The following is a 56,162-nucleotide window of genomic DNA, read 5'->3' as shown; positions in this document are numbered from 1 at the left end:
CCGAGGCCGCGGCGCGCATGCAGCCCGAGGACCTGCTGCGCCTGAGCGTGCTGAACAACAAGGGCCAGCATGTGCCGCTGAGCAGCTTTGCCAGCACGCGCTGGATTACTGGCCAGATGCAGGCGGTGCGCTACAACGGCTACCCGGCCATGCGCCTGGCCGGCGACGCCGCACCCGGCGCCTCCACCGGCGCGGCGATGGCCGAGATCGAAAAGATGGCGGCCCAGCTGCCGCCCGGCATCGGCTTCGAGTGGACCGGGCTCTCGCGCGAGGAAAAGATCTCCGGCGCCCAGGCCACCGCCCTGCTGATCTTCTCGCTGCTGGCCGTGTTCCTGTGCCTGGCCGCGCTGTACGAGAGCTGGTCGATTCCGTTCGCCGTGCTGCTGGTGGTGCCCCTGGGCCTGCTGGGCGCGCTGCTGGGCGCCAGCCTGCGCGGCATGCCCAACGACGTGTTCTTCAAGGTCGGCCTGATCACCATCATTGGCCTGAGTGCGAAGAACGCCATCCTGATCATCGAGTTCGCCAAGGACCTGCAGGCCGAAGGGCGCAGCCTCACGGCCGCGATCCTGGAGGCCTGCCATCTGCGCTTCCGGCCCATCCTGATGACCTCGCTGGCCTTCATCCTCGGCGTGATGCCGCTCGTGTTCGCCAGCGGGGCCGGCTCGGCCAGCCAGCGCGCCATCGGCACCGGGGTGATGTCGGGCATGGTCTCGGCCACCGTGCTGGCCGTGCTCTTCGTGCCGGTGTTCTTCCTGGTGGTGCGCAAGCTCTTCAAGCCCAGCACGCGCCAGCTCGAATTCGACAAGCAGCATGCCCATGGCATTGGCGGCGCCGCCGAGGGACATTGAAATGAAGACCATGAACCGAACCGCGCTGTCCCTGCTGGCCATTGCGAGCTTGAGCGCCTGCATGAACCTGGCGCCGGCGCACCAGCGCCCGGCCCTGCCGGTGGCCGAGGCCGTCGGCCAGCCTGCCGAGGCCGCCGTGCAGCTGCCGAACTGGCAAGGCTTCTACGCCGACGCCCGCCTGCAGCGCCTGATCGAGACCGCGCTGCGCCACAACCGCGACCTGCGCGTGGCGCTGGCGAACGTCGAACAGGCCGCCGCGCTGGCGCGCGTCAGCGACGCCAACCGCTGGCCCGCCGTGGGCCTGGGTGCGGCGATGTCGCGCCAGCCCAAGGCGCAGGGCGAGGGCATCAGCAGCAACTACCAGGTCGGCCTGCAGCTCAGCGCCTACGAGATCGACCTCTGGGGCAAGCTGAAGAACCAGAGCGAGGCCGCACAGGCCCGCTACCTCGCCAGCACCGAAGGCGCCCGCGCCGCCCAGCTCAGCCTGGTGGCCGCCGTGGCCTCGGCGCACTACGCGCTGCAGACCGACGAGCAGCTGCTGGCGCTGGCGCGTCGCACGCTGGAAAGCCGCCTGGAGAGCCACCGCCTGGTGAAGCTGCGCTTCGACCAGGGCGCCGCTTCGAGCCTGGAGCTGCAGGGTGCCATTTCGGCACTGGAAGCCACCCGCGCCGCCCTGGCCCAGGCCGAGCGCCAGCGCGCCCAGGACGAGCACGCCCTCGTCCTGCTGACCGGTCAGTCCTTGGGGCCCGAGCTGCCCGCCGCCACGCCCCTGCTGGATCAGGCCCTGGCCCCGCTGGCCGCCGGTGTGCGCTCCGAGCAACTGCTGCAGCGCCCTGACGTGCGCCAGGCCGAGGCCCAGCTGATCGCCGCCGAGGCCAACATCGGCGCTGCCCGCGCGGCCTTCTTCCCGTCCATCTTCCTGAGCACCAGCGCCGGCACCGCCAGCAGCCAGCTCAGCGAGCTGTTTAAGCAGAGCGCCTGGAGCTTCAGCGGCCAGCTGCTGCAGCCCCTGTTCGACGCCGGCCGCAACCGCGCCAACCTGGCCGCCAGCCAGGCCGCCCGCGACGCCGCCGTGGCCCAGTACGACAAGGCCGTGCAGCAGGCCTTCCGCGAAGTGGCCGACGCCCTGGTGGCGCGCAGCACCCTGACCGAGCAGCTGCGTGCGCAGGAAGCCCAGGCGGCCGCCGAGGCTGAGCGGCTGCGCCTGGTGGAGCTGCGCTTTGCCAATGGGGCGTCCAGTCAGCTGGAGCTGTTGGATGCGCAGCGGGCGAGCTTTGCGGCGCAGCAGGCGGCCTTGCAGGTGCGGCTGGCGAGTTTGCAGGCGGGGGTGGGGTTGTTTAGGGCGCTGGGCGGGGGTGGCTAACTGCCGGCCCTTGTTCCAGCGCCTCGCCTTGGCCAGAACTTGTATGCCAAGGCGGAGCAGCCGAAGCTGAAGAGGGCTAGCAGCAAGGTCAGAAGTAGCCAGGCCCAGACTGATGAACGGTCTAAGAGAAAGACCAGGAGGCGCGAGGCTCCGTCTCCTTCCAGTCTGTCCCTAAGCAGGATCAAATCGTACTGACTGAGCTCGTACAGCCAGCCATAGAGCGGATAGCCGACAACAACACAGGTCGACGAGCCAACTAGAGCGTAGAGAAGTGGTTTGCGGATGCGGTGGGCCTGTCGCCAGGCTATGAGTGGCGCAACCCAGATGGGCGCCGAAAACAGAGTGAACATGGTGACCAGCAGGAGCCAGCTGAGGGGCCCAATGCTGAGCAGATCGTCGATGGTCATGCTCGCGCTCCCTTTTGGAGGCCCTGAGAGGCTCACAGCGGGCATTCTGGCTGCGCCGGAAATTCAATAGGGCCTGTCCGAAGCTGCGCTGAAACATGGCCCGTCGGCAATTCAAAGGCAGAGCATCTAAGCGCTTTGGGCGGCCTTTGAGGGACCCCGCCGGGATTTCGTCCCGGCAGCCGACCTACTTTCTTGCTCGTGCAAGAAAGTAGGCAAAGAACACGGCCCCGATTCCGGCGCCCGGCCTGCGGCCGGGTCCCCTGCGCTGCGCGAAATGCTGGGCCGGCCCAAAACTCACTGCGTTCGCTGCTCTCACTCCGCTCAGACAGTTGGGCCGAGTCAGTCAGGTGGGCGTGCGTGCCGCACGCCGCCCAGCATTTCTGTGCTGCTCGGCACCTGCATAGGGGCAGCAGCCAACAGCCGAATACCGAACAGCCCGGACTTCAACCATGGCGCCGTTTCCCGGCTGCTGGCTGTTCGGCTGTTGGCTGCTCGCCCTTCGTAGCTGCCGAGCAGCACAGCGGCTTGGGGCGCGCGCGCAGCGCGCTTCAACATCTGACCCAGGGCGGCCGTTCAAACGGAGAGAGCGAAGCGAACGCAGTGCGTTCCGCCCTGCAGCCCCAAGACGCGAGCAGCGCAGGGAATCCCCGGCCGCAGGCCGGGGACAGCGGAGCGGGCGCGTGTTCTTTGCCTACTTTCTTGCACGAGCAAGAAAGTAGGTCGGCTGCCGGGACGACATCCCGGCGGGCTCCCTCGCAGGCAGTTCAATCAGCGCGCAAAGCCACGCCCGAGCGGTCAAGCCACCGCCACGGTCACCGCCACGCCGCTCAGCACCGCATTGCCACTCAAAGGATCCCGCTGCCCATCCGACACCAGCGCATTGAGATTCGCCCCCGGCCGCTCGCTCGCCACCCGCAACCGGGTGTCGGGCTGGTCGTGACCCCAGCCGTGCGGCAGGCTGACGACGCCGGGCCGCAGCGTGTCGCTCAGCTCCAGGCGCGCCTGGACCTGACCACCGGGGCCTTCGATGCGCACCAGCGCGCCATCCGAAAGCCCACGCTGAGACGCATCGGCCGGATGCATCTGCAAGGTGCAGCGCTCCGGCCCCTTGGCCAAGAGCGGCAGGTTGTGCATCCAGCTGTTGTTGGAGCGCAGGTCGCGGCGGCCGATCAGCACCAGCTCGGGCGCGGGCTCGTCCAGCGCGGCGGCCAGGGCCGGGGCTTCGGCCAGGAACTCGGGAGGCGCCAGCTCGATGCGGCCGCTGGGTGTGCGCAGCAGCTCGGGCACGCGTGGCTGCAGGGCGCCGAGGTCGATGCCGGCCGGCGCCGCGCGCACCTGGTCCAGGTTGAGGCCGCCGGGCTGGCGGCCGAACTGGTCGCCATAGGGCCCGAGGCGCAGCGCCAGGTCCACCAGGCGGGCCGGGCCGGGGGCGTCGCCCAGCGCAGCGCGCACCGGGGCGCGGAAGGCTTCGGGCAGGCTGCGCGCCAGTTCCTCGGCCAGCATCGCGTCGTCCAGTTCGGCCACGGGGGCGCGCCAGTTGCGGCCTTGCACCAGGGCGGTCAGGCGCAGCAGGTATTCCCAGTCGTCGGGTTCGTCGGCGGGCAGCAAGGCCTCACTCCAGCGCGCGTGGTTGCGGATGCTGAGCTGGCTGAAGGCGATGTCGTAATGCGGGGTCTGCAGCGGGGAGAGGCTGGGCAGGATGACGTCGGCATGCCGCGTCGTCTCGTTGACGTAGACGTCCAGGCTGAGCATGAAGTCCAGCTGGCCCAGGGCTTCATCCAGCGCGGCGCCGCCGGGGCAGGAGAGCACGGGGTTGGAGGCCACGCTGATGAGGGCGCGCACCTGGCCGGGGCCGGGTGTGGCGATCTCCTCGCGCAGGCAGGTGATGGGCAGCTCGCCATAGACCTCGGGCGCGCCGCTGACGCGGCTCTTGCGCCGGCCCATGCGCACGCCTTTGGCCGGGCCGGGCAGGGTGTTGGCGGCAAAGCCAGCAGCCTTGGGGAACATGGCACCGCCCTCGCGGTCCAGGTTGCCGGTGAGGATGTTCAGTGCGTCCACCAGCCAGGAATTGACGCTGCCGAAGCGCTGGGTGCAGGTGCCCAGGCGGCCGTAGACGGCGGCGCGCGGGGCGGCGGCGAGGTCGCGCGCCAGCTGGCGGATGGTGGCGGCTTCGAGCCCGCAGCGCGCCGCGACGCGCTCGGGCGGGTAGGGCGCCACGAAGGCGCAAAGGTCGTCCAGGCCGTTCAGGTGTTCGCTCAGCCGGCCGGGCTTCACCAGGCCTTCTTCGAACAGGGTGGCGGCCAGGGCCAGCAGCAGGTAGGCATCTGACCCCGGGCGCAGCGCCAGGTGCTGGTTGGCCAGCGCCGCGGTTTCGGTGCGGCGTGGGTCCACCACCACCAGCTTGCCGCCGCGCGCCTGCAGGTCCTTCAGCCGGGTCTTGACGTCGGGCACGGTCCACATCGAGCCGTTCGAGGCCAGCGGGTTGCCGCCCAGCATGAGCAGGAAGTCGCAGCGGTCCACGTCCGGCACGGCTACCGAAAACCAGTGGCCGAACATCAGCGCGCTGGACAGCTGCTTGGGCATCTGGTCCAGCGTGGAGGCCGAGAACACATTGGCGGTGCCGATGGCGCGCACCAGGCGCGGGAAGTAGGCCAGCAGGCCCATGCGGTGCACGGCGGGGTTGCCGATGACGGCGGCGACCGAATCGGGCCCGTACAGGCGCAGGGTGTTGAGCAGCTGGGCCTCGACCTCTTCGAGCGCCTCCTCCCAGCCGACCTCAACGAACACGCCGCCGCGCTTGACGAGCGGGCGGCGCAGGCGGTCCGGGTCCTCGTGCAGATCCTTCAGCGCCACCGCCTTGGGGCAGAGGTAGCCGCGCGAGAAGGGGTCGTCCTCGGCGCCGCGGATGCGCGTGACCAGGCCGCCTGCATGCTCGATGCGCAGGCCGCAGGCGGCCTCGCACAGCGGACAGATGCGGTAACTGCCCGCCGTGCGGTCACTCATTCACTGCCCTTGGTGAGCGAGGCCACTTCGGCCTTGAAGCCGGCGTCATTGCGCACCTTCAGGATGGCGTTCCAGACGGTGCGCGCGGTGGAGGCGTTCTTGGCCGTGTAGACCTTGGAGAACATCGTGTAGTAGGGCTTCTCCACCAGCGCGGGCTGCACCTTCTCAATGGCGTCGCGCAGCGCGGCATCGGCGGCGATCGAGGCGTCGCCCTCGTTGACCTGCACCACGCCGGCCAGGTACTTGCCAGCGGCCACGCGCTTGAGCACCTCGTCGGCGGTGGGGGTGTTGTCCTCCACTTTGGCGCCCAGCTCCTTGAGCTGCGCCACCACCGAGAAGCCCTGTTGCGCACCCAGCAGCCCCTCGGCCTTCAGCACCTTGCCGTCCCAGGCCAGCGCCTTGCCCTTGCCCTTGTAGAAAAAGTAGGAGGTGCGGTACATGCGCCGCGTGGCGTCCACCTCGCCGTTCAGGTTGACGGGGTAGTCGGCGTACTCCGCGCGTTCCTTGTTGTGGCTGGCACTGACGGCGCCGTCGATGGCACCGGACTTGACGCCGGCCAGGCAGTCCTTCCAGGGCATGGGGGTGACCTTGATCGGGAAGCCGACGGCCTTCTCGACATGACCCATCATGATCTGCACATAGCCGGGCTTGCCACCCATCAGGATCCAGGGCACGTTGTCGGCGTTCTCCATGCACAGGTTCAGTGGGGTCTGGGCGAGGGCCGGGCCGGCCAACAGGCCAAGACTCAGCAGGCGCAGACTCTGCAGCAGCGAACGGGAACGGGCCATGGCGGGCTCCTTCTTTTGGGGGAGGAGAGGCCAGTTTGCGCGGTGTGCGCCGGGCTGCAAACGGGCTTACCCGAACCGTCGCGGTTCACGCCACAAGGGCGCGCAGCTCTCGCTCCAGCAGTTCGCGCTTGCCCAGGTTGACCTCCACCAGGCGGCGCAGGTGGCTGATGGACTCCAGGTCGATCGAGCGGCACTGCAGGCCGGCGTGGTCTGCCTTCACATGGGCCAGCTCGGCCGCCATCTTGATCGTTACGTCGCCCAGGCGCAGGGCCAGCAGGCAGGGTTCGCCCGGTTCCACGCGCAGGCCGGCGGGCAGGCGCACCAGCGCGCCCTGCAGGGAGATGTCGAGCAGCTGCACGTCAAGGCGCGTGTCCACGGTGCTGAGCTGGGCCTGGGCATCAAAATGGATGCGGGCGAATTGGCGGCGTTCTTCGTGGGCGGACACGGGGCGACTCGGGCGGTGGCTGAGCGCCCATGATGCGCGCAAAGCCGGGTGCTGAACAGCGCGCGGCTTGATGGAAATCCCCATGCCCGCGCCGCCCGGCCTGCCTACAGTCAGCCCATGCAGCTTCCCGCCTTCATCGATATCGAGGCCAGCGGCTTTGGTCGCGGCAGCTATCCCATCGAGGTGGGCTTTGTGGACCGCGACGGCCAGCTGTTCTGCACCCTGGTGCAGCCGGAGGCCGACTGGTCACACTGGGACGAAGGCGCGGCCGCCCTGCACGGCATCGAGCGCGAGCTGCTCAGCAGCCATGGCCGGCCCAGCACCTGGGTGGCCGAGCAGCTGAACCAGCGCTTGGCCGGACAAACCGTGTACTGCGACGGCTGGGCCCAGGATTACCCCTGGCTGGCGCGCCTGTTCGAAGCCGCCGAGGCCGCGCCCGCCTTCAAGCTGGAAGACCTGCGCACCCTGCTGGATGAACAGCAGGCGCAGTGCTGGCATGACACCGTGATGCGCGTGCGCAACGAGCTTTCGATTGGCCGGCACCGCGCCAGTAGCGACGCGAAGGTACTGCAGATCGCGCTGCAGCGCCTGCTGCACAGCTGATCAGCGGCGCAGCGTCGGCGCCGGGGGCATGCGGCTGAGGGCGCGGTTCAGCCGGTCCAGCAGGGCGCGCAGTTGCATGGACTTGGGTACGCCCAGGTGCAGCGGGTCCAGGTAGAGCGGCTGGGACAGCAGCTCGAAGCGCTCACGCTGGCCGCGCAAATCCGGATCGCGTTCGATGGCGGCCTGCAGGCTCAGCGCACCGCCGCCAATCACTGCCGCGTCCAGCCGTCCGGCCAGCAGCATGCGCAGACGGCGCACCAGGGCCCAGTCGCGCTCCACCCTCAGATCGCCACGCTGGATGGCTTGCTCCAGCGCGTCACCAAAGCTGGCGCCCTTGGGCAGGCCGATGGTCTTGCCGTACAGGTCGGGCAGGCCGCGAAAGCGGAAGCCCTGGCCGCGGCGCACCACCACGGCAATGTCGTCGTGCATCAGCGGCGCCGAGAAATCCAGCCAGCGCGCCCGCTCCTGCGTGTAGGAAAGGCCGAGCACACCGCCCTCAGCTTGTTCGGCCAGCATCAGCGCGCGGTTCAGGCCCACCAGCTCGATGACGAACTGGTCGCCGCTGAAGGCGCTGCTGCGCTGCAGGCGCTCAACCAGCAGGCCGGCCGGGCGCTCCGCCTGGCGGTGGATCAGCGGGTAGTAATCCTCGTCGGCGAACACCCGCAGCGAATCGGCCCGCGCCGCGCTGCCCGCCAGCCCGCCGGTCAGGGCGAACAGCAGCTGGCGGCGTTGGCAGTGCGGCGACTTCCACATGCCCCCAGGCTAGCGCGTTGGCGCGGCGCTGGGAACGGCTGGCGTCAGCTCGGGCTTGATGTGTTGCCGGGCGGCTCGGTGGGCTTTGCCAGCTCGCGCAGACAGTTCAGGCACAGGCAGCCGCTGTAGCGCTGCGCCAGCTCGGCGCGCAGCGCGGCGCTGAGCTTCAGCTCGAAGCAGTCGCAGCGCGCCTCGGCCGCACCGCAATGAAAACCGCCGCCGCAACGCGGGCAGTGGCTGTTATCGGTAGAGCTGGGCATGTTGTTCCCGCAGCAGTTTCTTCTGCACCTTGCCCATGGCGTTGCGCGGCAGCTCGGTGGCCAGCAGCACGCGCTTCGGGCATTTGAAGGCGGCCAGGCGCCGGCGCATGGCGGCGATCAGCACGGCTTCGTCCAACTGCGCGCCGGGCAGGGGGATCACCAGGGCGGTGACGGCCTCGCCGAAATCCGGGTGCGGCAGGCCGATGACGGCCGACTCCTGCACGCCGGGCAGCTCGTTCAGGTGCATCTCCACCTCGGCCGGGTAGACGTTGAAGCCGCCGCTGATGACCAGGTCCTTGGCGCGGCCCACCAGGTGCAGATAGCCGTGGGCGTCCAGCCGGCCCATGTCGCCGGTGCGGAAGTAGCCGTCGGGCGTGAATTCGCTGGCGTTCAGCTCGGGGCGCTTCCAGTAGCCGGCAAACACGTTCGGCCCCTTGACCTCGACACTGCCGACGCTCTCGGCATCAGGCTCGGCAATGCGCAGCTGCACGCCCGGCAGCGCCGGGCCCACCGAGGCGCGCACGCGTGGCCCGTTCAAGGGGTTGCTGGTCAGCATGCCGGTCTCGCTCATGCCGTAGCGCTCCAGGATGCGCTGACCGATGCGGGCCTCGAACTCGTCGAAGGTTTCGGCCTGCAGAGGTGCCGAGCCGCTGATGAACAGACGCACGCTCGCCGCCGCCGCGCGTGTGAAGCCGGCGTGGGCCAGCAGGCGCGTGTACAGCGTGGGCACGCCCATGAAGACCGTGGCGCCCTGCAGGGCGCTGCACACCGCGGCGGGCTCGAAGCGCTGCAGCCAGCGCATGGAGCTGCCGCTGAGCAGCGCGCAGTGGCTGGCCACGAACAGGCCGTGCACATGGAAGATCGGCAGCGCGTGCACCAGCACATCGGCCTGCGGCTGCCAGCCCCACACCTCCACCAGGGTGCGCGCATTGCTGAGCAGATTGCCGTGCGTGAGCACGGCGCCCTTGGAGACGCCGGTGGTGCCGCTGGTGTAGAGGATGGCCGCCGGGTCGCCGGCCTGACGGGGCAGGGGCCTGTGCTGGTCGGCGTGGAAGCTGGCGCGCTCCAGCAGCGTGCCCTGGCGTTCGGCCCCCAGTGTGAACACCCACCCCACCCCGAGTTGGAAGGCCAGGCTGCTGTGGCGGCCAAACGTCTCGGGGGCGCAGACCAGGATGCGCGGCTCGGCGTCCTTGAGGAAATGCGTCAGCTCGGCCGCCTGGTAGGCCGGGTTCAGCGGCACCAGCACCAGGCCGCTGCGCAGGCAGGCCAGCCAGACCATCAGGGCCTCGACCGACTTTTCCACCTGCAAGGCCAGGCGCTCGCCGGGTTGCAGGCCAAGGTCGGCGAACAAGTTGGCGAGCATGGCCGAGCCGCGCTCCAGGTCGCGCCAGGTGTAGGCCGGCTGGCCTTCCTGATCCCAGACAGTGAGGGCGATGCGGTCCAGATCGGCAGGGAAGGCGGCGCGCAGGGCGCTGAACAGGGAGTCGTCGTGCTGCATACCGGGATTCTCGGCCGCGGGCTGGGCGCATAGAGTTGGCGCATGGCCCCGGATGCACTGCCCCCTTTTGCCTGGCGCCGCCGCCACTGGCTGGCGGCCGCGGCGCTGGGCCTGCCGGCGCGCCCGGCCTCGGCGCGGGTGGTGCTGCGCTATGCCCAGCTTGCGCTGCTGCCGCAGGATCTGCGCCTGAACTTCGCCCTTTCCCTGCTCCAGTTGGCGCTGGCCACCCAGGGTGTGGAGGCCAGCTTCGAGCCCACCGAGATGGCGATGGAGCGCCCGCGCGCCTTCCGTGCCCTGCGCGAGGGCCACATCGACTTCATGTGGGCGGCGCTGAACGACGAGGCCGAGCGCCTGGCCCGGCCGATCTACATCCCGCTCTACCGCGGCCTGATGGGGCAGCGCGTCTTCATCATCCACAAGGAGCGGCAGGCGCAATTTGCCGCCGTGAACAAGCTCGAAGACTTGGCCGGACTGACCGCCGGGCAGGGCGTGGGCTGGGTGGACACCACCATCCTGCGCGCCGCCGGCCTGAAGGTGGTGTCCAACACCTACGACGCGCTGTTCCGCATGGTGGCGCGCGGCACCATCGACTATTTCCCGCGCGGCGCCCTGGAGGCGGTGGGTGAGCTGAGCCTGCGCAGCCAGGACGCGCCCGAGCTGATGCTGGAGCCGCGCCTGCTGCTGAGCTACCGCAACGACCAGATCTTCTACGTGCGCCACGAGAACAAGGCCCTGGCCGCGCAGATCGAGGCCGGCTTGCGCAGCCTGCACGAGAGCGGTGCCTACCGGCGCCTCTTTGACACGCACACCTTCACGAAGGAAGGGCTGCGCGGCGCCAACTTGGAGCGCCGCCTGCGCTTCCACATTCCAAACCCGACCCTGAGCCCCGCGGCGAACGCCATCCCGGACCGCTACTGGATGTAGCCGGAATGGCCCCTGGGCGGCGGCGGGCCGCATTCCGCCCGCAGAATGTCCGCCCCCTGTCGCCCTGAGCCTTCCATGTCGGCACCCATCCGCATCCGTGGCGCCCGCCAGCACAACCTCAAGAACCTGGACCTGGAGATCCGCACCGGCGAGCTGACGGTCGTCACCGGCCCGAGCGGTTCGGGCAAGAGCTCGCTGGTGTTCGACACCCTGTACGCGGAAGGCCAGCGCCGCTACGTCGAGACCTTCAGCGCCTACGCTCGCCAGTTCCTGGACCGCATGGACCGTCCGGCGGTGGACAGCGTGGAAGGCGTGCCGCCGGCCATCGCCATCGACCAGACCAACCCGGTGCGCAACAGCCGCAGCACGGTCGGCACGATGACCGAGCTGAACGACCACCTGAAGCTGCTCTACGCCCGCGCCGCCCGCCTGTTCGACCGCCAGACCGCCCAGGAAGTGCGCGCCGACACGCCTGCCAGCATCGCCGCCGACCTGCGCCAGCGTGCCGCCGCAGCGGGCGAGCCGCGCGTGGCGCTGACCTTCGCGGTGCAACTGCCCGCCCAGGTGGAGGAGGCGCAGATCGAGCAGTGGCTCTCCAGCGCCGGCTTCACGCGCTACCTGAACCGGCGCGAGCAGGGCGGCCAGACGGTCATCGACGTGGTGGCCGACCGCATCCGCGTGGGCAGCGCCGAGGACGCGCGCCTGATGGAAGCCATCGAAACCTGTCTGACGCGCGGCCAGGGCCTGATGGCGGTGCAGAACCTCGACGGACCGGAACAGTGGCGCTACAGCAGCAGCCTGCACTGCCCCGAGAGCGACCTGCGCTACCGCCCGGCCCAGCCGGCGCTGTTCAGCTTCAACTCCGCCCTGGGCGCCTGCGAGCACTGCCGCGGCTTTGGCCGCGTCATCGGCGTGGACTGGGGCCTGGTGATCCCGGACGAGAAGAAGACCCTGCGCGGCGGCGCCATCAAGCCCTTCCAGACCCCGGCCTGGGCCGAGTGCCAGGACGACCTGATGAAACACGCCGGCGTGGCCGGTATCCCGCGCGACACCGCCTGGAGCCATCTCAGCCCCGAGCAGCGCCACTGGGTGCTGGAAGGTCAGGAGGACTACAAGGACGGCCAGTGGGGCAAGAAGTGGTACGGGGTGCGGCGCTTCTTCGCCTACTTGGAGACCAAGGCCTACAAGATGCACATCCGGGTGCTGCTGTCCAAGTACCGCAGCTACACCGAATGCCCGCATTGCCGGGGCGCGCGCCTGCAGACCGAGAGCCTGCTCTGGCGCCTGGGCAGCAAGGCCGAGGCCGACGCCGTGCTGGCGCCCGCCGCGCGCTTCCTGCCCGTGGGCGTGGCCTGGACGCCCGCGCAGCTGGCCGCACTGCCCGGCTTGGCCCTGCCGGACCTGCTGCAGCTGCCCATCGCCCAGGTGCGCGCCTTCTTCGACGCCTACCAGCCGGATTCGGCGCTGCTCGATGAGGCGCTGGGCCATCTGCTCGACGAGATCCGCAACCGCCTGAAGTACCTGTGCGATGTGGGCCTGCATTACCTGACGCTGGACCGCCAGAGCCGCACGCTCAGCGGCGGCGAGGTACAGCGCATCAACCTGACCACGGCCCTGGGCACCAGCCTGGTCAATACCCTGTTCGTGCTGGATGAGCCCAGCATTGGCCTGCATCCGCGCGACATGCACCGCATCACCCAGGCCATGCACCGCCTGCGCGACGCCGGCAACACCCTGGTGGTGGTGGAGCACGACCCGGCGGTGATGTTCGCCGCCGACCGCGTGCTCGACATGGGCCCCGGCCCCGGCATGCTGGGCGGCCATGTGGTGTTCGACGGCACGCCCGAAGCCCTGCGGGCCGCCAACACCATGACCGGCAACTACCTGGGCGGCCGCCGCCATGTCGGCATGGGCCTGAAGCGCGTGGTGGAAGCGAGCACGCCGCGCCTGCTGCTGGAAGGCGCGCGCGAGCACAACCTGCGCTCGCTCTCGGTCGAGATCCCGCTGCAGCGCTTCGTCGTCGTCACCGGCGTCAGCGGCTCGGGCAAATCGACCCTGGTGCAGGACGTGCTGGTGCCGGCCTTGAAGCGCCATTTCGGCGAGAGCACCGATGCCCCCGGCGCGCACGACCGCCTGCTCGGCGCCGACTGGCTGGCCGGCGTGGTCTTCGTCGATCAATCGCCGATCGGCAAGACCGCGCGCTCCAACCCGGCCTCGGTGGTGGGCGCCTTCGACGAGGTGCGCAAGCGCTTTGCCCAGGCGCCGCTGGCGCTGGAGCGCGGCTATGGCGCCGGCCACTTCAGCTTCAACGCCGGCGAGGGCCGCTGCCCCAGCTGCGCGGGCACCGGCTTCGAGCATGTGGAGATGCAGTTCCTCAGCGATGTGTACTTGCGCTGCCCGGACTGCAATGGCAGCCGCTACCGCGCCGAACTGCTGGAGGTGGTGATCGAGCGCGGCAGCCGCAAGCTGAGTGTGGCCGAGGTGCTGGACCTGACGGTGGCCGAGGCGGTGGAGCTGTTCCAGCACGACCGTGAGCTGCTGGCCAAGCTACAGCCCCTGCAGGACGTGGGCCTGGACTACCTGCGCCTGGGCCAGCCCGTGCCCACGCTGAGCGGCGGCGAGGCCCAGCGCCTGAAGCTGGCCTCGCACCTGGCGGATTCGGGCAGCAAGCCGCGCGTGGCCAAGAAGGGCCTGCTGTTCGTGTTCGACGAGCCCACCACCGGCCTGCACTTCGACGACATCGCCAAGCTGATGCGCTCGATGCGCAAGCTGCTCAGCGCCGGGCATTCGCTGCTGCTGATCGAGCACAACCTCGACGTCATCCGCGCGGCCGACTGGCTGATCGACTTGGGGCCCGAGGGCGGCAGCGAAGGTGGTCTGCTGGTCTGCGAGGGCACCCCCGAAGACGTGCGCGAGCACGCCAGCAGCCACACCGCCCAGGCCCTGCGCGATTACGCCTTGGCGATGGACGAGCCGCTCAAAGCCGCGGAAGGGGTGCCGCTGCAGACCCTGCTGCTGAACCGCCGCAAGGAGCGCGCCGCGCAGAGCGAGGCGATCCAGATCGTCAACGCCCGCGAGCACAACCTCAAGGGCGTGCATGTGGACGTGCCGCGCGGCAAGTTCAACGTCATCACCGGGGTCAGCGGCTCGGGCAAGAGCACCCTGGCCTTCGACATCCTGTTCAACGAAGGCCAGCGCCGCTACCTCGAATCGCTGAACGCCTATGCGCGCTCCATCGTGCAGCCGGCCGGCCGGCCGGAGGTGGATGCGGTGTGGGGCATCCCACCCACGGTGGCCATCGAACAGCGCCTGAGCCGCGGGGGGCGCAAGAGCACGGTGGCGACGACCACCGAGGTCTGGCACTTCCTGCGCCTCTTGTGGGTGAAGCTCGGCGTGCAGCACTGTGTGCACGACGGCGCGGTGGTGGCGCCGCAGTCGGCCGAGCAGATCCTGGCGCAGATCCAGAGCGAGTACCGGGGCCAGCACATCGGCCTGCTGGCGCCCCTGGTGATGCACCGCAAGGGCCTGTACACCGACCTGGCCAAGGCCCATGCGGCCAAGGGCTACACGCATCTGCGCGTGGATGGGCTGTTCATCCCCACCAAGCCCTGGCCGCGTCTGGACCGCTTCAAGGAGCATGTGATCGAGTTGCCGGTGGGCGAGGTGGAGGTCAACCCCGCCAACGAGCCCGCGCTGCGCGAGCTGCTGGCCAAGGCGCTGGAGGCTGGCAAGGGCGTCGTGCACTTGCTGCCTTGCCTGAGCGGCGAGCAGCCGGTGCGCGTGTTTTCCACCGAGCGCGCCTGCCCGGTCTGCGGCACCAGCTACCCGCAGCTGGACCCGCGCCTCTTTTCCTACAACAGCAAGCAAGGCTGGTGCGGCAGCTGCGTGGGCACCGGCCTGGCGCTGGACCGCAGCCAGCGCCAGGCGCTGGACGACTCACAGCTGGCCGGCGACGAGAAGGGCCGTGAGCAGCAGCTCTCGCACGAGCCCGAACTGGAGGGCGTGAGCGACCAGCCCTGCCCGGACTGCGGCGGCGCACGCCTGAACCCCACCGCGCGTGCGGTGCGCTTTGCCGAGGCGCCGATTGCCGACATCGCCCAGCTGAGCGTGGACGACTGCCTGGCCTGGGTGGACAGCCTGGCCCTGGCCGGTCGCGCGCATGAAATCGGCCGCGACGTGCTGAGCGAGATCCGCGCCCGCCTGGCCTTCCTGCAGCAGGTGGGCCTGGGCTACCTGACCCTGGACCGCGCCGCCCCCACGCTGAGCGGTGGCGAGGCCCAGCGCATTCGCCTGGCCGCCCAGCTGGGTTCGCATCTGCAGGGTGTTTGCTACGTGCTGGACGAGCCCACCATCGGCCTGCACCCGCGCGACAACCGCATCCTGCTCGACGCGCTGCAGACCCTGGCCAGCCGCGGCAACACCCTGGTGGTGGTGGAGCATGACGAGGACACCATCCGCCGCGCCGAGCACCTGATCGACATCGGCCCCGGCGCCGGCCAGCGCGGCGGGCGCGTGGTGGCGCAGGGCACGGCGGCGGATCTGGCGGCGGCGCCCGAATCCACCACCGGCCGCTGCCTGGCCGAACCGATGCGCCACCCGCTGCGCCCGCGCCGGCCCGTGGACGCCGACACCGCGCTTGTCACGGTGCGCGGTGCCCATCTGCACAACCTGCAGCAACTGGATGCGGCCCTGCCGCTGAGCCGCCTGGTCGGCGTGACCGGGGTGTCGGGCTCCGGCAAGAGCACCTTGGCGCGCGAGGTGCTGCTGGCCAATCTGGCCGCCGCCGTGCCGCTGCGCAGGGCGCTGCCGAAATGGAGCGGCTGTGCCTCGATCGAAGGCCACGAGGCGGTGGAGCGCGTGCTCGAAGTCGACCAGACCCCGATCGGCAAGACGCCGCGCAGCTGCCCGGCCACCTACATCGGCTTCTGGGACGCGATCCGCAAGCTGTTTGCCGAAACGCTCGAGGCCAAGGGCCGCGGCTTCCAGGCCGGGCGCTTCAGCTTCAACACCGGCCCCGGCCGCTGCCCGGCCTGCGAAGGGCAGGGCATGCGCACGGTGGAGATGAGCTTCCTGCCCGATGTGAAGCTGGTCTGCGACGTCTGTGCCGGCCAGCGCTTCAACCCCGAGACCCTGGCGGTGCGCTGGCGGGGCAAGAGCATCGGCGAGGTGCTGGCCATGCCGGTGGACGAGGCGGTGGAGTTCTTCGCCGCCATGCCGGCCATCCACCACCCGCTCAAGCTCTTGCAGGACGTCGGCCTGGGCTACCTGACGCTGGGTCAGCCTTCCCCCACGCTGAGTGGCGGCGAGGCCCAGCGCATCAAGCTGGTGAGCGAGCTGGTGAAGGTGCGCGAGGACCTGCGCCGCCAGAAGCAGCCGCACACGCTCTATGTGCTGGATGAGCCCACGGTGGGCCTGCACATGGCCGACGTGGCGCGCCTGATCGCGGTGCTGCACCGGCTGGTGGATGCCGGGCATTCGGTCTGGGTGATCGAGCACGACCTCGACCTGATCGCCGAAGCCGACTGGGTCATCGACCTGGGGCCCGAGGGCGGCAAGGGCGGCGGCCGCCTGGTGGCGGCCGGCACGCCGGAAGACCTGGTAGCGGCGGGTACCCACACGGGCCAGGCGCTGGCCGGGGTGCTGGCGCGCTAGCTAGAAATCCTCCAGCGGCACCGGTCGGCCGAACAGCCAGCCCTGGCCGGTTTCGCAGCCCAGCGCGTTCAAGAAGGCCGCCTGGGCCTCGGTCTCCACGCCTTCGGCCACCAGCTGCAGCTTCAAGGCCTTGGCCATGCCGACGATGGCGCGCACCAGCGCGTCGGCCTCGCCGTCCTGGCCCAGGTCCTTCACGAAGCTGCGGTCGATCTTCAGCACATCCACCGGCACGCGGCGCAGCATGGCCAGCGACGAATAGCCGGTGCCAAAGTCGTCCAGTGCCAGCGCCACGCCCAGGTCCTTGAGGGCGAAGAGCTGCTGCTGCGTGGCCTGGTCGTGGTCCAGCAGCAGGGATTCGGTGACCTCCAGCTCCAGGCGCTGCGGGTTCACGCCGTGCTCGGTCAACAGCCGCGCCACGGTGGCGGGCAGGCGGCCGTTGCGGAACTGGCGAGCCGACAGGTTGGCCGCCAGGCGCAGCTGCGCGTGCGGCCCGCCCTGCCAGGCCGCCAGGGTCGCGCAGCAGCGTGCCAGCACCCAGTCGCCCAGCCCGCCCTCGGCATCGATCAGCCCGCTTTCCTCGGCCAGGGGGATGAATCGGTCTGGCGGCACGTTGCCGAGCTGGGGTGAGTGCCAGCGCAGCAGGGCCTCGGCGCCCAGCAGGCTGCGGTCGGTGAGGCGGCGCTGGGCCTGGTAGTGCAGGCTCAGCTCGCCCTGGGGCTGGGCGCGGCGCAGGCGGTTCAGCAGCTGCACGCGCTCGAGCGCCCGCTCGTTCATGTCGGCCCGGTAGAACTGGTGATGCCCGCCGCCTTGCTCCTTGGCGCGGTGCAGCGCGGTCTCGGCGTGTTGCAGCAGCACCTCGGCGCTGCTGCCGTCGTCGGGCCAGCAGCTCAGCCCCAGGCTGGCGCTGAGGTAATGCTCCTGCTCCCCGCTGCCAAAGGGCTGGCGGAACAGGCCCAGCAGCTGCTGGGCCAGGCTCTCGGCCTCGGCCTCGTCGCGCACGCTTTCGATCAGCACGCCGAAGTGGTCACCGCCCAGTCGGGCCAACAGATCATGGGCGCGCAGTCGGCCACGCAGGCGCTCGGCGCAAGCGTTCAGCAGGCTGTCGCCGCGGCTCGGGCCGAAGCTCTCGTTCACCAGCCGGAAGCGGTCCAGCCCCAAGCAGCCCACCAGCAGCTTGCCCTGCGGGTTGCGGCGCTGGCGCGAGAGCGCCTCTTCCAGCCGCTCGCTCATCTGCAGGCGGTTGGGCAGGCCGGTCATGTCGTCGTGGCGGGCCAGGCGATCGATGCGCGAGGCGGCCGCCTTGCTTTCGGTGATGTCGAGCAGGGTGCCGATGCGGCGCTGCGGCACGGTGGGGTCGGGGGCCTCCACATGCAGCAGGAAATGGCGCTCCTGCCCCGCCACCAGCTGGCGCAGCTCCAGGTCCAGCGCTTCGCCGCGCTGCACATGGATCCAATGCGCCTGCAGCTGCTGGCGTGTGGCTTCGTCAAGGCGCTGCAGCAACAGCTGGCGGCTGGCTTGACCGGGGCCGACGCCGAACCATCGCCCCAGTTCGGCGGACCAGCGCACCTCGTCGGTCAGCAGTTCCCATTCCCACCAGCCCGCGTGGCTGACCTGGCTGATCACGCTGAGCTGCCGCTCGCGCTGGTGCCCTTCCAGCATGGCCTGGCGCTGCTGGCGCAGGTCCACGTCAATGCAGTACATCTCGGGCTCGTCCCAGCCGTTGCGCAGCATCACGTGGCTGGAGAACACCGGCACCATGCTGCCGTCCTTGTGCTGCAACTCCAGTTCGCCGGCTGGAATGGCCACGCCTTCCTCCAGCCACGCGGTGTGCAGGCGCACCACGTCGGCGCGCATGGGCGGCGGCACGATCAGGTCTTCCAGCAGCCGGCCCAGGGCCTCCTCGCGCCGCCAGCCGTACAGCTGCTCGCTCGCGGCGTTCCAGTAAATGACACGGCGCAGGCGGTCGTAGCCCTGCACGGCCGTGGTGGGGGTCTGGTCAAAGGCGTGGCGGAAGCGCTGCTCGGCGTCGCGCCAGCTGTCCATGCGCTCGCCTTCGCCCGGCAGGTCGGTCAGGGCGGCGGCCAACACCCCCTGGCTGGCCCGCCCGGCCAGTCGCGCCCATTGCCCCGCCGCCGGGCCCTGCCCGATCCGAAAGCGCCGGTCCAGGCGGCCGCCATCGTGCGCGGTGGCCTGCACCGCCGCCAGCAGCGCGGCGCGGTCGGCCTCGTCCACCACGGCCAGGAAGGTTGTCAGCGGCCCTTCGACGGCCAGCCCCAGGGCGGTAGCCACATCCTCGTCGCATTGCAGGCGGGCGCTCTGTTGCTCGTAGCGCCAGGCACCCGCGAAGCCGCCGCCGGCCCATATGTGGGCAAGGTCTGCTGCCGGCTGCCGTTTCGCGGTGCTCATCCGCCTGCTCCCTGGTGGCGCTAAGGAGCGCTTCTACTTGGGGACTCAGGCGCTGGTCAAGCCGAAGGCCTGGCTCAGTGCAGATGGCGCTTGCGGGCCTGGCCAAACTTGGGCTTGGCGACATTGCCATCCCATTCCACTTCGTCCAGCTCCATGGGCCTGGAGCGGGCCCGCTCGATCGCTTCGCGATGCTGGCTGGCCACGAAGAGGCGCTGGCGGCGCCGCTGCTCTGCGCGGGCGTCCGGCGACCAGCGCCGCCGCCACAGCGAAAAGCGCGCCTGGTAGCCCTGCCACCACAGACCGAGCTGACGCTGACGCTCCCGGCCCAGCAGCATGTGCAGGCCCAGTGCGATGCAGACGGTCAAGCCGATGCTGGCGAGGACTTGGGAAACCATGGCGGCCCCAGAGCAAGGATGGCCCGATGCTAAGCGCGCCGTGGCCGCCTGCAAACGGGCATCTGCCCCGGAAAGTGCTCGCATTCCCGCAAAGCTGACTTTCCGCAGGGGCGGATCCGGGGCGTCTGCGCGAGCATGGCCCGCATGCGCACCCTTCGCCTGCTTTGCGTCGCCGCCCTGCTGCCGGCCCTGGCCGCCTGCGGTGGGGCGTCGTCCAGCGCCCCCAGCGCGCCGCCGCCCGCTTCGGCTCCCGTGCCGGGCGAGCGCGCACTGCTGTTCTATGGCAACAGCCACACCCAGTTCAACGAACTGCCCGCCCTGGTGGCGGAGCTGTTCCGCCAGGCCAGCCCGGGGCAGCCGGTGCGCGTGGCCGTGGCGCCCGGCCTGTTGTTTCTGGACGAACGCCTGAGCGACTCGACCTCGCGCACGCTGCTGGATTCCGCGGCCTGGAGCCAGGTCTTCCTGCAGGCACAGAAGTACAGCAGTTCCGGCACGGTGAACTACTCCACCGGGGAAGCCAAGGCCTGGATCCGCCTGGTCAAGGCGCGCGGCGCCACGCCGGTGCTGTTTCCCGAATGGCCGCGCCGGGGGGTGGACGAGAGCGCGCGCATCTACGGGCTTCACGAAGGCATCGCAAGGGCCGAGGCTGCCTGCCTGGCCCCGGTGCCGCAGGCCTTCGACCGCGCCGCGGCCGCCCTGCCGGCGCTGGCCCTGCACGCCGCCGACGGCAACCACAGCAGCCCGGCCGGTGCCTTGCTGGCGGCCTATGTGCTGTACGCCAGCGCCAGCGGCCAGGCCCTGGGCAGCGGGCCGGCGCTGGTGACTTCGCCCGTGGCGCCGGCGCTGCAGGCCCAGCTGCGCCAGCTGGCCGCACAAAGCCTGGCGGCCGGGCCGGCGGCGCGGGCCTATTGCCCGTAGCCGTTCAGCCGCGCTTGGGCAGCAGGCGGCTCAGCGCGGTCCAGGCCAGCAGGCAGACCGCCCCCGCGACCACGCCCACGCCCAGGTTCAGGCCCATTTCCAGCAGGCTGCCGGTGAAGCCGCCCTTGGCCAGGTCTTCGCCGATGTGGTGCAGGGCCGGGATGCCGTGCACCAGGATGCCGCCGCCCACCAGGAACATGGCGGCCGTGCCCACGAAGGCCAACAGCTTCATCAGCCGCGGCGCGGCGGCCAGCAGGCCGCGGCCCAGCAGGTGCAGCGGGCCGCCGGCATGCTTCTGGCTCAGGTAGAGACCGGCGTCATCCAGCTTGACGATGGCAGCCACCAGGCCGTAGACGCCGGCCGTCATGGCGATGGCGATACCCGTCAGCACGCCGAGCTGGGTGCCCAGCGGCTTGCCGGCCACGATGCCCAGGGCGATGACGATGATCTCGGCCGAGAGGATGAAGTCGGTGCGGATGGCGCCCTTGATCTTGTCGGCCTCGAACTGCACCAGGTCCACCTCGGGGTGGGTCAGCGCCTCCAGCACTTCCTGCTCATGCGCCTCTTCCTCTGCGCGGTGGGCGATCTTGTGCCAAAGCTTTTCCACGCCCTCGAAGCACAGATAGGCGCCGCCCAGCATCAGCAGGGGCAGCACGGCCCAGGGGGCGAAGTAGGAGATCAGCAGGGCCGCCGGCACCAGGATGGCCTTGTTGACGAAGCTGCCCTTGGCCACCGCCCAAACCACCGGGAGTTCGCGCTCGGCGCGCACGCCGGCCACCTGCTGGGCGTTCAGCGCGAGGTCGTCGCCCAGCACGCCGCTGGTCTTCTTGGCGGCGACCTTGGTCAGGATGGCGACATCGTCGAGAACGGTCGCGATGTCGTCGAGGAGGGCGAGGAGGCTGCCAGCGGCCATGGGATCTTCCGGTTATTGCTTTTCAGCGAGTTGTTTCAGATTGGCCAGGCCGGCCTCGAAATCAGGGCCGACCAAGCGGTCCATGAAGAAGGCGAACCAGCGCGCCAGCCGGTGCCCGACATCACCTTGCATCGTCCAGGTGACCCGTGTGCCGCCCGCCTCGGGCACCAGTTCGAGCTGTCCGGTGCTGGGGTTGAAGTCTTCGATCTGCAGCTCATAGCCCACCCGCTTGCCGGCTTCGACGGCGGTCAGCTTCATGCGGCCGTTGCCCTCGCTCTTGCTGGTCCAGCTCCAGGCGGCACCGACACCCTGGGCGCTGCCTTCGGGTGTGACCTTCATCTGCGGGTCCTTGCGGTACCAGACCCCCCAGCGCGCCCAGCCCGCCGGGCTGTCCAGGTGCGCAAAGACCCTTTCGGCCGGGGCCTTGATCAGCACCGAGCGGCTGACCTGATAGTGCGGCGAGAGCAGCAGCGCGCCGGCCAGCAGCACACCAACCAAGAGGGCGCCCAAGGCGAGCAGGGCTTTCAGCAGGGCCATCGGTTTCTCCAGCGGGTTTGCGAGCGCTACTTCTTCAGCTTGACGGGCCGCGTCCAGCCGGGGATCTTGGTCTGGCGTGCGCGCGCCACCCAGAGCTCACCGGCCGGCACGTCCTTGGCGATGGTGCTGCCGCCGCCGATGGTGCTGCCGGCGCCGATGGTGACGGGCGCCACCAGCACGCAGTTGGAGCCGATGTGCACGTCGGCCTCGATGACGGTGCGGTGCTTGTTGGCGCCGTCGTAGTTCGCGGTGATGCTGCCGGCGCCGTAGTTCACGCGCTCGCCTACCGTGGCGTCGCCCAGGTAGGCCAGGTGGTTGGCCTTGGCGCCCGCGGCCAAGCTGCTGTTCTTCACTTCGACGAAGTTGCCGATGTGCACCTCGCGGCCCAGCTTGGCGCCGGGGCGCAGGCGCGCGAAGGGGCCGATCAGCGCGCCTTCGCCCACTTCGACTCCTGCTGCCTCGCCGTCGATGTGCGTGAAGGGGTGGATGACGGCGCCGGCCTGGATCACGGCGTCCTTGATGACGCAATGCGCGCCGATGCGCACACCCTCGCCCAGCATCACGCGGCCCTCGAACACGCAGCCGACATCAATCTCGACCTCGGCGCCCGCCTCCAGCGTGCCGCGCAGGTCGAAGCGCGCCGGGTCCATCAGGCGCACGCCGGCGCGCATCAGGGTTTCGGCCTGCTGGCGCTGGAAGCGGCGCTCCAGATCGGCCAGCTGCACGGGGTCGTTGACGCCCAGCACCTCGGTCTCGCTGCCGGCCTGGGTGGCGACGACCTCGACGCCCTCGGCCACGGCCATGGCGACGATGTCGGTCAGGTAGTACTCGCCCTGGGCGTTGTCGTTCTTCAGCTGGCCGAGCCAGCGGGTCAGCAGCGCGGTGGGCGCGGCCATCATGCCGGTGTAGCCCTCGCGGATCTGGCGCTCGGCCTCGCTGGCGTCCTTGTGTTCCTTGATGCCCAGCACCTGGCCGGCGGCGTCGCGCAGGATGCGGCCGTAGCCGCTCGGGTCGTCCAGCACCACGGTCAGCAGGGCCAGCTTGCTGCCGGCGCTGGCGGCCACCAGGGCTTCGGCGGTTTCTCGGCGCACCAGCGGGGTGTCGCCGTTCAGGATCAGGGTGGTGGGGGCGCCGGCATCCAGCGCGGGCACGGCCTGCTGCACGGCGTGGCCGGTGCCGAGCTGCGGCATCTGGCGCACGAAGCGCAGGGCCTGGGCCTGGGCGCGTGCCTCGACCTGCTCGGCGCCATGGCCGGTGATGACGATGCGCGCCGCGCAGTCCAGCGGCGCCATGGTGTCCAGCACATGCTGCAGCAGGGGCTTGCCGGCCAGTTTGTGCAGCACCTTCGGCAGCGCCGACTTCATCCGCGTGCCTTTGCCCGCGGCCATCACCACCATGTTCAGCGCCATCGCGGCCCCCAGCTCTCGAAAGGGCCGGGATTATCTGGGCGGGTGCGGTGCCCCGCCCCCCGGGATTACGGGAGCGTCACCCGCACCTCATGGGGCTGCGGGTTGGCCTTGGGATAGTCGGCCAGGGCGGCTTCGAACAGGGCCGCGATCATGCCGTCGCCGCCCTGGGTGGCGCCATCGTTGCTGGCGCGGGCCTCCCACAGGGCCTGGCCAGTGGCCCGGTCGCGCAGCAGCACGCCGACCTCGCGCTCATAGCGGCGTTCGATGAACATCGGGTGGGAATGCGGCGGCATGCCGAAGCGCCAGTGGTAAAGCGGGGCGTTCCAGCGGTACCAGAGCGGGTCGTCCCAGGGGCTGAGCGCCGTGGCGCTGACGCGCGCGCCCAGCGCGACGATCAGGTCCGGCGGGCTGCCGGCCGGCGCGGGCTTGAGCCCGGCCTTGGCCAGGGCCGGTGCGGCCAGGGCCTCCCACTCGGCGGCGCGGCTCAGCGGCTGCTGCTGCGAGGGCAGGCGTTCGAAGGCATAGGTGGTCTTGCCTGCGGGCATCTGGCCGAAGCTGCGCACTTCGATGCTCAGGGTCTTCAGTGCGGCGCAGCCGGCCAATGAAACAGCGGCGCCCAGCAAGAGGGTTCTGCGAAGCGTGTTCATGACGGTCTCCCAAGGAATGGAGACAGACTAAACCACCTCGGGATCCTTGCGGATGACCTGGATCACCCCAGGGGTAGCCGGCGGCGGGGCGCAGCTTTCCTCGTCCTCGTCGAAGGCGATGTCACCACCGGCAAAGGGGGCGCCAGTGGGCTTGATGGTCTGGAAGGGGAAGAGCTCGCGGTCCATCATGTGGCTGGGCACGATGTGGGCCATGGCACGCAGCATGTTGTCCAGGCGGCCGGGCTGCTTCTTCTCCCAGCCCTGCAGCATCTCCTTGACGGCGGCACGCTGCAGGTTCTCCTGGCTGCCACAGAGGTTGCAGGGAATGATGGGGAACTGGCGGTGCTCGGCCCAGCGGATCAGGTCTTCCTCGGCCACATAGGCGAGCGGGCGGATCACGGTATTGCGGCCGTCGTCGCTGACCAGCTTGGGCGGCATGCCCTTCATGATCCCGCCGTGGAACATGTTCAGCATCAGCGTGGTGACGATGTCGTCACGGTGGTGGCCCAGGGCGATCTTGGTGGCGCCCAGCTCTTGCGCCACGCGGTAGAGGATGCCGCGGCGCAGGCGCGAGCACAGGCTGCAGGTGGTCTTGCCCTCGGGGATCAGCTTCTTGACGATGCTGTAGGTGTCCTGCTCCTCGATGTGGAAGGGCACGCCGATGGACTGCAGGTAGGTGGGCAGCACCTCCTCGGGGAAGCCGGGCTGCTTCTGGTCGAGGTTGACGGCCACGATGTCGAAGGAGATCGGGGCGCGCTGGCGCAGGTTGATCAGGATGTCGAGCAGGGCGTAGCTGTCCTTGCCGCCGCTCAGGCAGACCATGACCTTGTCGCCGTCCTCGATCATGTTGAAGTCGCCGATCGCCTCACCCACCTGGCGGTGCAAGCGCTTGGACAGCTTGTTGATCTCGTGCGTGGCTTTGTCTTTGTTGCTCATGGTGCTGCTCAGGCTTGCTTGATGCCGAAGACTTCGACGCCGACGGCGTCGCAGTCCGGATAGACGTCCGGCTTTGCGGTGCTGACGCGGGCCGCGCGCACCTTGGGGTGCTCCAGCATGCGCGCCAGCACGGCGTCGCACAGGGTTTCCTGCAGGTGGATGTGACCGTGTGACACGTACTCGGCAATCGTGCGGCGCATGAAGTCGTAGTCCACCACCTCGTCCAGCTCGTCGGCCTGCGGCGTGGTCTCGGCCAGCGGCACGTAGAGGTCCACATTGATCAGCACGCGCTGCTCGCCGCGCTTCTCGAAATCGTGCACGCCGATGTTGATCCAGACCTCGTAATTGCGCAGGAACAGGCGCCGGCAGTCGAGCAGGCTGGGGTGGTCGAGGGCCGATGCCATGGGTCAGTCTTTCTTGACGAGGTAATAGACGTCGCGCGGCTGCGCGGCGAGGTGCTGGCCGCCATCGACCAGCAAGGTGGTGCCGGTGACGGCGCGGGCCTTGAGCAGGTACTCGACGGCCTGGGCGAAATCGTCGGGCAGGCTGCTGCGGCCCAAGGGCGTGAGGCGGTGCGCGGCTTGAAACTCGGCCTCGGTCATCGGCCCGCTGGGCAGGGTCACGCCCAGCGCCACGCCCACCACACGCAACTGCGGCGCCAGCGCCTGCGCCAGCACGGGCGTGGCAGCCTCCAGCGCGGCCTTGCTCAGCGTGTAGCTCAGGTGGTCCGGGTTGGGGTTCCAGAGCTTCTGATCCAGCACGTTGACGACGCAGCCCTCGTGGCCGACGGCGGCGCAGTGGCGGTGCAGGGCACGCGCCAGGGTCAGCGCCGCCGCGGTGTTGGCGCGCAGATGGCGCTCCAGGTTCGCGTAGCGGAAGGAGGCGATCTCATCGTGGCTGAACAGCGAGGCGCTGTTGACCACGGCATCCAGCCGCCCCAGCGCGACCACGGCGGCAGGCACCAGGGCCTCGACGGCGACTTCATCTTCCAGATCGGCCGGCAGGCCCACGGTTCGCGCGCCCAGTTCCCGCAAGGCGGTGCCGAGCGAATCGGCATCGGCATCCGGCGTGGTGCGGTGGTGCACGGCCACGTCCCAGCCGGCGCGGGCCAGATGCAGGGCAAGGTGGCGGCCCAGGCGGCGGGCCGCGCCGGTGATCAGGACGACCGGGCGCATGGAAGGGGGGATTCGAGAAAACCCGCGATTATCCGGGGCCGGGTTCGCCCGGGCGGTGGCAAATGTCACTGCCGCGGCGGCTGGGGATACTGCCGCCATGGATACCGACCTGCCCCCGCTGCCCGCCACCCCCACCGGCCGCTACCGCCACTACAAGGGCGGCGAGTACGAGGTGATCGGCTGCGCCCGCCACAGCGAGACCCTGGAGCCCCTGGTGGTCTACCGCCCGCTCTACAACGCCAGCGGCCTGTGGGTGCGCCCGCATTCGATGTTCTTCGGCACGCTGGAGGTGGACGGCCAACAGCGGGTGCGTTTCGAGCATATCGGGCCATGAGCCTCTATCTGCTTTTCCTGGTCGTCGCCGCGCTGACGGTGCTGAGCCCCGGCCCGGGCGTGGTGATGACGCTCTCCAACGCACTGCGCTCTGGCCTGCGCGGCGCCTGGGGTGGCATCCTGGGCGTGGCCTGCGGCGCGGGCGTGGTGGCGGCGCTTTCGGCCACCAGCCTGGGCCTGCTGCTGGCTGGTTCGGCGCTCGCCTTCACGGTGGTGAAGTGGATGGGCGCGCTCTACCTCGTCTACCTGGGCCTGCGCCTGTGGCGCGCGCCGCCGCTGCACCTGGGAGCCGGGGAGGTGGCGGAGGCGTCCTTCTCGCGCCGCTTCGCCGCGGGCCTTGCCTTGCAGTTCACCAACCCCAAGGCGATCTTCTTTTTCCTCTCGGTGTTCCCGCAGTTCATCGAACCGGGCCGCGCCTACTGGCCGCAGTTCCTGCTGCTGGTGCTGAGCTACAGCGCGCTGGTGGTGCTGATCCACTGCGGCTACGCGCTGGGCGCCCAGGGGGCGCGACGCTGGCTGGCCTCGGAGCGCGGCGGGCGGCTGGTGAACCGCAGCGCCGCGCTGACCTTCATGGGCTTCGGCGCGGCGCTGGCCCTGGCACGGCGCTGATCAGCCGGCCGGCAGGAACTCCAGCCCGCTGGCGGCCAGGCCGACCAGTTCCACGCTTTGCGTGTTGAACTCGATCTGGCAGGCCAACAGAGCCAGGGATTCTTGGGTGTACACGCCTTGGTCCAGCAGGGCCGTGAAGTTGGCCAGGTCCGTCGGGCTCGGCGCCACGCCGATCACGTTCTTGTAGACATGCTGCACAAAGGCGCTGTGGGAGCGCCCGCCCGCCAGCTGGGCAAAGAGCTCGGTGCCTAGCGCCAACCTCACCACGTCGGCATAAGGCGCGCCGGCATCAAAGAGTTGCAGGCCGATGCCTACGAAAGTGGGGTTGGCCAGGAAGTCCTTTCCGAACAGCGCACGCAGGATATGCGCTGTGGAACCGGCGTTCCCATCCAGGTCCAGCGCCACATGGGCATTGGCGAACTGCACGCGCTCTACCTGGCTGAGGAGGTCACGCCCCTCGCTGCCGGCGCTCAGGGTCCAGCCTTCGGTGTTGCGGCTTAGCGGCACGCGCGCGCCGGCGTACACGGCGGTGTCGATGCCCGCGCCGCCGTCGATTTGGTCATCGCCAGCGCCGCCGCTGATGCGGTCATTGCCAGCACCGGCTTCGAAGCGATCGGCCAACGGGCTGTCGCCCATGACGTCAGGGCCGTCGGTGCCACGGCGGGCGGCCACCACGTCCAGCATCACGCTGCGCAGGGTGATACCGCCCTGGCCATCGCTGACGCTGAAGCTGAAGCGGTCGGGCCCGGCAAAGCCGGCCGGGGCGCGGTACTCGAAGGCGCCCGCGGTGCCCACCAGGGCCGCACCCTGGCCAGGTTCGATGGCCAGCGCATAGCTCAGGGCATCGCCATCGGCGTCGCTGGCTGGCGGCAGTTGGCCGCGCAGCACACCGCCGGAGAGCGCACGCACGACCAGATCGCCCACCTGCGGCGCCGCGTCGTTCACGGGCAGCACCTCCACATGCACCAGGTAGCGGTTGCTGCCGCTGCTGCTGGTGATTTCGAAGCTGAGCGCTTCCACGCCCCAGAAATTGGCCTTGGGCGTGTAGCTCAGCTGCCCGTCCGCACTCAGGCTGGCTTGCCCATTGCCGGCGCTGCCCAGCAGCCGGTAGCTAACGGCAGTGCGCGCCAGGTCGCCTGGGTCGAGCAGGCGCAGGCTCAGCGTGCTGTCTTCATCCACCCGAGCCACCACATCGCTGCTCAGGGTGGTGGCTGCCAGCGTCACCAGGCCGTCGGTGAACTGCAGGCGTTCGATGTTCACCAGCGTGTCGAAGCCGCTGGCTCCATCGCGGGCCTTGACGTAGGTCTTGCCGAAGGCGGTGCTGAGCTCGTAGTCCGCACGTCGGCCGGCAAACACCGCGGTGTCGGTGCCCTCGGCGCCATCCAGCCAGTCGTTGCCCAGGCCGCCCGTGAGCTGGTTGTCCAGGCTGTTGCCCAGCAGCACATCGTCCTGTGCGGTCCCAATGGCGTGCTCAATCCAGCTGCTGCCCGGGATGCCCAAGTTGCCCACCGCAGTGCGGCCGTCGTCCGCCGTGCCGGTGCTGCTCTGCCGCCCAGGCCGCAGGTCCAGGCTCACGCCGCTGCCCAAGGCGGACGCATCGAGGGTGTCGACGCCGCCGTCGTCCACTAGCGTGGTTTGCATCTGGCCGTCGCTGGCGCTGAGGCGATGCAGGGTGTCGTTGGAGGCGCTGTTGCGGCTGCCGTAGAGCTGGCGCAGCGCCAGCACGTCCAGCGGCCCCCATTCCGAGCGGAACAGGCCGTCGCTGGAAGGCTGCTGCGACATCACCGTCAGCGCGCTGCGGTCATCGGTCACGCTGAGCTGGGTCGGCCAGCTGTCGCCGGGGTCCACGTTGCGTGGGTGCCGCAGACCCAGGGCGTGGCCCAGTTCATGCAGCAGCGCCTGGTAGCCCTCGCTGCCGGGGCTCAGCTGCGCCATGGATTCCACGTCCATCCAGACATCGCCCGCGCGTTCACCCCCGCTGCCCGGCAGATGGGCCTGCCCCTTGGTGCTGGCCTGCTGGCTGACGCCGAAGCGCAGCTGTCCAGCCGTGCTGCCGGATTCGCTCACTTCGGTGAAGCTCAGCTGCGTCAGGCTGGCGGTTTGCGCCAGCAGCTCGCGCACCAGTTGCTGCTCGGCCGCGGAGAAGGGGCGAAAGCCCGGCTCGCTGGATTGCTGCACGAAGCTGTAGGTCAGCGCCACGGCGCTGCCCAGGGGCTGGCTGGCATTCCAGCGCGCGCTGCTGCCGGCCAGCAGGCCGTCGCGTGCTATCACCTCCGGTTGAATGAAGCTGGCCAGTTCGAAGCGCTCCAACACATTGCCGGCCACCACGCGCACTTCAATGAACTCGACATCCTTCAGGGTGACGCGCAGGCCTGTCCCAGCTTTAGGAACGATCACTGCGTTGCGGCCATCTGCCGAGACTTGAATGTCCAGATCAGAAAGCAAGACCTCCTTCCAGGGTTGACCCGGCGCTGGGATGAAGTAGCCGTTGATCGCCGCCACATCGTTGCCGCCGCGGCCGTCAAAAAAGTCTTCGCCCCAGTTCGTCCAGTAGAAGTTGTTGTTGTCGTTGCCAATGACCACCGCATTGGCAGCTCCGCTGCCATGCACGTCGTTGACCCCGATCAGGGTGTCTCGGCCGCCCTGGCCGTCTTCGGCCCAGCCTTCTTCCAGGTTGACGCGCAGGCCGTCGCCCGCGTCCCAATAGGCGGCCGCCAAGGAGCCGAAGCCGCCGGCCAGCCGTTCGATGTGGTCATTGCCCTTGCCGCCGATGGCCACGCCCTGGTGCAGCTTGATGGTGTCGTGGCCATCGCCTCCGTACACATGGTTCCATTGGCCTGCGTCCTCTTCGGCCTGGATGTAGATGTCGTTGCCCGCAGTCAGTCGGATCTCGGCCATGGTTCAAGCGCGCAGCAGCGGCAGGGTTTTGGTGGGGAAGTTCGCCAGCAGGGGGAACACGTCGAGCAGGGCGGCCGGGTCCAGCCCCAGCCATTGCATCAGCGTGGCGCCGACCTGGTCGCTGCTCAGGCTGGGCACCAGGCGGCCGTTCTTTTGGCCGTCGCTGTCGTCCGGGCCGCCCAGCACCAGGCTCGGGAAGGTGCCTACCGCCTGCCCGCCGGCTACAGGGCCGCCGAACAGCCACCAATGGTTGCCCCAGCCGTGTTCGCTGCCGCCGCCCGAGCCCGGCCGCAGGGTGCGGCCGAACTCGGTCATCACCAGGGTCACCACCTCCTGGTCCAGGCCGCTGGCGCGGTTGGCCGTGTCAAAGGCCGCCAGGGCCTTGGCCAGCAGGTCAAGCTGCGCGTCCTGAGTGGTGCTGCCGCTCCCGCGCTGGTTGGCATGGTGGTCGAAGCCGCCCCAATGCAGTTGAAACACCTGGCGCTTCAAGCCTTGGGCCTTGAACACGGGCAGCACCGCGGCCAGGCGGCGCAGGCCGGTGGCAATGCGGTCGGTGCTGCCGAAATCCTGGCCTGGCATCTGGGCCTGGGCCATGGCCTTGGCCACGGCGGTGGCATCACTGAATCCCGTGGCAAAGGTGCGCGCGTACTCGGCCTCGTAGGCATTGGCGGACTGCCACTGCGCCATGCGCGCCAGCATCTGAATGCCGGCTTCTTGCGGGCGCAGCAAGTCGCCCACTTGCCACCAGGTGCTGCCCTCGGGTTCGAAGAACGACACCGGGGAGCGGCGCCCCTGTACCAGGGTGCGCTGGGTGCCCCAAGTGAAGGCGTTCAAGCCATGGCGCAGGCGCGCCGGCAGCAGCTCCAGCCCACGCCCGGCCCAACCGCTCTGGTCTTCCGAGACCCCCCATCCCTGCACGATGGCGGTCTGGTCGCTGTGCGAACCGAGCAGCGGCGGCACATCGGACTGGCCGCTCAGGATGCTGGCGGCGGTGCAGGGCTCCACCAGCGGCCCCACGTTGGTAATGAAGCCCAGGCGCCCTTGCTCGTACAGCGCGCGCAGCGGCCCCAGGGCCGGGTGCAGGCCAAAGCTGTGGCCGATGGTGGGAGCGGGCAGTGCAAGCAGGCTGTCCATGGGCAGGGCCAGGTTCTGGCGGCAGCGGGCGTAATCGGCGTAGGCGCCATCGGTGGGTACGAGGCAGTTGCTGCCATCGTTACCGCCGTCCAGATAGATCACGACCAACGTTCGGTAGTCACCCGGCGCGGCGGTTCCGTTCAGGCTCCATGCGCCCAGGCCGGTGGCCAGGCCGCCGGCCGCGCAGCGGGCCAGCCATTGGCGTCGGGTTTGGCTCATCGCATCACTCCGTAGCTGGGCGTGCTCAGTGTGTAGCCCAGAGTCATCAGGGCGGCATTGCGGTAGTCGTCACGCTGGAACGGGGCCTGCGGGTCGCTCACGAACTGTTGAACCGTGTTGCGCAGTGTGGGTGGTATGGCGCCGCGGAAGTAGCGTCTGGACACCCAATCGGCGAAGGCGGCAGGGGAACGGGTGAACTGACCAGCCAGTTCGTCAAGGGCGCAGCCCGCCTGCTCATAGTTGTCGTATCGCTGCCTGCCGGTGGGTGGATAGCTGATGGCGCTCGAGGGCCAACCTAAACGGTCCCGGAGTTCCGTCTGCGTGAAGAGACGTTGCTCTGGGGCCAGCAAGTTGCTGCCGGCAGCCCGGTCCGTGGGCGCGTAGAAGCTGAACACCGATTCGGCATTGAAGGGTTCCTGTGATCGCGGGATGGCGGCGGAACCCCCATGGGTTACCGGAATGCTGCGGCACTCCATCCCGCGCCACAAGGCGGTCGCAAACAGCAGGGGCTCGCGGAACTTGCCATCTTGCGCGACGAATTGGCTGGGGTTGTCGCCTGCACGGGCTTCCGCATCGAGCAACACCGCTTTGAGCACGGCCTTCATGTCGCCCACGACCCCTTGGCCGTTGTCACGAAACTTGGCCGACACGCGCGCCACATAGGCCGAGGAGGGCTGGCTCTTGACGAAGTGCTGAATGAAGCGCTGGGCGACGAAGGGGGCGGTATTGGGGTGGTTCACCAGCAGATCCACCGCATCGCGCAGGTCCTTCTCGTGGCTTTGCCCGGCCGGAAACTCACGGCCCAACATGCGCTTGGCGCCGGCATCGCGATCACGGGAGAACGGCGAAGGCACCATGGGATCAAGGTAGAAGGCCCACGCTGAGGCGCCGGGGCCGGGATCTTTCCAGCTCCAGCCCGACAGTACGCGGGCCAACTCCTCGACATCGCGCTGGCTGTAGCTTTCGACAAACCGGCCCTTGGCGTCGCGCACCGGGGTGCCGTCCGGGTGGAGCTTTACCACGCCGATGCTGAACAGCTGCATCAGCTCGCGTGCGTAGTTTTCATTGGGCGCGCAGGCCGGGCATTGCGGGCTTCTGGGTCGGTTCTCGATGTTGTCCAGGTAATAGCCCATGGCCGGGTTTCGGCTCACAGCATTCAACAAGTCACCGTAGCGCCCAAGCCCATGCTGCTGCAGCAGGTTGAACCAGTTCGCGACGCCAGGGGGTTCAATCTTGCGCAGGCTAATGACCAAGATCTGCGACAAGGTCCAGGTGGCGCGCAGGCGCAACTGGTCCGGCGCGGCAACGAATAGTTGTGTGACTTCTCGACTCAAGCGGTCGTAGTAGCTGCGCGGGATTGGCCTGGGTGCACTACGGTATTCCGCCAAATCGATCTGAGACGTGGGAAGCGCCAGTTGCTCATCCATCCAGCGCTCAAAGCCCTTGGCCTGAATCTCGGCTACCAGCGCCGGCGTGGGCCCAAAGCTGGCCTGCTCGGCGAAGCGCGACGCGGCGTAGAAGCTGACCTTCTGCGCCGAAGCCGGTGGCGCCACTTGCCCCTGGGAGTTGCTGGGGGCGGGCGGCTCGGTAGGAGTGGCGGGGCTATTTGGGCCGTTGGCGCCGCCGCAGGCGCTCAGCAGCACGAGCAGCGGCAGCACCCAGCGTGACCAGGGGGCAAGGGTGGGGTGCAAGGCGGGTTCCTTCCAGGCATACGGCGGCAAGCTTGAACCTGCGCCGGCGCGGCTTTTTACCAAAGGGCCACGCTGCGTTGCGCCACGCTTTTGAGGGATGCCCCTAGCCCTTCAAGGTTCGCTCAGGCCGCCGCCAGCCGCGGCTTCAACCAGCGCCAGCCCCGCCAGCCCAGCACCAGCGCGAACAGCACGCTGTAGAAGAAGGGATCGCCGAAGTTGTTCTTGCCCGCCCGCATCCACCAGAAATGCAGGCAGACTGTGAACGGGATCAGGTAGACCAGCCGGTGCAGCGCCTGCCAGCGCTTGCCGCCGAGCAAGCGCACGGCGGCGTTGAACGAGGTGGCGGCCAGCGGCAGCAGCAGCGCGAAGCTGAGCATGCCGACGAGGATGAAGGGGCGCTTGGCGATGTCGCGGGCGATTTCTCCAAGGTCCAGCCCCATGTCCAGCCAGGCATAGGCGAGCAGGTGCAGACTGGCGTAGCCGAAGGTCCAGACGCCCAGCAGACGCCGGAAGCGCAAGAGCGCGGGCAGCTGGAACTTCTGGCGCAGCGGGGTGATGGCGAGCGTCAGCAGCAGGCCCTTGAGGGCCCAGTCACCCAGGCCGCGGATCAGCGCCTCGGCCGGGTTGGCGCCCAGCTGGTTCGTGGCGCCGGCATAGACCAGCCACGCCAGCGGCAGCGCGCACAGCAGGTGCGCGAGGGGCTTGGCGGCGCGGTGCGTCAGGGCCTTCAGAACCACCGGCGTAAGTCCATGCCGGTGTAGAGCTGTCCCACCTGTTCGGCGTAGCCGTTGAACATCAGCGTGGGGCGGCGTTTGGCGAACAGACCGTCCTCGCCGATGCGGCGCTCGCTGGCCTGGCTCCAGCGCGGGTGGTCCACCTGCGGGTTCACATTGCTGAAGAAGCCGTACTCACGCGGCGCGGCGGCGTTCCAGCTCGTCATCGGCATCTTGTCGGTCAGGCGGATGCGCACCAGGCTCTTGGCCGACTTGAAGCCGTACTTCCAGGGCACCACCAGGCGCAGCGGCGCGCCGTTCTGCTTGGGCAACACCTCGCCGTACATGCCAAAGCTCAGGAGCGTGAGCGGGTGCAGGGCTTCGTCCAGGCGCAAGCCCTCGCGGTAGGGCCAGTCCAGCACGTTGGCCGAGAGCCCGGGCATCTGCGCCTTGTCGGCCAGGGTCACGAATTCGACGTACTTGGCCTTGCCGGTGGGCTCCACCTTCTTCAGCAGTTCGGCGAGCGAGTAGCCGATCCACGGAATCACCATGCTCCAGCCCTCGACGCAGCGCAGCCGGTAGATGCGCTCCTCCATGGGGGCGAGCTTGAGCAGCTCTTCCAGACCGAAGGTCTGCGGCTTCAGGCATTCGCCATCCACCTGCACCGTCCAGGGCTGGGTGCGCAGGCGCTGGGCCTGGCGAGCCGGCTCGTCCTTGTCCAGGCCGAACTCGTAGTAGTTGTTGTAGTTGGTGGCGTCGCGGTACTCGGTGGGCTTGTCCATCACCAGGGCGCCGGGCAGCGCGCTGCGCGTGGCCGCCAGGGGCGCGCCCCTGGCCTGGGCGGCGCGGCCACTCAGCGTGGCCGGCAGGGCCAGGGCGCTGAGCAGCAGGCGGCGCTGCTCGAACAGCGCGCGCGGGGTGATCTCAGAGGCGGGGACTTTCATGCGCGGACTCCTGATGGGCCACATGCGTCGCATCTGGGGCGGCACTCCTTACAACGGCCCAACTGCTGGGGCAGCGCACGTTGGTGCGCAGCTTGTTGTACTCGGGGGTCTCGCGCAGCTTTTTCAGACCGCGGTTGAAGTCGGCGCGCAACTGCTCACTGCGCGCCTTGTCCTTCGGGAAGATGACATGGGTGCTGAACAGATCGGTCATCGGCCGCGGATGGGCAGCGAGTTGGCCGGCGGCAGCGTCGTCGAAGTGCTGCACCAGCAGGTCGCAGGCCACATTGCGCTCCAGCGGCAGCACGTCGATGCGGCCGGCCTGCAGCATCTTCAGCCCGGCCAGATCGTTCGGAACCGAGGAGCTGATGAGCCGCCCGGCGCGCGCTGCGGCCCATAGTTCGGGCGTGTAGGTGTAGTCGCGCGTCATGCCGATGACATAGGGGTACAGGTCTTCGATCGTGCCCCAGTCGAACTTCATGGCCCTACGGTGCAGGAAGACCCATTGCTCGGTCAGCAGGTTGTCGCTGAGCAGGAACTTGGCCTTGCGCTCATCCGATGCACCCCAATGCGCCGAGGCGTCCCATTGGCCGCGCTCGGTTTCCAGCTGCGCGCGCGACCAGGGCAGGAAGGTGAACTGCACCTGATGCCCGCCCAGTTCGAATGCGCGGCGCACGATGCTCAGCGCGATGCCATGGTCCGCGCGGCCGGCCGTCGCGTAGGGTGGGAACTCGCCGGTGGCGATGCGCAGCGCCTCGGCCGCGCAGCCTCCGAACCAGCAGGCACTGAGGAGCAGCGCGGCCCACTTCTTCATCAAAGTTCCCCGTAGCTATGCAATCCGCTCAGGAACATGTTGACGCCCAGGAAGGCAAAGGTGGTGATCAGCAGACCCACCAGCGCCCACCAGGCCGCCATGGAGCCGCGCAGGCCCTTGATGAGGCGCATGTGCAGCCAGGCGGCGTAGTTCAGCCAGACGATCAGCGCCCAGGTCTCCTTCGGGTCCCAGCTCCAGTAACCGCCCCAGGCCTCGGCGGCCCAGAAGGCGCCCAGGATGGTGGCGATGGTGAAGAAGGCAAAGCCCAGCGCGATGGCGCGGTACATCAGCTCGTCCAGCTGGGGCAGGGCGGGCAGGCGCTCGGTGACGCGCGCGCGCAGCGCCACGCACAAGGCCAGGAAGACGCCCACGCTGCCGAACTTGCGTGCCCAGGCGATCAGGCCGGCCGCAGTGCCCTCGGCGAAGCCGCCGAACAGCGCGAAGTTCAAGAGCACCGCCACCAGGCCCAGCGGCAGGGCCACCAGGCCCAGCCACAGCGAGCGGGTTGCGGCGGTCTTCAGCAGATAGGCCAGCGCCACCATGGCGGCCAGCGCAAAGCAGCCGTAGCCGACGAAATTGGCCGGAACGTGGATCTTCATCCACCAGCTCTGCAGGGCAGGCACCAGCGGCTGAATCTCATGCGCGCCGCGCGAGGCCGAGTACCAGAGCAGGAAGCCCACCGCGGCCGAGACCACCAGCATCACCCAGGCGCCCAGTGCGCGGGTGCCGAAACGGTCTTCGAAATATAGATGGAAGAGCGTGGTCATCCAGGCGAACAGCACGAACACTTCGTACAGATTGCTGACCGGGATGTGACCGATGTCGGGCGCGATCTGGTGGCTTTCGAACCAGCGCACCAGGGTGCCGATCAGGGCCATCGTGACGGCCGCCCAGGCCAGTTTGGTGCCGCCGCTCTCCAGCATCGCCGCCTGGCCACGCCAGGCCAGCGCGGCCCAGTAGAAGGTGGTGGAGAGAAAGACCAGGAAGGCCATCCACAGAATGGCGCTCTGGCTGGCCAGCGCGTACTTCATCAGGAAGAGCTGCTCGCCGGCTTGCAGATCGGCGCCGAAGCCATCGGTCTGGCGGCTGTACAGCGCCAGCGCCAGCAGCGTGGCCGCTCCCACCACCACGGTGAGGGTGCGCAGCGGCTTCCAGAACCAGCCCAAGGCGATCAAGGCCGGCGCACTGCACAGCAGGATGCCCTGCTCGTAGCCGTCCATCGAGCCCGAGTAGCGCCAGAAGGCCAGGGCCAGGCCGGTCAGCGTCAGGGCGGCGAAGGCCCAGTCGGCCAGCGAGCGCTGCCAAGGTGAAGTCCTGGTAGGCAGGGGCAGGGCAGTGGTGTTCATGGCTGGATCAGGGTCTTGAGTTGCTCGAATTCACGCTCGGTGTCGCTGCCCTGGCGCTGGCTGGAGTAGGCCATCAGCACCTGCGTACCGCTGCCGGCTGCGCCCGGCGCCAGCCAGAGCCAGAGCCGGCGTTCACGGATGTAGAGCATGGCGAAGACGCCCAGCATCAGCAACACGGCACCCAAATAGACCAGCTTCTGACCAGGGGCACGCGTGACCTGGAACACCGAGGCCTGGCGCTGCTCGAAGCCCTGCAGCGTGAACAGGTGCTGGGCGGGGTAGAAGACGGAATCGGAAAGCGAGAGCAGCGCTTGGGTCAGGAAGGCCTGGCGCGGCTCGGAAGTAGGCGGGACGCTGACCTGGACGGCCTGGCGCACGGTCTCGTCCAGCTGCGACAGCGCGCCCGAGAGCACGCGCAGCAGCACGGCCGACACGCGTTCGCGCTCGGGCGCGGGCACGGTTTTCTCGATGTAGTGAGAGAGCGCCGGCAGGCCGCCGGGCGGCCCGTCGTCCATCTTCTCGGCGCCGGCCAGCAGGGCCAGGGCCTTGTCGGCCGAGGCGGACAGCTGGCCGCGCAGCTCGGGCTTGTCGGTGGCGGCCTGGGCATAGGCCTGTGCGGCCATGCTGCGCAGCACCGGGTCGTGCAGGGCGCGGCGCAGGCGCAGCCAGCCCTCCAGGCTGTCGTTCTCGTCGGCCGGGATGCGCAGGTAGCGGAACTCGGCATTGCTGCTCTCGCGCATGCCCATCAGGTAGACGCGCTGGCCATCCAGCTCCACCGGCTGCATGTAGTTGTGGAACTCGCGCGCCTGGCCGGCGGCATCGCGCAGGCGATAGGTGATGGCCGGGCCGATGTTGCGCAGGGTCTTCTTGCTCGGGTCCTTGGCGGCCGAACCGCCACCGAAGGCATGCTTGGTCGGCGCGCTGGCGGCCTCGGCCGCGCCCCTGACCTGGCCGAAGTCCTCGACGTTGATGACCCGGAGCTCGGCCACTTCCAGCGTGGTCTGGAAGCTTGGCAGGGGCAGCTTGCCGCCCACCTGGCCGTCGATCTCCAGCGCGCGGCCGCCCGCCAGCGGTTCGGCGCGCAGGGTCACCTTGGAGCCGCCATCCTCGAAGCTGCTCTGGTAGATCGCCATGCCCTTGTGGATCAGGGGCTTGTTCACCTCGACGCGCGCCGTGCGTTCGCCGTCGGCGTCGCGCAGCAGCACCTCGCTGGCAAAAAGCTTGGGCATGCCGGTGTCGTAGTACTCGACGATGAACTTCTTCAGCTCCAGCTCGAAGGGCAGCTCCTGCAGCGCGATGCCGCCGGGCAGGCTGAGCACCGCGGTGTTGGAGCGCTGCCCCTCGGGCACGAACAGGTTGGCACGGAAGCTGGGGTTGCGGGTGTCCAGGCGGTAGGGCTCGGGGTTCGTGACATTGCCGGAGCCCGTGAACAACTGCTTGCCCTGCAGCTTCAGCGCCAGGCGCACGATCAGGTCGCCATCCAGCAGCCCACCTAGGCAGACCAGCACGATGGCACCGTGCGCCGCCAGGTAGCCGAGCTTGTGCACCTTGCCCTTGCGCGAGGCCAGCAGGCGCCCGCTCTCGCGCTCCTGCTCCTTCAGCTGCCAGCCTTGCGCGGCCAGGCGTTCGGCCAGGGTCTGGCGGGCGGCCAGCGCATCCTGGGGCCATTCGGCCACGGCGTGGTGGTGGTAGGCGCTGAGCGACTGCTCGCGCACGCGCAGCTTGGCGTCCTTCCAGTCGTGCAGGATCTTGGGCGTCTGGCGGGCGATGCACAGGCTGGTGGAGATCACCAAAAAGGCCAGGATCACCAGGAACCAGGGCGCGCTGTAGACCGTGAACAGGTCCAGGCGGCCGAACAGCTCGGCCCAGAAGGGCCCGAACTCGTTGATGTAGTTGTTCAGGGGTTCGCGCTGCTTGAGCACCGTGCCGATCACGGAGGCAATGCAGATCAGGGTCAGCAGCGCGATGGCAAAGCGCATCGACGCCAGCAGCTCGAACAGCTCGCGGCGGGTCTGGGACGAAAACATGGCGGGCCGGATTGTCCCGGGGGTGGGAGGCTTTGCCTTAAGCGGAAACAAAAAAGGCCAGCGCGGGGCTGGCCTTTTTCAGGGGACGGGGCGTGGATCAGCGCAGGCCGGCGATGTAGTCGCTCACGGCCTTGATCTCGGCGTCGTTCATCTTGGCGGCAATGGCGCTCATCTGCACGTTCACCCGGGAGCCGGCGCGGAAGGCGTTCAGCTGGGCCTCGGTGTAGTCGGCATGCTGGCCGCCCACGCGCGGGTACTGCACCGGCAGGCCGGCACCGTTCGGGCTGTGGCAGCCGGCGCAGGCCGGCACGCCCTTGGCCGCAATGCCGCCGCGGTAGATCTGCTGACCCAGGGCCACGCTGTCCTTGTTCTTGGCGAAGCCAGGCTTGGCCGTCTTGCTGCCGTAGAAGGCCGCGACGTTGCGCATGTCGTCTTCGCTCAGCGTGCCGGCGAAGCCCGCCATGATGGCGTTCTTGCGCTTGCCGCTCTTGAAGTCGGCCAGCTGCTTGGCCAGGTATTCGGGGTGCTGGCCGGCCAGGATGGGGTTGGCCGGGCTGCCGCGCGAACCGTCGGCCGTGTGGCAGGCGGCACAGACCTGCGACGAGATGGCCTGTCCCTTGGCCAGATCGGGCTTGGCGGCGGGCTGCGGCGCATTGGCGTGGGCGCTGGCGGCGATCAGGGTCAGGGCGAGGAGGCGCAGCGGCGTCTTCATGGTGGGCGGGCGCTTTCTTGGCTTTTGAGCGTCTTGCAAGACGGCCGCGCCCAGGGCAAACAGGGGGCGGGCCGGGAAAAAGGCCGCGAATCTTACAATGCCGCCCCTCATGACCGAGCCCACCCCCACCCCGACCGTTCCGGTCACCGACCGCGAGGTGCTCGGCTGGGCCCACACCGCGCGCTTCTTCACCACCGCGGCGCAGCTGCACCAGCTGCCCGAGACCGGCCTGCCCGAGGTTGCCTTCGTTGGCCGCTCGAATGCTGGCAAGAGCACTGCCATCAACACCCTGGCCCAGCACCGCCGTCTGGCCTTCGCCTCCAAGACGCCGGGCCGCACCCAGCACATCAACCTGTTCCACGTCGGCCCCAAGGACGCACCCAACCAGCTCTGGGCCGACCTGCCCGGCTACGGCTACGCGGCTGTGAACCGCGACGCCAAGGCGCGCTGGCAGAAGGTGATGGCCGACTACTTGGTGGAGCGCGGTCCGCTGGTGGGTGTGGTGCAGATGGTCGACAGCCGCCATGGCCTGACCGACCTGGACCGCCAGCTGATCGACTTCATGGCCGAGCGCATCTACGCCGGCGAGGTGCGTCTGCTGGTGCTGCTGACCAAGGCTGACAAGCTGACCCAGAAGGAGCGGGCCAAGATCCTGGCCGACACCCAGGAGCAACTGGCCGCCTATGCCCTGACCGAGGAAGTCGACATCGGCGTGGCGCTGTTTTCGGCACTGAAGAACATCGGCGTGGCCGATGCTGCGCATTGCCTGCACGAGTGGGCGCAGCTGCAGCCGCCGCCGGCTGCAACGAATGAAACCGAGGGCGAAGGCGCTGACATCTAGCTGAAACAGGGGGCCGTCACAGTGCAGTCATCGTCAGGAGACTGCCATGCAACACCCTCTGTACCGCAGTGAAGCCTTCGCCGAAGACCTGCTGGACGAGCTGCCCAGCGCCCCGCGCCGCGAACTGCCGCACTGGCTGTTGCCGGTGACGGTGCTGCTGCTGGGTCTGGCGATCGGTTGGATGCGCTAATTTCCGTTGAAACATTTGCAACATGGCCCGGTGGCGCTGATACCGGGCTGATACGGCGCACGGGCAGCATGGGCACACCGCTCAGAGCCCGTCCGCCATGTCCATCGCACCGCCTCTCTATCATTCCACGCAGGAGGAATCCCGCGTGAATCAAGCTGCCCCCTTGCGTGTGCTGGTTGTGGATGACGAGTCGGAGCTGCGCAGCCTGCTGGCCGAGTACTTCGGCCGCCATGGGCTGGACGTGCGCCAGGCTGCAGATGCCGCGCAGGCGCGCAGCCTGATCGAAACCACCGTCCCGGACCTGGCCGTGCTGGACGTCAACATGCCCGGCGAGAACGGCCTGTCGCTGGCGCGCTGGCTGCGCAGCACCCATCCACGCGTCGGCATCGTCATGCTGACGACGGTCAGCGAGTCGATCGACCGCGTCGTCGGCCTGGAGCTGGGCGCGGACGACTACATCCCCAAACCCTTTGAGCTGCGCGAGCTGCTGGCACGCGTGCGCGCGGTGGCGCGCCGCCTGCAGCCGGCTGACAGCGCGCCCGCGAACGCCACCGCCCCGGCGCCCAGCCAGCGCGTGCGCTTTGGCGCCTGCAGCCTCGATCTGGAAACGCGCCAGCTGCTGGGCGCCGATGGCGCCGAGATCGACATCACCGCCGCCGAATTCGACCTGCTGGCCCTGTTCGCCCGCCACCCCAACCGGCCGCTGAACCGCGACCAGATCATGGAGCAGGCGCACAACCGCGGCTGGGAGGTGTTCGACCGCTCGATCGACCTGCGCGTGATGCGCCTGCGCCGCAAGATCGAGCGCAACCCCGATCGCCCCGAGGTCATCAAGACCGTGCGCAACGTCGGCTATGTGTTCGTGCCTGCGCCCGAGGGCATGTGAACCTGGAGCTGGACGCCGAGCTGCTGCGCGCGCTGCTGGAGGACGTGCCGGCGCGCGTGGTGGTGTTCGATCGCGAGCAGCGCTACCGCTATGCCAACCGAGCCACGCTGGAGTTCCTGGGCCTGGGCGCCGAGCAGCTGATCGGGCGCACCGTCAGCGAGATCCGCGGCGAGGGTGTGGCCGAGCGCAACCGGTCCGTGTTCGACCAGGTCTTCGAGGGCGCGACCCTGCACTGGGAGGGCTGGGCCGATTACGCCGGCGTCGGCCTGCGCTACACCGAGGAGTCGCTGCGGCCCTACCCGGCGCAGGCGCGGCCGGTGCAATGGGTGCTGGGCTTTGCGCGCGATCTCACCGAGGTCAAGAATCAGGCGCGCGAGGCGCAGGAACAGTTGGAGGCCGCGCTGCGTGCCGAGGTGATCAAGACCTCGATCGTCGATCACGCACTGGCGGCGCTGGTGACGAGTGACGCCGAGGGCCGCATCGTCGAGTTCAACCCCGCCGCCGAGGCCATGTTCCAGCGCCAGCGTGACGAGGTGCTGGGTCGCACGGTGGCCGAGATCATGGTACCGCCCGAATTCCGCGCGGCCCATAACGAAGGCATGCGCCGGGTCGGGCAGGGCGGGGCGCCGCGCATCATGGGCAAGCGCCTGGAGATGCAGGCGTTGCGCGCCGATGGCGAGCGCTTCCCGATCGAGATGGCGCTGTGGCGCATCGAGGTCAAGGGGCAGACTCATTACACGGCCTCGATCATCGACGTGAGTGAGCGCGTGCGTGCGCAGGCGCTGATCGAACGCCAGCGCGAGGCCCTGCGCCAGAGCGAGAAGCTGGGGGCCATGGGCAGCCTGCTGGCCGGCGTGGCGCATGAGCTGAACAACCCGCTGGCCATCGTCATGGGCCGCGCCAGCCTGCTGGAGGAAAAGGCCCAGGGCAGTGCGCTGGCGGACGACGCGCTGCGCATCCGCGAGGCCGCCGAGCGCTGTGGCCGCATCGTGCGCACCTTCCTGAACATGGCGCGCAGCCGCCCGGGCGAGCGGACTGCGGTGGGCCTGAACGAGCTGGTGCGGGCTGCACTGGATCTGCTGCAGTACGGCTTGCGCAGCCACGGCATCCTGCTCGATGTGCAGCTCGACCCGGCGCTGCCTGCGGTGCATGCCGATGCCGACCAGCTGGGCCAGGTGGTGCTGAACCTGATCGTCAACGCCCAGCAGGCGCTGGCGCAGGTTGAGCCGCCGCGCCGGCTGGGCATCAGCAGCGGCGTCGAGCAGCCCCGGTCGGGCCGGGAGGCGCGCGTCTGGCTGCGCGTGCAGGACAGCGGCCCGGGCGTCCCGGTCGAGCTGCGCGAAACCATCTTCGAGCCCTTCTTCACCACCAAGCCCGAGGGCATGGGCACCGGTCTGGGCCTGGCGGTCTCGCGCTCCCTGGTGCGCGAGCATGGCGGCGAGCTGCAGCTGGAGCCGCCGCGGCCCGGCCAGGGCGCCTGTTTCCGCATCAGCCTGCCCATCAGCGGGCAGGGCGAGGCGCCGGCCGAGCTGCCACCCGCGCCCGCCGACGCACCGGCCCAGGCGCGACTGCTCGTGGTGGACGACGAGGCCGAGATCGCCGACCTGCTGCGTACCCTGCTGGAGGGGGCCGGCTACGAGGTGGCCTGCGCCGAAACCGGTGAGGTGGCTCTGGAGCTGCTGCAGATGGCGCGCTTTGACGCGGTGATCTCGGACCTGCGCATGCCCGGCCTGGACGGGGCCGCGCTATGGCGGGAGCTGAAGGCGGGCCATCCGCAGCTGCTGCGCCGTCTGCTCTTCGTCACCGGCGACACCCTCAGCCCCGGCGCCAGCAGCTTCCTGGACGAGACTGGCTGCCCGCATCTGGACAAGCCCTTTGCCAAGGCTGAGCTCCTGGCGGCGGTGGAGCGGCTGCTGAAATGAACCACCCCCGGAGCGCCTTTGGCGCCTCCCCCTCAAGGGGGCGCCACCAGCGGCCCGGCGTAGCCGGTTCCGCGGTGGCACTTGATCCCGTGCGCCTGCTTGCAGTTGGTTGCAGTTTGTGAACAACTGAAACCGGCTGACCCGCGAGTTGAAACGCCTGGTTGACACCGGCGGCCCACACTTCGGGCTGTTCCCTGCCGTCGGAGTTCACCATGTCGCCCTTCCAGTTCCAGCTCGTGCGCCTGACCTGGGCCCAGATGCAACCGCGTGCCGGTCAGTGGGCACCGCGTCTGCGTGAGCAGCTGGAGCTGCCGGCTGAGCTGGCTCTGGTGGGCCGCATCGACGCGCTGATTCATGGGCTGGGCCGGCCCGAGCCGGATGCCCGTGCCTGGCCGGCCGCGCTGGATCTGGACCGGCTCGGCCAAGCCCTGATGCCGGAACTGGAGCAGGCCCTCGGCCCGGGCTTCAGCCCCGCGGTGCGCGAGGCCTGGGCGGCGCTGTGGCAGGCGCTGCGCCAGCCGCAGCCGGCCTGAATCAGGGCCGGCCGAGGAAGAGATAGAGGCTGGTGGCGCCGTCGCCCGCGCGCCCCAGCGCCAGATAGAGCGGCCCGATGCCGGTGTCCGCGCCCAGATAGGCCGAGGCGCCCCAGCGCAGGCCCCGCAGGCTCAAGTCCCGCGGCGCCAGCCAGGTGTTGCCGGCTTCCAGCGATCCCCCCAGAAACCAGCCACGCGTCAGCACCGGCGCTTCTGGCAAACGCCGGTACCAGCCGGCGCGCAGCAGCAGCAGTGCATTGCCGCTGAGCTGCTCGCTGCGCAGGCCCGAGAGCTGCAGAAAGCCCCCCAGCGCATAGGGCCCACCGGGAATGCCCGGCACCGGCTCGGTGCGAGCCAGGCGGGCATGCAGGTTCAGCGTGTCGGGGCCCCAGCTGCGTGCCTGCGTGGCCTCCAGCTCCAGGCGGTGGGCGCGTTCGTCCACGCCGGTCTGGTGACCCAGCACGCCGCTCATCACCAGGCGCCAGCCCTCGCGCGGGAAGTTGGCCTCGTCCAGCTGATCGACCCGTGCCTGCGCCCGCACGCCGTACAGATGCTGCAACTGGCGCAGGGCCGGGGCGGGCGCGCTCAGCTCGCCCAGCAGGCGTGTCCAGCGAGTGGCCTCCTGCCAGGGGCCGATGCGCAGCTCGCCCATGCGCCCAAAGGGCTTGCCCAGGTCCACGCCGGTGGCAAAGGCGCGCCGGCGCAGCTGCGCGTATTCGGTGCCCTGCTCGTCGAACAGCCGCACGCGGCGCAGCAGCAGCTCCCCCCAGGCGGAGCCGAACCAGTCGCTGCCGGTGCCAGCTTGGCTGGAGAGGGGCTGGTACCACTCGCTGAACAGCCGCGGCGAGCGGCCAATCGCCAGCTGGTTGCGCCATTCCGCACCCAGCCGGTTGAGCCAATGGCGGTTGTGCGTCAGCCGCAGGTTGAAGCTGCCCAGGCCTTCGGAATCGGTGGCCAGGTCCAGCCCGATCTTGAAGTAATGCGGCCCCCAGGGCTTGTCTTCCAGATCGAACACCAGGGTGTCGCCGGCCGGGCCGGGTTCGAGCCGGAAGTCGACGCGCGCGTAGTCGCCACTGGCCGCCAGCAGGCGGGTGTCGCGCACGGCCTTGGCGGCGTCGAAGGCGGCGCCGGCCTGGCTGGCCAGCACCGGCAGCCAGCGCTCGGGGCGGGTGATCTCGCTGCCCTCGAAGCGCAGGGCGGCCAGGCGCGGGCTGGGGGGCTCGCTGCGGCTGCGCGCTTGGCGCCAGCGCGCGTAGTCGGCCGGGCTCAGCGCGAGCGGGCGCAGCTCGGCCAGCAGGGCCTCGGTGCTGGCCTCGCCAATCCGGATGAATTCGGCCGCGCGCTCGAAGTCCGCCGAGCTTAGCTCGCCCAGGCCAGGGCTGATGAGCACGTCCTCGTCCCAGAGCGTGGCCAGGCTGCGCTTGACGTTCTGCTCGGTGAGGATGTTGATCATCTGAGTCGTCAGGCCCAGCAGGCTGCCGAGCGCAGCGCGGCCCGACAGCGGCGTGCCGACGTTGACGGCGATCACCCGCTGCGCGCCCATGCGCCGCACCACGTCAACGGGCAGGTTGTTGACGAGGCCGCCGTCACCCAGCAGACGGTCCTCGCGCTCGATCGGCGCGAACACGCCGGGCACGCTCATCGAGGCGCGCAGGGCCAGGGCGAGGTCGCCCTCGTCCATCACCAGGGCCTCGCCGGTCTCCATGTCGGTGGCCACCGCGCGAAAGGGCGTGGGCAGGCGGTCGAAGTGGGTGTGCTCGCGCACCGGCAGCGTCAGCCGGCGCAACAGCACCTCGAGGCCGCGGCTGGAGACCGTGCCTTGCGGGGCGCGCAGCTCGCCGTTGCGGGCGCCCAACTCCACAGCATCGGAAAACGCGAAGTCCTCTTCCTTGCGGCGCAGCGACAGGTGCTGGCGGTCGACGCGGCTGGCAAACACCTGCGCCCAGTCCAGCTGCAGCAGCTCGCGTTCCAGACTGGCGGCATCCATGCCGCTGGCATAGAGGCCGCCGATGATGGCGCCCATCGAGGTGCCGGCGATCAGGTCCACCGGAATGCGCTCGCGCTCCAGCACCTTGAGCACGCCGATGTGCGTGAGTCCGCGCGCACCGCCGCCCGAGAGCACCAGGCCGATGCGCTGGCGTTCGACCGCGCCGGGCGCTTCGGCCGCACCTGCCCCGGCCGCGAACAGCAGCAGGGCGATCCCCCACACCCGCATCACGGGTCGAGGTTCTGCATCAGCGTGGCAACCGCGCGCTCCAGCAGGCCTTCCTGCTCCAAGTACATCACCAGACCCTTGGCGTAGAGCTGCTCCAGCGCCCCCGCGGTGAGCGAGTGGCGCTCGTCGGCATCCTGGCCGACAAAGGCGAAGAACTGCCGGCCTTCGCTGATCCAGACCAGCTGGGTGGTCAGCCAATGGCTCTGCACGAACATGTGGAACCAGCCGCCGACCGCCAGCTGGCGCATCCAAACCTCGATGGACTGGCGCGCCTGTTCGTCGGGTACGCCTGTGAGGGGCAGAGGCTGGGTCGGCAACTCGGCGCGATTGACCTCCGCATGCGCCCACACCGACGAGTACTGGCTCTCGCGTTCGTCCAGCAGGCGTCGCACCTCGCTGTCCTGCGCACCGCCGGCGGGCTGAATGGGCGGCGCGGCGGCGCGGCGAGGCTCGGCGGCCACCCCGCGCAGCGCGCGCGCATGCTGGCCGGCCAGCCCATTGAGGATGGCCTCGCGCTTGCTGTCCGACAGCGCGATGCTGTTCAGCCCATGCGAGATGCGCGCGATCAGCGCCGGCAGGCGCTGGCGCAGGCGCTCGCGTTCCTCATCGGTGCGCACCGGCTGCAGGCTGTCCACCAGGTCGTCGACGACCTGGATCAGCGACATCACGGCCGGTGACTCATGCCCGTCCAGCACCATGGCCTGCACGATCACTTCGATCCAGATGCCGAGCAGGAACTCGCGTACCGAGGGGCTGATGCGCGCGCCGTGCAGCTGGGCATCGAGCTGCTCGCGCAACATGTTCGTCCACTCGTGGCGCTGGCGTTCGCGCTCCAGGGCCGCCAGGGCCACGGTGGAGGGCGTGCTGCGCTCGCGCGCCTGGCGGGCGATGAAGGCGTCGATCAGGCGCTGCAGGTTCTCGAACTGCTGACGCCCGAGCACCGGCGCGGCCAGCAGCATCTCCGTCTGATCGTCGAGAAACTGCAGGAAGTCGCGCAGGCGCTTGTCGGTGGCGTCGGTGAAGGCGGCGCCGTAGGCCGCCACGGCATTGATCAGGCGCCAGGTCGGGTGGTCCTGCTGGCGAAGCAGCTGCGGGTCTTGCTGGGCCAGGCGCGCCACCACCACCTGCAGGCGCGCCAGCTGGGCCTTGACCGGCGGCAGCAGCTTGGGGTCGGCCAGCATCTGCTCGTAGATGCGCTTGAGCAGGTCGCCACCCGCCGGTTTGGGGGCATCCAGTGCCGCGCTGCGCGATTCGATGGCATCGACGCGGGCGCGCAGCTGGTCCAGTCCGCCGGGCACGCTGCTGTAGGGGCGGCGCTCGCCGCGGCTGACATCCTGGGTACTCACCAGCGGCGTGAGGTTGTTGCGCTGCAGTTCCTGCGCGAGCGCCTGGTAGACCGGCACCAGTGCGCCGGCCAAGGAGGGGGCCACCGCCTGCATCAGCGCGTAATGGCCATCGGCGCGCAGATCGGGGCCGGCCAGGGCGTCGGCCAGCGCACGTGCGAACAGGGCCGGGCGCAAGAGATTGGGTTCGCGCGCCGGCCGCGCATCCTTGCGCGCCAGGCCGGCGAAGAAGTTGTTGAGCTGGAACAGCTCGGTGCGGCTGGCCTCATTGGCCAGTTCCACCACATGGGCCACACCCACATCACGCAGCGCCTGGTGCTCGTCCACCAGGGCCAGCTCGTTCATGCCGACATGACGCTTTGGCGCCAGCGGGTCCACGCCTTGACGGGCCTGCGCGAGCAGCGGGCGCAGGCTGGTCTCGAACTCGAACTGGAAACGCGAACGGCGGCGGTTCCAGGCCTCCTGCAGCCCGAGGTGCTTGAGCTTGATGGCCTGCTGGATCGACTCCTGCAGATTGCGACCCAACTCGGGCAATTTCGCCAGAACGATGTCGACCAGCGGGCCTAGCAGCGGATGCGGGTTCATGCGCTGCATTATGAAAAGCAAAAAGGGCTTCGCCCTAAGGCGAAGCCCTTCCACACAGGCAGGATTGCCGCAGTGCGTACCCCGAGAAGTACGCGTGCGGGTCTTACATGTCCATGCCGCCCATGCCGCCCATGCCGCCACCCGGCATGGCCGGAGCAGCGTCTTCCTTCGGCGCTTCGGCGACCATGGCTTCGGTCGTCAGCATCAGCGAGGCCACCGAGGCGGCGTTCTGCAGCGCGGTGCGGGTCACCTTGGTCGGATCCAGGATGCCCATCTCGATCATGTCGCCGTAGGTGTCGTTGGCGGCATTGAAGCCGTAGTTGCCCGAGCCGTTCAGCACGGCGTTGACGACCACGCTCGGCTCGCCACCGGCGTTGAAGACGATCTCGCGCAGCGGCGCTTCGATGGCCTTGAGGACCAGCTTGATGCCGGCGTCTTGGTCGGCGTTGGCGCCCTTGATTTCGCCAGCAGCCTGACGGGCACGCAGCAGGGCCACGCCGCCGCCGGCGACGATGCCTTCCTCAACGGCGGCACGGGTGGCGTGCAGCGCGTCTTCCACGCGGGCCTTCTTCTCCTTCATCTCGACTTCGGTGGCGGCACCGACCTTGATGACGGCCACGCCGCCAGCCAGCTTGGCCACGCGCTCTTGCAGCTTCTCGCGGTCGTAGTCGCTGGTGGCTTCTTCGATCTGGATGCGGATCTGCTTGACGCGGGCTTCGATGTCGGCCGCGGCACCGGCGCCATCGATGATGGTGGTGTTTTCCTTGGCGACTTCGATGCGCTTGGCCTGGCCCAGGTCGGCCAGGGTGACCTTCTCCAGCGTCAGGCCGACTTCTTCGGCGATGACCTTGCCACCGGTCAGGATGGCGATGTCTTCCAGCATGGCCTTGCGGCGGTCGCCAAAGCCCGGGGCCTTGACGGCGACGACCTTCAGGATGCCGCGGATGGTGTTGACCACCAGGGTGGCCAGCGCCTCACCGTCCACCTCTTCGGCGACGATCAGCAGCGGACGGCCAGCCTTGGCGACGGCTTCCAGCGTCGGCAGCAGGTCACGGATGTTGCTGATCTTCTTGTCGTGCAGCAGAACGAAGGGGTTGTCCAGCAGGGCGACTTGCTTTTCCGGCTGGTTGATGAAGTAGGGCGACAGGTAGCCGCGGTCGAACTGCATGCCTTCGACGACATCCAGCTCGTTGTTCAGGCTCTTGCCGTCTTCGACGGTGATGACGCCTTCCTTGCCAACCTTGTCCATCGCGTCGGCAATGATCTGGCCGATCGACTCGTCGCTGTTGGCCGAGATCGAACCGACCTGGGCGATTTCCTTGCTGGTGGTGGTGGCCTTGGAGGCATTCTTCAGCTCGGCGACCAGGGCAGTGACCGCCTTGTCGATGCCGCGCTTCAGGTCCATCGGGTTCATGCCGGCGGCCACGTACTTCATGCCTTCGCGCACGATGGCCTGGGCCAGCACGGTGGCGGTGGTGGTGCCGTCACCAGCGTTGTCGCTGGTCTTGGAAGCGACTTCCTTGACCATCTGGGCGCCCATGTTCTGGAGCTTGTCCTTCAGCTCGATTTCCTTGGCCACGGACACACCGTCCTTGGTCACGGTGGGGGCGCCGAACGAGCGCTCCAGCACCACATTGCGGCCCTTGGGGCCCAGCGTGACCTTGACCGCATTGGCCAGGATGTTCACGCCTTCAACCATGCGAGCGCGGGCTTCGCCGCCGAAAATGACGTCTTTTGCTGCCATGTGTCTATCTCCGAATTCAGTTCAGTGAGGCGGGTGCCGGATTACTTTTCAACGACCGCGAACAGGTCGTCTTCCTTCATCACCAGCAGCTCTTCGCCATCAACTTTGACAGTCTGGCCGCTGTACTTGCCGAACAGCACGCGGTCGCCGACCTTGATGTTCAGGGCAACGAAATCACCCTTGTCATTGCGCTTGCCCGGGCCGACGGCCAGCACCTCGCCCTGGTCGGGCTTCTCGGCGGCGTTGTCGGGGATCACGATGCCCGAGGCGGTCTTGGTTTCGTTTTCCAGGCGCTTCACGATCACGCGATCGTGCAGGGGACGCAGCTTCATGGGTTCTCCTTGCAGAAAAAACGGAGCGGCGCGAGGTGGGGACCAGGGCCGCCGAACTGTTAGCACTCAACGGTTGCGAGTGCTAGTAGACGCAAGTATAGGGGCGCCTCTCCAGGCTTCAAGGGGGCTGAAACAAAACCGCCGGCGCAAGGCCGGCGGTTGGATGGGGGGGAACGCGGATCAGCTGGTGAACCCCAGCGGCCCGCGCCGGCCGCTGCCGGCCGCCGGCAGGTCGGCCAGTTGCACCTCGCCTCGGCCAGCCAGCTTGGCGTTGCCGAAGCCCGTCATCCAGGCGCGTCGCATCTCGCGCGGCGGCACGGCGGCCAGCGCATCCAGTACGGCCTCCAGCGGTTCCTCGCCAAACTGCCGGCCCCATTCGTGTGCGCCGCGGATGCTGCGGTACAGGCGCCGGGCAATGCCGCGCGCCGCCTCGAAGTCTGGCGCTTCGATCTCGTACACATTGCAGCGATTCAAGATGGGCTCGGGGATGGCGCGGGCGTCGTTGGCGGTGGCCACCCAGATCAGCTGGCTGGCGTCCAGCGCCACTTCGGCGAACTCGTCGGTGAAGGCCCGGGCGGTGTCGTGCTCCAGCAGGCTGTAGAGCGCGCCCAGCGGGTCGTAGCTGGCTTCGGCGGCGGCCTTGTCGATCTCATCCACCACCATCACCGGGTTGGCGTACTGGCCGTCCACCAGGGCCTCGAAGACCTTGCCGGGCTTCGCGCCCTTCCATTGGCTTGAGGCGCCGCCGATCAGCCAGCCCGCCGTGAGCGAGCTCATGGAGACAAAGCCCATGCCGGTGCCCAGCAGCTCCGCGAGCTGGCGGGCGAAGTGGGTCTTGCCCACGCCGGGCGGGCCGAGCAGCAGCAAGGGCGTGATCTCCAGCGCGTCGCCGCTGTCGGCACACAGCGCAATCTGGCGCCGCACATCGTCCAGCACGTCGTGAAAGTTCGGCAACTCCTCGTAGAGCTCAGCCATCACCGGCAGGCCGCTGGGCTTGACCTGGAAGCGCTGCGCGCCTTTGGACAGCATGCGCTCGTAGGTGGCCTTCAGCGGCGCGTGTTCCTGGGCGATGAGCTTGTCCAGCTTGGTCTGGACCTCCTCGCAGTCGTAGACAGTACGCATCTGCGCCAGCGGGATGCGCGGGTGGGGGCAGGGCACACAGGCCAGGGCGGTACGGCTCATCAGCGCCTCCGGAATTCAGCGGACGCCTTCTTTTACGGACACAGAGCCGATTTGTGAAGGCGGAGCAGCCCGCAGCGGGTCCATCCGGCGCGACAGATGCACGCCCAGGCCGGGTTCAGCGCGCCGCCATGCCCAACACCGCTTCAGGCACGCTGCGGCTCAAGGCGTCCAACTCAGACAAGTCGTCCAGCCGGGCGCGGTCGGCTTCCGTCAGCGTCTCTTCATCGGCGCCCAGCAGGGCGATGGGGGCCAGCAGCTCCGCCCATTCCGGGTCCTGGAACCGCGCCGCCCAGGCCTGAGCGTCGAGGTCGACCGCCAGCATGAAGCCGGCGCACCAGTCCAACGCGTCCACCCACTCGCCCTCATCGTCCTCCGCCACGCTCAGGATGGGCTCCCAGGCCTGGGGGTTCTGGTGCAGTTCGTGGTCGAGCGCGCGCAGGTGGCGCAGCACGGCCAGCACCAGGCGCTTGCGTTGCTTACCGCTGGCAAAGGGGTCGGCTTCTGCGCTCTCGCTGCCCCAGATCAGCGGCAGCCAGTCCGCACCGGGGCGCTCGGCCAGGGGCCGCGGGCTCAGCAGCAGGCCGCACAAATAGCCGTCCAGAGCCTCGATGTTCAGGGCGCCGTCTCCGGGCAGATCGGCCAGCTGGTCATCCAGGGCGGACAGCTCGTCGTCAGAGAGCGGATCGAGCGGCGATTCGGGTTGGTACTGAGGAAGCTGCATGGTGGAAGACGCAAACGGGGAAAGCCGGATCTTCGCCGGCCCCGCCCTCTGTTGGAACTCAGCAACGTTGCCCGGCGCCACGAGAGGCCGCCGTCACAATGCGCGCCAACCCCATTCCACCCGCAGGAGACCCTTGTGAAGAAATCGGCTTTCGCCCTTTGCACCCTGGCCGCAGCCATGGCCCCGGTTTGGGCCCAGTCCAGCGTCACGATCTACGGCATCCTGGATGCTGGCGTCAGCCGCACCACCGGCCTGCTGGGCGGTGACAAGACCCATGTCATCAGCGGCATCATGGACGGTTCGCGCCTGGGCATCCGGGTGAATGAAGACATCGGCGGCGGCTGGCGCGCCCTGGCGGTGCTGGAAAACCGCCTGGAAGTCGACACCGGCTCGAACAGCAACGTGCCGCCTTCCGGCCAGCAAGTGCCTGATCGCTGGTCCAAGCGCGAAATCATCTTCAGCCCGGTGAGCTTCACCCTGCCGGCGCAGATCCCCGCTCCGGTGGCGGCCCAGTTGATCGGTGGCGCCACCGGCGGCCTGAACGGCGCGCTGCAAAGCGCCCTGGGCACCCTGGGTGGCCGCTTGGCCGCTTCGGCCTTTGGCGTGAACCTCGGCAACGCGCGCTTCTGGGACCGTCAGGCCTTCGTTGGTCTGGTCACCCCCGCTGGCGCCATCATGGCCGGCCGCCAGTACACCCCGGCCTATGAGATCAACGCCACCTTCGATCCGCTGAACACCCAGTCCAGCCTGGCCGCCGGCCAAGTGGCCGCCGTGCCCGCGGTGATCGACATCCGCCAGAGCAACTCGGTGCAGTACCGCATCCAGACCGGTGGCCTGACGGCCAACTTCATGGCCGCCGCCGGCGAGGGCTCCAGCTCGCAAGGCAGCTTCTACGGCGGCATGGCGCAGTACAAGACCGGCCCCTTCGCCATCGGCCTGGGCTACAACACCAAGAAGAACGAGCTGGGCCAGCGTTCGCTGCGCACCCAGACCCTCGGTCTGTCGATGGACGTCGGCCCGGGCAAGCTGAGCTTCCTGTACAACGATGTCAGCGACCCGAACCCCTCCGGCCTGTCGGCTCTGCTGGGCGGTCTGGGGGATGCGCTGAACGGCCAGATCATTCCGGGCCTGCGTGCCCAGATCAACGCCGCCTCGAACGCGGCGGTGCCCAACTCCAACCTGGGCACCGTGCTGGCCGCGCAGATCAACACCAGCGCCTTGGTCGAGCAGTACAAGCAGGCCTTCGTGATGGACGGTCAGGCCATGAGCATTGGCTACAAGCTGATGACCGGCCCGCACACCGTCTACGTGGCATTCAACCGCTTCGACGACAAGACCCGCTTCAACGCGGACACCGACTCGTACGGCGCGGTCTACACCTACTCGCTGTCCAAGCGCACCGACTTCAACGTCGTGATGACCCACTTCAACAACAAGGGCTTGGGTCAGGCTGCGCCGGGTCAGGCCGGTTTCCTGGGCGGTTTCACCGCCAAGGCGGGCGAGGACTCGAACAACTTCGCCGTGGGCATGCGTCACCGCTTCTGAGCGGCTGCGCTCCCAGCCAAGGCGCCCTGCGGGGCGCCTTTTTCTTGGCCGACTCAGGCCTGGCGGGCGTAGAGCTGGGTGATCCGGTCCAGCAACTGCAGCATGCGCTCGCTGGTGCTGAAGACCTCCTCCAGCGCACGGCTGCGCTCGCTGGTGCCCTGCAGGGCGGCGGCGAAGAACACGAACTGCTGGTCCACGCGCTCCAGCTCGGCCAGGGCGGCGGGCGGGCTGCCCGGGTCGGCCTTGAGCCGGGCCTGGGCAGCCAGGAATTCGGCCTGGGCCTGGCGCAGGCTGCCGGGCTCGACGGGCAGTTGCCAGGCCTGCGCGAGGTAGAGCATGGCCAGGCGCTGGCTGAGCATGCGCTGGCGGCCGGCCAGGTTGACGAGCCGGCCCGCGGGCTTGCCGGACAGCTCCTCCAGCTGCTCGGTGCCACGCTGTGCGGCCTGCAGCAGCTGCTGGGTGGAGGCCAGCAGGGCCTCGGCGCGCGGCCGGCTGGGTGCATTGCCCACCAGCAGCAGCTTGTGGCGGCTCCATTGCTGGTCCATGTCGGCAAAGGTGTCGCGCGTGGGTGTGCTGGGCGCAAAGGCGCGCAACTCCACCAGCTGGCGGTCAAACAGGGCCATCGATTCGGCCAGCACCGGCTCAGCCTGCTCGCGTTTGACGCCCTGCCCCAGGGCCAGATAGGCCTTTGCGCAGCGTTGGCTCAGCATGCGCTGGCGCCCGGCCTTGTTGATCGCCTCATTGAGGTTGTGGACCTGCGTGCGCCCCGCGAGCGGGGCGAGCCCGAGCAGCGCCAGCATGGGGCGCCTGGCCAAGTTCAGCTTCATGACCATCCCTGTCTTCTTTGGATGGCGTCAGTCTAGGAAGCGGTGGTCTTCCGAAGCCTTGAACCAGGACAAGCCGCCCCGCAAGGGCAATCGCTAACGCTGGCTGCGTGCCTTGCGGCCGTCGAAGGCGGCGAGCTGGGTTTTCAGCAGGGCCATCAACACGCGGGCATTGGCCTCGCTCATCGTCAGCACGCTGGCCGGATCGACGTCGTCTTCATCCGGCCGCCGGGGGCTGACGAGGGCGTCGACGCGAAAGCTCACGCTGCCGTGGCTGGAATTGCTGGCGGACTTGAATTTCTGGACTTCGATCTGGTGCGTCTTCATGGCCATGGTCGGCACCTCGCTTACTTCACAAAACTCTGCAACTGGATGATGGGCTGCAACACCGAGAGCACGATCACCATCACCACCGCACCCATCACCACGATCAGCAAGGGCTCCAGCAGCGTGGCCAGGGCCAGCGCGCGGCGCTGGACCTCGTTGCCGAGCTGACGGCCGGCGCGGCTCAGCATCTCGGGCAGCTTGCCGGTCTGTTCGCCCAGGCGGGCGAACATGGCCAGCAGGCCGGGGAAGCGCTTCTTGCCGGCCAGGGCGGCACCCAGCGGCGCGCCTTCGCGTACCTGCACCAGGGCGTCGAGCGCATCGGCCCGCATGGCGCGGTTGGACAGCGTTTCGGCCGCGGCCTGCAGGGCCTTGAGGATGGGTACGCCGGCGCCCGCCAGCATGCCCAGGGTGGCGGCAAAGCGCGCGCCGTTGTAGCCGCGCGAAAGTCGGCCCAGCAGGGGCAGGTTCAGCCAGGCGGCATCGAAGCGCTGGCGGAAGGCTTCGCCACGCAGCGCCAGGGCCAGCGCGAAGCCGCCGCCGGTCAGCGCCAGCAGCAACACCCAACCCCAGCTGCGCACGAAGGCGCTCAAGGCCAGCATGAAGACGGTCAGGGCCGGCAAGGCCTTCTTGGTGGTGGTGAAGGCCTGCGCCACCTGCGGCACCACGTAGGTGACCAGAAAGGTGACGATGACGATGGCGATGACGCTGACGATGGCCGGATAGGCCATCGCCCCCACCAGCTTGGCGCGCAGGGCCTGGCGCTCCTCCAGGTCGTCGGCCAGGGATTCGAGCACCGCGCCCAGGGCTCCGCTCGATTCACCGGCCGCCACCACGCCGCGGTAGACCTCGTCGAACTCCCGCGGTGCCTGGCTCAGCGCATGGGCGAAGGAGGCGCCGGCGTTCACCTCGGCCTTGAGCTGGGCGATCAGCTCACGCTGGCGTGGGTGCTCGCCTTCATCCGCCAGGGCGGTGAGCGCGCGCTCCAGCGGCAGGCCGCTGCCCACCAGACCGGCGAGCTGGCGCGTCCACACGGCCAGGCTGCTGCTGGAGAACACCTTGCCCTTGAGCGTCCAACGGCCCTCCTGACCACTCTGCTGCGCCACCTGCTCGACGGCCAGCGGGGTGAGCTTCTGCTCGCGCAGCTGGGCGCGTGCGGCGCGCGCGTTGTCGGCCTCGATCAGGCCGTTCTGCGTCTTGCCGGCGGCGTTCAGGGCTTCGTACTTGAAGGCAGGCATCGTGAATCAGGTTCAGTCGCGCGTGGCGCGCAACACCTCTTCCAGACTGGTGACGCCAGCCCTGACCAGGCGTTCGCCGTCTTCGCGCATCGAACGCATGCCCTTGGCACGCGCCGCCGCCCAGAGTTCGGACTCGGCGGCACGGTTGTGGATCAGGCCGCGGATCTGGTCGTCGGCCACCATCAGCTCGTACACGCCGGTACGGCCCTTGTAGCCGGTGTGGCTGCATTCCGGGCAACCCACCGGGTGCCAATGGCCTTGCTCATCCTGGCGCCGGCAAGCGGAGCAGAGCTTGCGTACCAGACGCTGCGCCTGCACACCCAGCAGGCTGGAGCTGAGCAGAAAGGGTTCGACGCCCATGTCGGTCAGGCGCGTCACCGCCGAGGGCGCGTCGTTGGTGTGCAGCGTGGCCAGCACCAG

The 56,162-nt window shown here is 69.1% G+C and carries 49 protein-coding genes (2 of these 49 cut by a window edge); 14 read left to right on the top strand and 35 right to left on the bottom strand.

What is annotated here, in order from left to right; translation table 11 throughout:
* Positions 1-848: the 3' end of an efflux RND transporter permease subunit gene (locus I7X39_RS04130; RefSeq protein ID WP_198109905.1), read on the top strand. Its footprint begins 2,311 nt before the window's first position; 848 of the gene's 3,159 nt are visible here — the last part of the coding sequence; its start codon lies beyond the left edge, outside the window; its stop codon occupies positions 846-848.
* A gap of 10 nt (positions 849-858) precedes the next feature.
* Entirely contained in the window at positions 859-2,211 is a 1,353-nt protein-coding gene (locus I7X39_RS04125) for an efflux transporter outer membrane subunit (RefSeq protein WP_232351695.1), read from the top strand.
* On the opposite strand, the gene I7X39_RS04120 is transcribed toward I7X39_RS04125, so the two are convergent.
* The 4 genes from I7X39_RS04120 to I7X39_RS04105 form a co-directional block, all read right to left on the bottom strand.
* Positions 2,208-2,618, bottom strand: a complete 411-nt coding sequence (locus I7X39_RS04120) for a hypothetical protein (protein WP_198109697.1) — start codon at positions 2,616-2,618, stop codon at positions 2,208-2,210. The genes I7X39_RS04125 and I7X39_RS04120 overlap by 4 nt on opposite strands.
* Before the next feature lie 795 nt (positions 2,619-3,413).
* A complete protein-coding gene (locus I7X39_RS04115) occupies positions 3,414-5,621 on the bottom strand; it encodes a molybdopterin-dependent oxidoreductase (RefSeq protein WP_198109696.1) in 2,208 nt (735 codons plus the stop codon).
* Positions 5,618-6,409, bottom strand: coding sequence for a substrate-binding periplasmic protein (locus I7X39_RS04110; RefSeq protein WP_198109695.1), 792 nt, complete (start codon positions 6,407-6,409; stop codon positions 5,618-5,620). The genes I7X39_RS04115 and I7X39_RS04110 overlap by 4 nt, the downstream gene beginning before the upstream one ends.
* 85 nt (positions 6,410-6,494) lie before the next feature.
* On the bottom strand, positions 6,495-6,854 hold the full coding sequence (locus I7X39_RS04105) for a PilZ domain-containing protein (protein WP_198109694.1): 360 nt from the start codon (positions 6,852-6,854) through the stop codon (positions 6,495-6,497).
* 117 nt (positions 6,855-6,971) lie between these two features.
* On the opposite strand from I7X39_RS04105, the gene I7X39_RS04100 reads away from it, so the two are divergent.
* Positions 6,972-7,457 (top strand): 3'-5' exonuclease, encoded by a 486-nt coding sequence (locus tag I7X39_RS04100; RefSeq protein WP_198109693.1) that lies wholly within the window; start codon positions 6,972-6,974, stop codon positions 7,455-7,457.
* On the opposite strand, the gene I7X39_RS04095 is transcribed toward I7X39_RS04100, so the two are convergent.
* From I7X39_RS04095 to I7X39_RS04085, 3 genes are read right to left on the bottom strand one after another with little or no spacing between them, the layout of a single operon-like run.
* A complete protein-coding gene (locus tag I7X39_RS04095) occupies positions 7,458-8,210 on the bottom strand; it encodes a substrate-binding periplasmic protein (protein WP_198109692.1) in 753 nt (250 codons plus the stop codon).
* Positions 8,211-8,254: 44 nt separating this feature from the next.
* Positions 8,255-8,470, bottom strand: a complete 216-nt coding sequence (locus I7X39_RS04090) for a cysteine-rich CWC family protein (RefSeq protein ID WP_198109691.1) — start codon at positions 8,468-8,470, stop codon at positions 8,255-8,257.
* Entirely contained in the window at positions 8,451-9,968 is a 1,518-nt protein-coding gene (locus I7X39_RS04085) for a malonate--CoA ligase (RefSeq protein ID WP_198109690.1), read from the bottom strand. Before I7X39_RS04085 ends, I7X39_RS04090 begins: the two co-directional genes overlap by 20 nt.
* Before the next feature lie 42 nt (positions 9,969-10,010).
* Here I7X39_RS04085 and I7X39_RS04080 point away from each other — a divergent pair, with 42 nt between their 5' ends.
* Both I7X39_RS04080 and uvrA read left to right on the top strand, forming a co-directional pair.
* Positions 10,011-10,892 (top strand): substrate-binding periplasmic protein, encoded by an 882-nt coding sequence (locus I7X39_RS04080; RefSeq protein ID WP_198109689.1) that lies wholly within the window; start codon positions 10,011-10,013, stop codon positions 10,890-10,892.
* A 75-nt stretch (positions 10,893-10,967) separates the two neighbouring features.
* The gene (gene uvrA / locus I7X39_RS04075) at positions 10,968-16,544 is read left to right on the top strand and encodes an excinuclease ABC subunit UvrA (RefSeq protein WP_198109688.1); all 5,577 of its coding nucleotides are present in this window, start codon (positions 10,968-10,970) and stop codon (positions 16,542-16,544) included.
* Here the strand turns inward: uvrA and I7X39_RS04070 are convergent, their stop codons facing one another.
* Both I7X39_RS04070 and I7X39_RS04065 read right to left on the bottom strand, forming a co-directional pair.
* Positions 16,545-18,950, bottom strand: a complete 2,406-nt coding sequence (locus tag I7X39_RS04070; protein ID WP_198109687.1) for a putative bifunctional diguanylate cyclase/phosphodiesterase — start codon at positions 18,948-18,950, stop codon at positions 16,545-16,547.
* Between the two features lie 74 nt (positions 18,951-19,024).
* A complete protein-coding gene (locus tag I7X39_RS04065) occupies positions 19,025-19,345 on the bottom strand; it encodes a hypothetical protein (protein ID WP_198109686.1) in 321 nt (106 codons plus the stop codon).
* 144 nt (positions 19,346-19,489) lie between these two features.
* Here I7X39_RS04065 and I7X39_RS04060 point away from each other — a divergent pair, with 144 nt between their 5' ends.
* Positions 19,490-20,263: a hypothetical protein gene (locus I7X39_RS04060; RefSeq protein ID WP_198109685.1), complete on the top strand. Its 774-nt coding sequence runs from the start codon at positions 19,490-19,492 to the stop codon at positions 20,261-20,263.
* Between the two features lie 4 nt (positions 20,264-20,267).
* On the opposite strand, the gene I7X39_RS04055 is transcribed toward I7X39_RS04060, so the two are convergent.
* The 7 genes from I7X39_RS04055 to I7X39_RS04025 form a co-directional block, all read right to left on the bottom strand.
* Positions 20,268-21,176 carry a DUF808 domain-containing protein gene (locus I7X39_RS04055; RefSeq protein WP_198109684.1) on the bottom strand — a complete coding sequence of 303 codons (909 nt, stop codon included), beginning with the start codon at positions 21,174-21,176 and terminating at the stop codon, positions 20,268-20,270.
* 12 nt (positions 21,177-21,188) lie between these two features.
* Positions 21,189-21,713 (bottom strand): SRPBCC family protein, encoded by a 525-nt coding sequence (locus tag I7X39_RS04050; RefSeq protein WP_198109683.1) that lies wholly within the window; start codon positions 21,711-21,713, stop codon positions 21,189-21,191.
* Positions 21,714-21,739: 26 nt separating this feature from the next.
* A complete protein-coding gene (glmU, locus tag I7X39_RS04045; protein WP_198109682.1) occupies positions 21,740-23,122 on the bottom strand; it encodes a bifunctional UDP-N-acetylglucosamine diphosphorylase/glucosamine-1-phosphate N-acetyltransferase GlmU in 1,383 nt (460 codons plus the stop codon).
* A gap of 65 nt (positions 23,123-23,187) precedes the next feature.
* Complete coding sequence (locus I7X39_RS04040; RefSeq protein WP_198109681.1) at positions 23,188-23,769, bottom strand: DUF4136 domain-containing protein; 582 nt, start codon at positions 23,767-23,769, stop codon at positions 23,188-23,190.
* A 27-nt stretch (positions 23,770-23,796) separates the two neighbouring features.
* The gene (gene ttcA, locus I7X39_RS04035; protein ID WP_198109680.1) at positions 23,797-24,705 is read right to left on the bottom strand and encodes a tRNA 2-thiocytidine(32) synthetase TtcA; all 909 of its coding nucleotides are present in this window, start codon (positions 24,703-24,705) and stop codon (positions 23,797-23,799) included.
* A gap of 8 nt (positions 24,706-24,713) precedes the next feature.
* Complete coding sequence (locus tag I7X39_RS04030; protein WP_198109679.1) at positions 24,714-25,109, bottom strand: dihydroneopterin aldolase; 396 nt, start codon at positions 25,107-25,109, stop codon at positions 24,714-24,716.
* Between the two features lie 3 nt (positions 25,110-25,112).
* Positions 25,113-25,880, bottom strand: a complete 768-nt coding sequence (locus I7X39_RS04025) for an SDR family oxidoreductase (protein ID WP_232351693.1) — start codon at positions 25,878-25,880, stop codon at positions 25,113-25,115.
* Positions 25,881-25,977: 97 nt separating this feature from the next.
* Between I7X39_RS04025 and I7X39_RS04020 the strand changes: the two genes are divergently transcribed.
* Positions 25,978-26,214: a DUF1653 domain-containing protein gene (locus tag I7X39_RS04020; RefSeq protein ID WP_198109677.1), complete on the top strand. Its 237-nt coding sequence runs from the start codon at positions 25,978-25,980 to the stop codon at positions 26,212-26,214.
* The gene (locus I7X39_RS04015; RefSeq protein ID WP_198109676.1) at positions 26,211-26,822 is read left to right on the top strand and encodes a LysE family translocator; all 612 of its coding nucleotides are present in this window, start codon (positions 26,211-26,213) and stop codon (positions 26,820-26,822) included. Before I7X39_RS04020 ends, I7X39_RS04015 begins: the two co-directional genes overlap by 4 nt.
* Here the strand turns inward: I7X39_RS04015 and I7X39_RS04010 are convergent, their stop codons facing one another.
* The 9 genes from I7X39_RS04010 to I7X39_RS03970 form a co-directional block, all read right to left on the bottom strand.
* Positions 26,823-29,720, bottom strand: a complete 2,898-nt coding sequence (locus I7X39_RS04010) for an Ig-like domain-containing protein (protein ID WP_198109675.1) — start codon at positions 29,718-29,720, stop codon at positions 26,823-26,825. It abuts the gene before it with no gap.
* Positions 29,721-29,723: 3 nt separating this feature from the next.
* The gene (locus tag I7X39_RS04005) at positions 29,724-31,073 is read right to left on the bottom strand and encodes a DUF1501 domain-containing protein (RefSeq protein WP_198109674.1); all 1,350 of its coding nucleotides are present in this window, start codon (positions 31,071-31,073) and stop codon (positions 29,724-29,726) included.
* Positions 31,070-32,764 (bottom strand): DUF1800 domain-containing protein, encoded by a 1,695-nt coding sequence (locus I7X39_RS04000; RefSeq protein WP_198109673.1) that lies wholly within the window; start codon positions 32,762-32,764, stop codon positions 31,070-31,072. The genes I7X39_RS04005 and I7X39_RS04000 overlap by 4 nt, the downstream gene beginning before the upstream one ends.
* Positions 32,765-32,886: 122 nt before the next feature.
* Positions 32,887-33,501, bottom strand: a complete 615-nt coding sequence (gene msrQ / locus I7X39_RS03995) for a protein-methionine-sulfoxide reductase heme-binding subunit MsrQ (protein WP_198109672.1) — start codon at positions 33,499-33,501, stop codon at positions 32,887-32,889.
* Positions 33,492-34,421 (bottom strand): protein-methionine-sulfoxide reductase catalytic subunit MsrP, encoded by a 930-nt coding sequence (msrP, locus tag I7X39_RS03990; protein ID WP_232351692.1) that lies wholly within the window; start codon positions 34,419-34,421, stop codon positions 33,492-33,494. The genes msrQ and msrP overlap by 10 nt, the downstream gene beginning before the upstream one ends.
* Entirely contained in the window at positions 34,402-35,232 is an 831-nt protein-coding gene (locus I7X39_RS03985) for a substrate-binding periplasmic protein (RefSeq protein WP_198109670.1), read from the bottom strand. Before I7X39_RS03985 ends, msrP begins: the two co-directional genes overlap by 20 nt.
* A complete protein-coding gene (gene ccsB / locus I7X39_RS03980) occupies positions 35,232-36,578 on the bottom strand; it encodes a c-type cytochrome biogenesis protein CcsB (protein WP_198109669.1) in 1,347 nt (448 codons plus the stop codon). The genes I7X39_RS03985 and ccsB overlap by 1 nt, the downstream gene beginning before the upstream one ends.
* Complete coding sequence (locus I7X39_RS03975) at positions 36,575-38,605, bottom strand: cytochrome c biogenesis protein ResB (RefSeq protein WP_232351691.1); 2,031 nt, start codon at positions 38,603-38,605, stop codon at positions 36,575-36,577. Before I7X39_RS03975 ends, ccsB begins: the two co-directional genes overlap by 4 nt.
* Positions 38,606-38,702: 97 nt before the next feature.
* The gene (locus tag I7X39_RS03970; RefSeq protein WP_198109668.1) at positions 38,703-39,317 is read right to left on the bottom strand and encodes a c-type cytochrome; all 615 of its coding nucleotides are present in this window, start codon (positions 39,315-39,317) and stop codon (positions 38,703-38,705) included.
* A gap of 109 nt (positions 39,318-39,426) precedes the next feature.
* On the opposite strand from I7X39_RS03970, the gene yihA reads away from it, so the two are divergent.
* The 5 genes from yihA (at position 39,427) to I7X39_RS03945 (ending at position 43,689) form a co-directional block, all read left to right on the top strand.
* Positions 39,427-40,158, top strand: coding sequence for a ribosome biogenesis GTP-binding protein YihA/YsxC (gene yihA, locus I7X39_RS03965; RefSeq protein ID WP_198109667.1), 732 nt, complete (start codon positions 39,427-39,429; stop codon positions 40,156-40,158).
* A 46-nt stretch (positions 40,159-40,204) separates the two neighbouring features.
* Positions 40,205-40,348, top strand: a complete 144-nt coding sequence (locus tag I7X39_RS03960; protein WP_198109666.1) for a hypothetical protein — start codon at positions 40,205-40,207, stop codon at positions 40,346-40,348.
* Positions 40,349-40,493: 145 nt separating this feature from the next.
* A complete protein-coding gene (locus I7X39_RS03955; protein WP_310739846.1) occupies positions 40,494-41,234 on the top strand; it encodes a response regulator in 741 nt (246 codons plus the stop codon).
* Positions 41,231-43,156 carry a hybrid sensor histidine kinase/response regulator gene (locus tag I7X39_RS03950; protein ID WP_198109664.1) on the top strand — a complete coding sequence of 642 codons (1,926 nt, stop codon included), beginning with the start codon at positions 41,231-41,233 and terminating at the stop codon, positions 43,154-43,156. Before I7X39_RS03955 ends, I7X39_RS03950 begins: the two co-directional genes overlap by 4 nt.
* 212 nt (positions 43,157-43,368) lie before the next feature.
* Complete coding sequence (locus I7X39_RS03945) at positions 43,369-43,689, top strand: globin family protein (protein WP_198109663.1); 321 nt, start codon at positions 43,369-43,371, stop codon at positions 43,687-43,689.
* A gap of 1 nt (position 43,690) precedes the next feature.
* On the opposite strand, the gene I7X39_RS03940 is transcribed toward I7X39_RS03945, so the two are convergent.
* The 6 genes from I7X39_RS03940 to I7X39_RS03915 all read right to left on the bottom strand — a co-directional run bounded on the left by I7X39_RS03940 (position 43,691) and on the right by I7X39_RS03915 (position 51,811).
* Entirely contained in the window at positions 43,691-45,904 is a 2,214-nt protein-coding gene (locus tag I7X39_RS03940; protein ID WP_198109662.1) for a patatin-like phospholipase family protein, read from the bottom strand.
* Positions 45,904-47,649 (bottom strand): DUF1631 family protein, encoded by a 1,746-nt coding sequence (locus I7X39_RS03935; RefSeq protein WP_375140739.1) that lies wholly within the window; start codon positions 47,647-47,649, stop codon positions 45,904-45,906. Before I7X39_RS03935 ends, I7X39_RS03940 begins: the two co-directional genes overlap by 1 nt.
* A 286-nt stretch (positions 47,650-47,935) precedes the next feature.
* The gene (groL, locus tag I7X39_RS03930) at positions 47,936-49,576 is read right to left on the bottom strand and encodes a chaperonin GroEL (protein ID WP_198109660.1); all 1,641 of its coding nucleotides are present in this window, start codon (positions 49,574-49,576) and stop codon (positions 47,936-47,938) included.
* 41 nt (positions 49,577-49,617) lie between these two features.
* The gene (groES, locus tag I7X39_RS03925) at positions 49,618-49,908 is read right to left on the bottom strand and encodes a co-chaperone GroES (RefSeq protein WP_128197167.1); all 291 of its coding nucleotides are present in this window, start codon (positions 49,906-49,908) and stop codon (positions 49,618-49,620) included.
* A 180-nt stretch (positions 49,909-50,088) separates the two neighbouring features.
* Entirely contained in the window at positions 50,089-51,090 is a 1,002-nt protein-coding gene (locus tag I7X39_RS03920; RefSeq protein WP_198109659.1) for an AAA family ATPase, read from the bottom strand.
* A gap of 115 nt (positions 51,091-51,205) precedes the next feature.
* Positions 51,206-51,811, bottom strand: a complete 606-nt coding sequence (locus I7X39_RS03915) for a UPF0149 family protein (RefSeq protein ID WP_198109658.1) — start codon at positions 51,809-51,811, stop codon at positions 51,206-51,208.
* A gap of 135 nt (positions 51,812-51,946) precedes the next feature.
* Here I7X39_RS03915 and I7X39_RS03910 point away from each other — a divergent pair, with 135 nt between their 5' ends.
* Positions 51,947-53,356, top strand: coding sequence for a porin (locus tag I7X39_RS03910; protein WP_310739845.1), 1,410 nt, complete (start codon positions 51,947-51,949; stop codon positions 53,354-53,356).
* A gap of 53 nt (positions 53,357-53,409) precedes the next feature.
* Here the strand turns inward: I7X39_RS03910 and I7X39_RS03905 are convergent, their stop codons facing one another.
* From I7X39_RS03905 to gspE, 4 genes are all read right to left on the bottom strand, one after another.
* Entirely contained in the window at positions 53,410-54,183 is a 774-nt protein-coding gene (locus I7X39_RS03905; protein ID WP_198109656.1) for a type IV pili methyl-accepting chemotaxis transducer N-terminal domain-containing protein, read from the bottom strand.
* A 93-nt stretch (positions 54,184-54,276) separates the two neighbouring features.
* Complete coding sequence (locus tag I7X39_RS03900; RefSeq protein WP_198109655.1) at positions 54,277-54,513, bottom strand: hypothetical protein; 237 nt, start codon at positions 54,511-54,513, stop codon at positions 54,277-54,279.
* A 14-nt stretch (positions 54,514-54,527) separates the two neighbouring features.
* Positions 54,528-55,742, bottom strand: coding sequence for a type II secretion system inner membrane protein GspF (gene gspF, locus I7X39_RS03895; RefSeq protein ID WP_198109654.1), 1,215 nt, complete (start codon positions 55,740-55,742; stop codon positions 54,528-54,530).
* A gap of 12 nt (positions 55,743-55,754) precedes the next feature.
* On the bottom strand, positions 55,755-56,162 hold the end of the coding sequence (gene gspE, locus I7X39_RS03890) for a type II secretion system ATPase GspE (RefSeq protein ID WP_198109653.1). It continues 1,014 nt past the right edge of the window; the window shows 408 of its 1,422 coding nt (coding positions 1,015-1,422); its start codon lies off the right edge, out of view; it ends in the stop codon at positions 55,755-55,757.

Source organism: Inhella proteolytica, from assembly GCF_016093275.1.
Taxonomy (GTDB): Bacteria; Pseudomonadota; Gammaproteobacteria; order Burkholderiales; family Burkholderiaceae_C; genus Inhella; species Inhella proteolytica.
The sequence above is the reverse complement of the archived record's forward strand: the minus strand, read 5'-3'. Positions and strand labels throughout refer to the sequence as shown.

Bases quoted from the DNA above. Each gene is read 5' to 3' on its own strand.
- I7X39_RS04050 (WP_198109683.1), bottom strand. From the start codon at position 21,713: ATGGCCCTGCTGAAAGCCCTGCTCGCCTTGGGCGCCCTCTTGGTTGGT.
- I7X39_RS03945 (WP_198109663.1), top strand. From the start codon at position 43,369: ATGTCGCCCTTCCAGTTCCAGCTCGTGCGCCTGACCTGGGCCCAGATG.
- I7X39_RS04115 (WP_198109696.1), bottom strand. From the start codon at position 5,621: ATGAGTGACCGCACGGCGGGCAGTTACCGCATCTGTCCGCTGTGCGAG.
- I7X39_RS03905 (WP_198109656.1), bottom strand. From the start codon at position 54,183: ATGAAGCTGAACTTGGCCAGGCGCCCCATGCTGGCGCTGCTCGGGCTC.
- I7X39_RS04010 (WP_198109675.1), bottom strand. From the start codon at position 29,720: ATGGCCGAGATCCGACTGACTGCGGGCAACGACATCTACATCCAGGCC.
- ttcA (WP_198109680.1), bottom strand. From the start codon at position 24,705: ATGAGCAACAAAGACAAAGCCACGCACGAGATCAACAAGCTGTCCAAG.
- groL (WP_198109660.1), bottom strand. From the start codon at position 49,576: ATGGCAGCAAAAGACGTCATTTTCGGCGGCGAAGCCCGCGCTCGCATG.
- I7X39_RS04065 (WP_198109686.1), bottom strand. From the start codon at position 19,345: ATGGTTTCCCAAGTCCTCGCCAGCATCGGCTTGACCGTCTGCATCGCA.
- I7X39_RS04030 (WP_198109679.1), bottom strand. From the start codon at position 25,109: ATGGCATCGGCCCTCGACCACCCCAGCCTGCTCGACTGCCGGCGCCTG.
- I7X39_RS04020 (WP_198109677.1), top strand. From the start codon at position 25,978: ATGGATACCGACCTGCCCCCGCTGCCCGCCACCCCCACCGGCCGCTAC.
- I7X39_RS04120 (WP_198109697.1), bottom strand. From the start codon at position 2,618: ATGACCATCGACGATCTGCTCAGCATTGGGCCCCTCAGCTGGCTCCTG.
- I7X39_RS04015 (WP_198109676.1), top strand. From the start codon at position 26,211: ATGAGCCTCTATCTGCTTTTCCTGGTCGTCGCCGCGCTGACGGTGCTG.
- I7X39_RS03915 (WP_198109658.1), bottom strand. From the start codon at position 51,811: ATGCAGCTTCCTCAGTACCAACCCGAATCGCCGCTCGATCCGCTCTCT.
- msrP (WP_232351692.1), bottom strand. From the start codon at position 34,421: ATGAAAGTCCCCGCCTCTGAGATCACCCCGCGCGCGCTGTTCGAGCAG.
- I7X39_RS04040 (WP_198109681.1), bottom strand. From the start codon at position 23,769: ATGAACACGCTTCGCAGAACCCTCTTGCTGGGCGCCGCTGTTTCATTG.
- I7X39_RS04070 (WP_198109687.1), bottom strand. From the start codon at position 18,950: ATGAGCACCGCGAAACGGCAGCCGGCAGCAGACCTTGCCCACATATGG.
- I7X39_RS04100 (WP_198109693.1), top strand. From the start codon at position 6,972: ATGCAGCTTCCCGCCTTCATCGATATCGAGGCCAGCGGCTTTGGTCGC.
- I7X39_RS03960 (WP_198109666.1), top strand. From the start codon at position 40,205: ATGCAACACCCTCTGTACCGCAGTGAAGCCTTCGCCGAAGACCTGCTG.
- I7X39_RS03985 (WP_198109670.1), bottom strand. From the start codon at position 35,232: ATGAAGAAGTGGGCCGCGCTGCTCCTCAGTGCCTGCTGGTTCGGAGGC.
- gspF (WP_198109654.1), bottom strand. From the start codon at position 55,742: ATGCCTGCCTTCAAGTACGAAGCCCTGAACGCCGCCGGCAAGACGCAG.
- I7X39_RS04095 (WP_198109692.1), bottom strand. From the start codon at position 8,210: ATGTGGAAGTCGCCGCACTGCCAACGCCGCCAGCTGCTGTTCGCCCTG.
- I7X39_RS04110 (WP_198109695.1), bottom strand. From the start codon at position 6,409: ATGGCCCGTTCCCGTTCGCTGCTGCAGAGTCTGCGCCTGCTGAGTCTT.
- I7X39_RS04025 (WP_232351693.1), bottom strand. From the start codon at position 25,880: ATGCGCCCGGTCGTCCTGATCACCGGCGCGGCCCGCCGCCTGGGCCGC.
- I7X39_RS04085 (WP_198109690.1), bottom strand. From the start codon at position 9,968: ATGCAGCACGACGACTCCCTGTTCAGCGCCCTGCGCGCCGCCTTCCCT.
- I7X39_RS04055 (WP_198109684.1), bottom strand. From the start codon at position 21,176: ATGGCCGCTGGCAGCCTCCTCGCCCTCCTCGACGACATCGCGACCGTT.
- groES (WP_128197167.1), bottom strand. From the start codon at position 49,908: ATGAAGCTGCGTCCCCTGCACGATCGCGTGATCGTGAAGCGCCTGGAA.
- I7X39_RS03900 (WP_198109655.1), bottom strand. From the start codon at position 54,513: ATGGCCATGAAGACGCACCAGATCGAAGTCCAGAAATTCAAGTCCGCC.
- I7X39_RS03920 (WP_198109659.1), bottom strand. From the start codon at position 51,090: ATGAGCCGTACCGCCCTGGCCTGTGTGCCCTGCCCCCACCCGCGCATC.
- I7X39_RS04125 (WP_232351695.1), top strand. From the start codon at position 859: ATGAACCGAACCGCGCTGTCCCTGCTGGCCATTGCGAGCTTGAGCGCC.
- I7X39_RS03975 (WP_232351691.1), bottom strand. From the start codon at position 38,605: ATGTTTTCGTCCCAGACCCGCCGCGAGCTGTTCGAGCTGCTGGCGTCG.
- I7X39_RS04060 (WP_198109685.1), top strand. From the start codon at position 19,490: ATGCGCACCCTTCGCCTGCTTTGCGTCGCCGCCCTGCTGCCGGCCCTG.
- I7X39_RS03940 (WP_198109662.1), bottom strand. From the start codon at position 45,904: ATGCGGGTGTGGGGGATCGCCCTGCTGCTGTTCGCGGCCGGGGCAGGT.
- I7X39_RS03970 (WP_198109668.1), bottom strand. From the start codon at position 39,317: ATGAAGACGCCGCTGCGCCTCCTCGCCCTGACCCTGATCGCCGCCAGC.
- I7X39_RS04090 (WP_198109691.1), bottom strand. From the start codon at position 8,470: ATGCCCAGCTCTACCGATAACAGCCACTGCCCGCGTTGCGGCGGCGGT.
- I7X39_RS04080 (WP_198109689.1), top strand. From the start codon at position 10,011: ATGGCCCCGGATGCACTGCCCCCTTTTGCCTGGCGCCGCCGCCACTGG.
- glmU (WP_198109682.1), bottom strand. From the start codon at position 23,122: ATGGCGCTGAACATGGTGGTGATGGCCGCGGGCAAAGGCACGCGGATG.
- yihA (WP_198109667.1), top strand. From the start codon at position 39,427: ATGACCGAGCCCACCCCCACCCCGACCGTTCCGGTCACCGACCGCGAG.
- I7X39_RS04005 (WP_198109674.1), bottom strand. From the start codon at position 31,073: ATGAGCCAAACCCGACGCCAATGGCTGGCCCGCTGCGCGGCCGGCGGC.
- uvrA (WP_198109688.1), top strand. From the start codon at position 10,968: ATGTCGGCACCCATCCGCATCCGTGGCGCCCGCCAGCACAACCTCAAG.
- ccsB (WP_198109669.1), bottom strand. From the start codon at position 36,578: ATGAACACCACTGCCCTGCCCCTGCCTACCAGGACTTCACCTTGGCAG.